The organism is Paenirhodobacter huangdaonensis (assembly GCF_004022465.1).
Classification (GTDB): domain Bacteria; phylum Pseudomonadota; class Alphaproteobacteria; order Rhodobacterales; family Rhodobacteraceae; genus Rhodobacter; species Rhodobacter huangdaonensis.
In genome coordinates, this window is the sequence record NZ_SAVA01000006.1 from 163,426 (window position 1) to 217,909 (window position 54,484).

55 protein-coding genes (2 of these 55 running past the window's edge) are annotated in these 54,484 nt (G+C 68.9%); 28 read left to right on the forward strand and 27 right to left on the reverse strand.

All coding sequences use genetic code 11. The annotated features are described in order from the left end of the window. The 3 genes from EOW66_RS11790 to EOW66_RS11800 form a co-directional block, all read left to right on the forward strand. On the forward strand, nucleotides 1–1,881 hold the 3' portion of the coding sequence (locus tag EOW66_RS11790) for a propionyl-CoA synthetase (protein WP_128156541.1). 12 nt of this gene lie to the left of the window's left edge; only the last 1,881 of its 1,893 coding nucleotides appear in the window; its start codon lies beyond the left edge, outside the window; its stop codon occupies nucleotides 1,879–1,881. 207 nt (nucleotides 1,882–2,088) lie between these two features. After that, nucleotides 2,089–3,570: a hybrid sensor histidine kinase/response regulator gene (locus EOW66_RS11795; RefSeq protein WP_164881104.1), complete on the forward strand. Its 1,482-nt coding sequence runs from the start codon at nucleotides 2,089–2,091 to the stop codon at nucleotides 3,568–3,570. Next, nucleotides 3,561–4,943 (forward strand): sigma-54-dependent transcriptional regulator, encoded by a 1,383-nt coding sequence (locus EOW66_RS11800; RefSeq protein WP_128156543.1) that lies wholly within the window; start codon nucleotides 3,561–3,563, stop codon nucleotides 4,941–4,943. The genes EOW66_RS11795 and EOW66_RS11800 overlap by 10 nt, the downstream gene beginning before the upstream one ends. Here the strand turns inward: EOW66_RS11800 and EOW66_RS11805 are convergent. Beyond that, nucleotides 4,940–5,701, reverse strand: coding sequence for an NAD kinase (locus EOW66_RS11805; protein WP_128156544.1), 762 nt, complete (start codon nucleotides 5,699–5,701; stop codon nucleotides 4,940–4,942). The two genes, EOW66_RS11800 and EOW66_RS11805, sit on opposite strands and share 4 nt — an antisense overlap. Before the next feature lie 168 nt (nucleotides 5,702–5,869). Between EOW66_RS11805 and glyA the strand changes: the two genes are divergently transcribed. Further along, on the forward strand, nucleotides 5,870–7,162 hold the full coding sequence (glyA, locus tag EOW66_RS11810; RefSeq protein WP_128156545.1) for a serine hydroxymethyltransferase: 1,293 nt from the start codon (nucleotides 5,870–5,872) through the stop codon (nucleotides 7,160–7,162). A gap of 63 nt (nucleotides 7,163–7,225) precedes the next feature. Here glyA and EOW66_RS11815 read toward each other — a convergent pair whose 3' ends face one another. After that, nucleotides 7,226–7,597 (reverse strand): hypothetical protein, encoded by a 372-nt coding sequence (locus EOW66_RS11815; protein WP_128156546.1) that lies wholly within the window; start codon nucleotides 7,595–7,597, stop codon nucleotides 7,226–7,228. A 106-nt stretch (nucleotides 7,598–7,703) separates the two neighbouring features. Here EOW66_RS11815 and EOW66_RS11820 point away from each other — a divergent pair, with 106 nt between their 5' ends. Further along, nucleotides 7,704–8,486: an alpha/beta fold hydrolase gene (locus tag EOW66_RS11820; RefSeq protein WP_128156547.1), complete on the forward strand. Its 783-nt coding sequence runs from the start codon at nucleotides 7,704–7,706 to the stop codon at nucleotides 8,484–8,486. 66 nt (nucleotides 8,487–8,552) lie between these two features. Here EOW66_RS11820 and EOW66_RS11825 read toward each other — a convergent pair whose 3' ends face one another. The 4 genes from EOW66_RS11825 to EOW66_RS11840 form a co-directional block, all read right to left on the reverse strand. Further along, nucleotides 8,553–9,044, reverse strand: coding sequence for a cytochrome b (locus tag EOW66_RS11825; RefSeq protein ID WP_164880035.1), 492 nt, complete (start codon nucleotides 9,042–9,044; stop codon nucleotides 8,553–8,555). 116 nt (nucleotides 9,045–9,160) lie between these two features. Continuing rightward, the gene (locus EOW66_RS11830) at nucleotides 9,161–9,346 is read right to left on the reverse strand and encodes a hypothetical protein (RefSeq protein ID WP_113899813.1); all 186 of its coding nucleotides are present in this window, start codon (nucleotides 9,344–9,346) and stop codon (nucleotides 9,161–9,163) included. 126 nt (nucleotides 9,347–9,472) lie between these two features. Continuing rightward, the gene (locus tag EOW66_RS11835) at nucleotides 9,473–9,796 is read right to left on the reverse strand and encodes a hypothetical protein (RefSeq protein WP_128156549.1); all 324 of its coding nucleotides are present in this window, start codon (nucleotides 9,794–9,796) and stop codon (nucleotides 9,473–9,475) included. 97 nt (nucleotides 9,797–9,893) lie between these two features. Then, nucleotides 9,894–10,214 carry an antibiotic ABC transporter gene (locus tag EOW66_RS11840; protein ID WP_113899815.1) on the reverse strand — a complete coding sequence of 107 codons (321 nt, stop codon included), beginning with the start codon at nucleotides 10,212–10,214 and terminating at the stop codon, nucleotides 9,894–9,896. A 320-nt stretch (nucleotides 10,215–10,534) separates the two neighbouring features. Here EOW66_RS11840 and EOW66_RS11845 point away from each other — a divergent pair, with 320 nt between their 5' ends. From EOW66_RS11845 to EOW66_RS11870, 6 genes are all read left to right on the forward strand, one after another. Then, the gene (locus EOW66_RS11845; protein WP_128156550.1) at nucleotides 10,535–11,650 is read left to right on the forward strand and encodes an efflux RND transporter periplasmic adaptor subunit; all 1,116 of its coding nucleotides are present in this window, start codon (nucleotides 10,535–10,537) and stop codon (nucleotides 11,648–11,650) included. Nucleotides 11,651–11,660: 10 nt separating this feature from the next. Beyond that, the gene (locus EOW66_RS11850; protein WP_128156551.1) at nucleotides 11,661–14,729 is read left to right on the forward strand and encodes an efflux RND transporter permease subunit; all 3,069 of its coding nucleotides are present in this window, start codon (nucleotides 11,661–11,663) and stop codon (nucleotides 14,727–14,729) included. Between the two features lie 157 nt (nucleotides 14,730–14,886). Next, nucleotides 14,887–16,128 (forward strand): 3-deoxy-D-manno-octulosonic acid transferase, encoded by a 1,242-nt coding sequence (locus EOW66_RS11855; RefSeq protein WP_164881105.1) that lies wholly within the window; start codon nucleotides 14,887–14,889, stop codon nucleotides 16,126–16,128. A gap of 138 nt (nucleotides 16,129–16,266) precedes the next feature. Beyond that, nucleotides 16,267–16,719, forward strand: a complete 453-nt coding sequence (locus EOW66_RS11860) for an NUDIX hydrolase (protein ID WP_128156553.1) — start codon at nucleotides 16,267–16,269, stop codon at nucleotides 16,717–16,719. 68 nt (nucleotides 16,720–16,787) lie between these two features. Continuing rightward, a complete protein-coding gene (locus EOW66_RS11865; RefSeq protein WP_128156554.1) occupies nucleotides 16,788–17,234 on the forward strand; it encodes a DUF1178 family protein in 447 nt (148 codons plus the stop codon). Nucleotides 17,235–17,295: 61 nt separating this feature from the next. After that, on the forward strand, nucleotides 17,296–17,940 hold the full coding sequence (locus EOW66_RS11870; protein WP_128156555.1) for an SDR family oxidoreductase: 645 nt from the start codon (nucleotides 17,296–17,298) through the stop codon (nucleotides 17,938–17,940). Nucleotides 17,941–18,115: 175 nt separating this feature from the next. On the opposite strand, the gene EOW66_RS11875 is transcribed toward EOW66_RS11870, so the two are convergent. Then, nucleotides 18,116–19,660: a pyruvate kinase gene (locus tag EOW66_RS11875; RefSeq protein WP_128156556.1), complete on the reverse strand. Its 1,545-nt coding sequence runs from the start codon at nucleotides 19,658–19,660 to the stop codon at nucleotides 18,116–18,118. A 180-nt stretch (nucleotides 19,661–19,840) separates the two neighbouring features. Between EOW66_RS11875 and EOW66_RS11880 the strand changes: the two genes are divergently transcribed. Together EOW66_RS11880 and ptsP are read left to right on the forward strand one after the other, a co-directional pair. Next, nucleotides 19,841–21,103, forward strand: a complete 1,263-nt coding sequence (locus EOW66_RS11880; protein WP_128156557.1) for an aspartate kinase — start codon at nucleotides 19,841–19,843, stop codon at nucleotides 21,101–21,103. 49 nt (nucleotides 21,104–21,152) lie between these two features. After that, the gene (gene ptsP, locus EOW66_RS11885) at nucleotides 21,153–23,399 is read left to right on the forward strand and encodes a phosphoenolpyruvate--protein phosphotransferase (RefSeq protein ID WP_128156558.1); all 2,247 of its coding nucleotides are present in this window, start codon (nucleotides 21,153–21,155) and stop codon (nucleotides 23,397–23,399) included. Nucleotides 23,400–23,521: 122 nt separating this feature from the next. On the opposite strand, the gene EOW66_RS11890 is transcribed toward ptsP, so the two are convergent. Continuing rightward, entirely contained in the window at nucleotides 23,522–24,283 is a 762-nt protein-coding gene (locus EOW66_RS11890) for an EcsC family protein (protein WP_128156559.1), read from the reverse strand. 48 nt (nucleotides 24,284–24,331) lie between these two features. Beyond that, entirely contained in the window at nucleotides 24,332–24,817 is a 486-nt protein-coding gene (locus tag EOW66_RS11895) for a GNAT family N-acetyltransferase (protein WP_128156560.1), read from the reverse strand. Between the two features lie 76 nt (nucleotides 24,818–24,893). Here EOW66_RS11895 and EOW66_RS11900 point away from each other — a divergent pair, with 76 nt between their 5' ends. The 3 genes from EOW66_RS11900 (at nucleotide 24,894) to EOW66_RS11910 (ending at nucleotide 27,067) form a co-directional block, all read left to right on the forward strand. Next, nucleotides 24,894–25,493, forward strand: coding sequence for a flavin reductase family protein (locus EOW66_RS11900; RefSeq protein WP_128156561.1), 600 nt, complete (start codon nucleotides 24,894–24,896; stop codon nucleotides 25,491–25,493). A gap of 167 nt (nucleotides 25,494–25,660) precedes the next feature. Next, nucleotides 25,661–26,533 carry an S-methyl-5'-thioadenosine phosphorylase gene (locus EOW66_RS11905; RefSeq protein WP_128156562.1) on the forward strand — a complete coding sequence of 291 codons (873 nt, stop codon included), beginning with the start codon at nucleotides 25,661–25,663 and terminating at the stop codon, nucleotides 26,531–26,533. A gap of 3 nt (nucleotides 26,534–26,536) precedes the next feature. Further along, on the forward strand, nucleotides 26,537–27,067 hold the full coding sequence (locus tag EOW66_RS11910) for an adenine phosphoribosyltransferase (RefSeq protein WP_128156563.1): 531 nt from the start codon (nucleotides 26,537–26,539) through the stop codon (nucleotides 27,065–27,067). A gap of 4 nt (nucleotides 27,068–27,071) precedes the next feature. Here the strand turns inward: EOW66_RS11910 and EOW66_RS11915 are convergent, their stop codons facing one another. The 10 genes from EOW66_RS11915 to coxB form a co-directional block, all read right to left on the reverse strand. Further along, nucleotides 27,072–28,469, reverse strand: a complete 1,398-nt coding sequence (locus tag EOW66_RS11915) for an FAD-binding oxidoreductase (RefSeq protein WP_128156564.1) — start codon at nucleotides 28,467–28,469, stop codon at nucleotides 27,072–27,074. A 40-nt stretch (nucleotides 28,470–28,509) separates the two neighbouring features. Then, nucleotides 28,510–29,094: a GNAT family N-acetyltransferase gene (locus EOW66_RS11920; protein WP_128156565.1), complete on the reverse strand. Its 585-nt coding sequence runs from the start codon at nucleotides 29,092–29,094 to the stop codon at nucleotides 28,510–28,512. Then, nucleotides 29,094–30,353, reverse strand: coding sequence for a M16 family metallopeptidase (locus EOW66_RS11925; RefSeq protein WP_128156566.1), 1,260 nt, complete (start codon nucleotides 30,351–30,353; stop codon nucleotides 29,094–29,096). Before EOW66_RS11925 ends, EOW66_RS11920 begins: the two co-directional genes overlap by 1 nt. Next, nucleotides 30,350–31,747, reverse strand: coding sequence for a threonine synthase (gene thrC, locus EOW66_RS11930; protein WP_128156567.1), 1,398 nt, complete (start codon nucleotides 31,745–31,747; stop codon nucleotides 30,350–30,352). The genes EOW66_RS11925 and thrC overlap by 4 nt, the downstream gene beginning before the upstream one ends. A 10-nt stretch (nucleotides 31,748–31,757) precedes the next feature. Further along, nucleotides 31,758–32,435, reverse strand: coding sequence for an SURF1 family protein (locus tag EOW66_RS11935; protein WP_128156568.1), 678 nt, complete (start codon nucleotides 32,433–32,435; stop codon nucleotides 31,758–31,760). A gap of 68 nt (nucleotides 32,436–32,503) precedes the next feature. Next, the gene (locus EOW66_RS11940; protein ID WP_128156569.1) at nucleotides 32,504–33,310 is read right to left on the reverse strand and encodes a cytochrome c oxidase subunit 3; all 807 of its coding nucleotides are present in this window, start codon (nucleotides 33,308–33,310) and stop codon (nucleotides 32,504–32,506) included. A gap of 13 nt (nucleotides 33,311–33,323) precedes the next feature. Further along, nucleotides 33,324–33,899 carry a cytochrome c oxidase assembly protein gene (locus EOW66_RS11945; RefSeq protein WP_128156570.1) on the reverse strand — a complete coding sequence of 192 codons (576 nt, stop codon included), beginning with the start codon at nucleotides 33,897–33,899 and terminating at the stop codon, nucleotides 33,324–33,326. Then, entirely contained in the window at nucleotides 33,896–34,084 is a 189-nt protein-coding gene (locus tag EOW66_RS11950; RefSeq protein ID WP_128156571.1) for a hypothetical protein, read from the reverse strand. The genes EOW66_RS11945 and EOW66_RS11950 overlap by 4 nt, the downstream gene beginning before the upstream one ends. Continuing rightward, nucleotides 34,081–35,019, reverse strand: coding sequence for a heme o synthase (gene cyoE / locus EOW66_RS11955; RefSeq protein WP_128156572.1), 939 nt, complete (start codon nucleotides 35,017–35,019; stop codon nucleotides 34,081–34,083). Before cyoE ends, EOW66_RS11950 begins: the two co-directional genes overlap by 4 nt. 10 nt (nucleotides 35,020–35,029) lie before the next feature. Beyond that, a complete protein-coding gene (gene coxB, locus EOW66_RS11960) occupies nucleotides 35,030–35,917 on the reverse strand; it encodes a cytochrome c oxidase subunit II (protein WP_128156573.1) in 888 nt (295 codons plus the stop codon). Between the two features lie 159 nt (nucleotides 35,918–36,076). Here coxB and tldD point away from each other — a divergent pair, with 159 nt between their 5' ends. The 7 genes from tldD to EOW66_RS20395 all read left to right on the forward strand — a co-directional run bounded on the left by tldD (nucleotide 36,077) and on the right by EOW66_RS20395 (nucleotide 43,942). Continuing rightward, entirely contained in the window at nucleotides 36,077–37,498 is a 1,422-nt protein-coding gene (gene tldD, locus EOW66_RS11965; protein ID WP_128156574.1) for a metalloprotease TldD, read from the forward strand. A 41-nt stretch (nucleotides 37,499–37,539) separates the two neighbouring features. Next, complete coding sequence (locus EOW66_RS11970) at nucleotides 37,540–38,484, forward strand: ABC transporter permease (protein ID WP_128156575.1); 945 nt, start codon at nucleotides 37,540–37,542, stop codon at nucleotides 38,482–38,484. After that, complete coding sequence (locus tag EOW66_RS11975; protein WP_128156576.1) at nucleotides 38,481–39,296, forward strand: ABC transporter permease; 816 nt, start codon at nucleotides 38,481–38,483, stop codon at nucleotides 39,294–39,296. The genes EOW66_RS11970 and EOW66_RS11975 overlap by 4 nt, the downstream gene beginning before the upstream one ends. Beyond that, nucleotides 39,293–40,948: an ABC transporter ATP-binding protein gene (locus tag EOW66_RS11980; protein WP_128156577.1), complete on the forward strand. Its 1,656-nt coding sequence runs from the start codon at nucleotides 39,293–39,295 to the stop codon at nucleotides 40,946–40,948. The genes EOW66_RS11975 and EOW66_RS11980 overlap by 4 nt, the downstream gene beginning before the upstream one ends. A 26-nt stretch (nucleotides 40,949–40,974) precedes the next feature. Next, a complete protein-coding gene (locus EOW66_RS11985; RefSeq protein WP_128156578.1) occupies nucleotides 40,975–41,964 on the forward strand; it encodes a P1 family peptidase in 990 nt (329 codons plus the stop codon). 151 nt (nucleotides 41,965–42,115) lie between these two features. Next, nucleotides 42,116–43,594, forward strand: coding sequence for an NAD-dependent succinate-semialdehyde dehydrogenase (locus EOW66_RS11990; protein WP_128156579.1), 1,479 nt, complete (start codon nucleotides 42,116–42,118; stop codon nucleotides 43,592–43,594). Between the two features lie 159 nt (nucleotides 43,595–43,753). Beyond that, nucleotides 43,754–43,942 (forward strand): hypothetical protein, encoded by a 189-nt coding sequence (locus tag EOW66_RS20395; RefSeq protein WP_164881106.1) that lies wholly within the window; start codon nucleotides 43,754–43,756, stop codon nucleotides 43,940–43,942. Between the two features lie 73 nt (nucleotides 43,943–44,015). Here the strand turns inward: EOW66_RS20395 and EOW66_RS11995 are convergent, their stop codons facing one another. Beyond that, nucleotides 44,016–44,786, reverse strand: coding sequence for a DUF1013 domain-containing protein (locus tag EOW66_RS11995; protein ID WP_113900554.1), 771 nt, complete (start codon nucleotides 44,784–44,786; stop codon nucleotides 44,016–44,018). A 133-nt stretch (nucleotides 44,787–44,919) separates the two neighbouring features. Between EOW66_RS11995 and EOW66_RS12000 the strand changes: the two genes are divergently transcribed. Beyond that, nucleotides 44,920–45,555: a ribonuclease T2 family protein gene (locus EOW66_RS12000; RefSeq protein ID WP_128156580.1), complete on the forward strand. Its 636-nt coding sequence runs from the start codon at nucleotides 44,920–44,922 to the stop codon at nucleotides 45,553–45,555. An 85-nt stretch (nucleotides 45,556–45,640) separates the two neighbouring features. Here EOW66_RS12000 and EOW66_RS12005 read toward each other — a convergent pair whose 3' ends face one another. Genes EOW66_RS12005 through EOW66_RS12015 form a run of 3 tightly spaced genes read right to left on the reverse strand, consistent with a single transcriptional unit; the run spans nucleotide 45,641 to nucleotide 47,774 of the window. Then, nucleotides 45,641–46,099, reverse strand: a complete 459-nt coding sequence (locus tag EOW66_RS12005; RefSeq protein WP_128156581.1) for a SpoIIAA family protein — start codon at nucleotides 46,097–46,099, stop codon at nucleotides 45,641–45,643. 20 nt (nucleotides 46,100–46,119) lie between these two features. Continuing rightward, nucleotides 46,120–47,106: an NAD(P)H-quinone oxidoreductase gene (locus EOW66_RS12010; protein ID WP_128156582.1), complete on the reverse strand. Its 987-nt coding sequence runs from the start codon at nucleotides 47,104–47,106 to the stop codon at nucleotides 46,120–46,122. Continuing rightward, complete coding sequence (locus EOW66_RS12015; protein WP_128156583.1) at nucleotides 47,103–47,774, reverse strand: COQ9 family protein; 672 nt, start codon at nucleotides 47,772–47,774, stop codon at nucleotides 47,103–47,105. The genes EOW66_RS12010 and EOW66_RS12015 overlap by 4 nt, the downstream gene beginning before the upstream one ends. Nucleotides 47,775–47,889: 115 nt before the next feature. Here EOW66_RS12015 and rpsU point away from each other — a divergent pair, with 115 nt between their 5' ends. Then, a complete protein-coding gene (rpsU, locus tag EOW66_RS12020) occupies nucleotides 47,890–48,096 on the forward strand; it encodes a 30S ribosomal protein S21 (protein WP_011748553.1) in 207 nt (68 codons plus the stop codon). Nucleotides 48,097–48,269: 173 nt separating this feature from the next. Continuing rightward, on the forward strand, nucleotides 48,270–49,718 hold the full coding sequence (locus EOW66_RS12025) for a TrkH family potassium uptake protein (RefSeq protein ID WP_128156584.1): 1,449 nt from the start codon (nucleotides 48,270–48,272) through the stop codon (nucleotides 49,716–49,718). Here EOW66_RS12025 and EOW66_RS12030 read toward each other — a convergent pair. Further along, nucleotides 49,715–50,173: an Lrp/AsnC family transcriptional regulator gene (locus EOW66_RS12030; protein WP_113900560.1), complete on the reverse strand. Its 459-nt coding sequence runs from the start codon at nucleotides 50,171–50,173 to the stop codon at nucleotides 49,715–49,717. The genes EOW66_RS12025 and EOW66_RS12030 overlap by 4 nt on opposite strands. A gap of 146 nt (nucleotides 50,174–50,319) precedes the next feature. Here EOW66_RS12030 and ald point away from each other — a divergent pair, with 146 nt between their 5' ends. Beyond that, nucleotides 50,320–51,438, forward strand: coding sequence for an alanine dehydrogenase (gene ald, locus EOW66_RS12035; protein WP_128156585.1), 1,119 nt, complete (start codon nucleotides 50,320–50,322; stop codon nucleotides 51,436–51,438). A gap of 53 nt (nucleotides 51,439–51,491) precedes the next feature. Here ald and mscL read toward each other — a convergent pair whose 3' ends face one another. Then, on the reverse strand, nucleotides 51,492–51,908 hold the full coding sequence (gene mscL, locus EOW66_RS12040; protein WP_128156586.1) for a large conductance mechanosensitive channel protein MscL: 417 nt from the start codon (nucleotides 51,906–51,908) through the stop codon (nucleotides 51,492–51,494). Between the two features lie 124 nt (nucleotides 51,909–52,032). Here mscL and EOW66_RS12045 point away from each other — a divergent pair, with 124 nt between their 5' ends. After that, nucleotides 52,033–52,728, forward strand: coding sequence for a glutathione binding-like protein (locus EOW66_RS12045; protein ID WP_128156587.1), 696 nt, complete (start codon nucleotides 52,033–52,035; stop codon nucleotides 52,726–52,728). A gap of 51 nt (nucleotides 52,729–52,779) precedes the next feature. Here EOW66_RS12045 and EOW66_RS12050 read toward each other — a convergent pair whose 3' ends face one another. Further along, nucleotides 52,780–53,568, reverse strand: coding sequence for an inositol monophosphatase family protein (locus tag EOW66_RS12050; RefSeq protein ID WP_113900563.1), 789 nt, complete (start codon nucleotides 53,566–53,568; stop codon nucleotides 52,780–52,782). A gap of 83 nt (nucleotides 53,569–53,651) precedes the next feature. Next, nucleotides 53,652–54,484, reverse strand: the 3' portion of a protein-coding gene (locus tag EOW66_RS12055) for an MFS transporter (RefSeq protein WP_128156588.1). The gene runs 370 nt beyond the window's last position; only the last 833 of its 1,203 coding nucleotides appear in the window; the start codon falls outside the window, past its right edge; the stop codon is at nucleotides 53,652–53,654.

Here is a 54,484-nt window from a genome sequence, read left to right on the forward strand (position 1 = left end):
GACGTCTACGCTGCCTGGCAGGCCGACCCGGAGGGGTTCTGGATGCAGGCGGCGGAGCAGATCGACTGGGTCGAGAAACCCACGAAGGCGCTCTTCGACGAGAAGGCCCCGATCTACGAATGGTTCTCGGATGGCATGGTCAACACCTGCTGGAACGCGGTCGACCGCCATGTGCTGGCCGGCCGCGGCGACCAGATCGCGATCATGCACGAAAGCCCGATCACCCATTCGACCAAGGGCATCACCTACAAGGAACTGCAAAAGCGCGTGGCCTCGCTCGCCGGCGCGCTGCGCATGCGCGGCGTCGAGAAGGGCGACCGCGTCATCATCTACATGCCGATGATCCCCGAGGCGCTCGAGGCGATGCTCGCCTGCGCCCGCATCGGCGCGATCCACTCGGTCGTCTTCGGCGGGTTCGCGGCGCATGAACTTGCGGTGCGGATCGACGACTGCACGCCGAAGGCGATCATCGCCTCCTCCTGCGGCCTCGAGCCGAACCGCGTCGTGCATTACAAGCCGCTGCTTGACGAGGCGATCGACATCGCCACCCACAAGCCCGAGTTCTGCGTGATCTTCCAGCGCGAGCAGGAAGTGGCGAAGCTGATCGAGGGCCGCGACTTCTCCTGGCACGGCTTTCAATATGGCGTGCGCCCGGCGGAATGCGTGGCGGTCGAGGGCAACCACCCCGCCTACATCCTCTACACCTCGGGCACGACCGGCGCACCGAAGGGCGTGATCCGGGCCACCGGCGGCCATCTCGTCGCGCTGAACTGGACGATGAAGAACATCTACAACATCGAGGCGGGCGACCGGTTCTGGGCCGCCTCGGACGTGGGTTGGGTCGTCGGCCACAGCTACATCTGCTATGGCCCGCTGATCGCCGGCGCGACCACCGTGGTGTTCGAGGGCAAGCCCGTCGGCACGCCGCATCCGGGCGTGTTCTGGCGGGTGATCCAGAACAACCGGATCAAGAGCTTCTTCACCGCGCCGACCGCGCTGCGCGCGATCCGGCGCGAGGACCCGAACGGCGACTGGATCAAGCGCTACAAGCTGCACGAGATGCAGGCGCTGTTCCTCGCCGGCGAACGCGCCGACCCCGACACGGTGAAATGGGCACAGGAGCACCTCGGCGTGCCGGTGATCGACCACTGGTGGCAGACCGAGACCGGCTGGGCGATTGCCGCGAACCCGCTCGGCATCGAATTGCTGCCCACGAAGCTCGGCTCGCCCTCGGTGGCGATGCCCGGCTATGACGTGCAGATCCTCGACGAGGGCGGCCATCCGCTGCCCGACGGCGAGCTTGGCGCGATTGCGATCAAGCTGCCGCTGCCTCCGGGCACGCTGCCGACGCTGTGGAATGCCGAGGAGCGCTACAAGAAGAGCTACCTGAGCCACTTCCCGGGCTATTACGAGACCGGCGACGCGGGCTACAAGGACGAGGACGGCTATCTCTACATCATGGCGCGCACCGATGACGTGATCAACGTCGCGGGCCACCGGCTGTCGACCGGCGCGATGGAGGAGGTGCTCGCCTCGCATCCCGACGTCGCCGAATGCGCGGTGATCGGGGCCGCCGACGAGCTGAAGGGCCAGACCCCGCTCGGCTTCCTGTGCCTGAACAAGGGCTGCACCCGCGACGAGAAGGCGATCGTGCGCGAATGCGTTGCCCTCGTGCGCGACCAGATCGGCCCGGTCGCGGCGTTCAAGACCGCGGTCGTCGTCGACCGCCTGCCGAAGACCCGCTCGGGCAAGATCCTGCGCGGCACGATGGTGAAGATCGCCGACGGGCAGGACTACAAGATGCCCGCCACGATCGACGACCCGGCGATCCTCGACGAGATCACCGCGGCGCTGAAGTCGATCGGCTACCCGGCGGCATGACCGGACTGGCGGGGCCCGTTCAGGGCTCCGCCGTTTTCCGCCGCGTCGCGTGACGGAAAGTGCCATTTTCCCCGTAAACATTTCTCCGGATTCTGCTTTTATGATGCAAACCCCGGGCTTTCGGGGAAAGGTTTCGATATGAAGACGCATGACACGCCTTCCGTTCCGCCCGGTCCTGCGCCTGATGCGCAGCTGAAACTTGCACAGATGGCCCTGCTCGGGCACGACCTGCGCGCCGCCGTCGCCGATATCCTCTCCGCCCTGCGCCTTGTCAGCCGCGAAAGGCTTGATGATGCCGCGCGGCGCCAGATCGAGCGGGTGCGGATTGCAAGCGACCTCACCGCGCGGCTGCTCGACGAGGGGCTCGTGCTCGTCGCCGCGGAGGCCGAGGCGGTCGGGGCGCAACAGGTGCAGACCGCCCGGCTGCTGCGCGAGCTCGAGATCCGCTGGTCGGGCCATGCCCGCGAACGGGGCATCACCTTGCAGCTCACCCTCGCCCCCGACATGCCGCCGGTTCTGGTGGTGGATCGGCTGGCGCTGGATCGCGCAGTCTCGAACCTGCTGTCGAATGCGTTCAAATATGCGCGCAGGGGCATGGTGCAGGTTTCCTTCCGGCTGACCCCCGGCGGCTTTCTGCAGATCCGCGTGCGCGACGACGGCCCGGGCTTTCCGCCCGAGCTGCTCGGCCGGCTGCTCGAGCCCGGCCAGCGCGGCTCCACCCCGAACAGGCCCGGCTACGGCCTCGGCCTCGCCATCGCCCGCGACATGGCCGAGCGGCTCGGCGGCCGGATCGAGCTGCACAACCGGCCCGGCGGCGGCGCCACCGTCACGCTGATCGTGCCGATGCTCTCGACCCTGCCGCTGCTCGTCGAGGAAGGACCGACCTTGCCGGATCTGAGCGGGCTGCGCGTCCTCGTCGCCGATGACAGCCGCACCCATCAGGCGGTGATCTGCCACATGCTCGACGACATGGGGGCGACCTGCATCACCGCCGACCACGGCCACGAGGCGCTCGCCCTGCTCGCCGCGCGCGACTATGACCTTGCGGTGATCGACATCGAGATGCCCGAGCTCGACGGCCGCGGCGTCATCGCCGCCCTGCGCGCCAGCGAGGCGCAGCGCCGGCTGCCGGTCCTCGCCTGCACCGCCGACGCCCGGCCCGAGACCCGCGAGGCGCTGCTTGCCATGGGCGCCGACGCGGTGGTGCTGAAACCGCTGATCAGCATTCCGCGTTTCGCCGCGGCGGTCGAGCGCACCTTGCAGCGCGACCCGCGGCCGCAGCCCGAGCCTGCCAGAACCGACCCGGGCTTCGTCGACGGGCTGCTGATCGTCGACGCGACGCGCTTCGCCCGGCTGCTGGCGATTGCCGGCGAGGATGGCGGGCGCGAGCTGCTGCACCGGCTGCTGGCCGATCTGCGCGGCATCGACGCGCGGCTGCGCGCGGCGCTTGCGGGCACCGACGCGGCGGCGATCCGGCGCGAGATGCATATCCTCACCGCGATCTCGGGCGAGCTCGGGGCGCAGTCGCTTTACGACTGTGCCGCCGCGCTCGGCTCCGGCCTGCGCAAGGGCCGGGGCGAGACCACGGCGCTCCTCGGCCATGCAGTCTGCGAGCGGATCGCGCAGCTCATCGCCTTCACCGCCAACGAACTGAGCGCCCGCGAGGACCGGGCGGGAGAATGCCCGTGAACGAAGCCTCCGGCCCGCCGCGCACCGCCGATATCCTGCTGATCGAGGACACGCCCTCGCTCCGGTCGATCTATGACGCGCATCTGCGCAACGCGGGCTTCGTCACCCTCTCGGCCGCCTCCGCTGCCGAGGGGCTGGCGCTGTTTCGCAAGACCGACCCGGCGGTCGTGCTGCTCGACCTGATGCTGCCCGACCGTGACGGCATCGACCTGATGCGCGAGATGCTGGCGCTGCAGCCGCACACCGCGGTGGTGGTGATCACCGCCGACAGCTCGACCGCGCGCGCGGTGAAAGCGATGCGCGCCGGGGCGCATGACTTCCTCGTCAAGCCGGTCTCCGAGGCGCAGCTGATGACCACGCTCGGCAATGCCCGCGCCGCGGCCCAGATGTCGCGACCGCAGGCGGTGCCCGGGCGCGAGGCGCCGCTTGCCGGCTTCATCGGCACCTCGGGCCCGATGCGCGCGGTCTATGCCCGGATCCGTTCGGCCGCGCGGTCGATGGCGCCGGTCTTCGTCACCGGCGAGAGCGGCACCGGCAAGGAGCTCTGCGCCCAGGCGATCCATGCGCTCTCGCCGCGCGCCGCGGCGCCCTTCATCCCCCTCGACTGTGGCGCGATCCCGGCCGAGCGCTTCGAATCCGAGCTCTTCGGCCATCTGCGCGGTGCCTTTCCCGGCGCGGTCACCGACCGGCCCGGTGCCGCGGCGCTGGCCGATGGCGGCACGCTGTTCCTCGACGAGATCTGCGATCTCGCCCCCGAGCTGCAGCCGAAGCTGCTGCGCTTCCTACAAAGCGCGACGATCCAGCCGCTCGGCGCGGCGCGGCCGCAGCGCGTCGACCTGCGGGTGATCGCCGCCTCGGCGCATGAGCCGCTGCAGGCGGTGCGCGACGGACGGCTGCGCGAAGACCTCTACTATCGGCTGCGCGTCGTGCCGATCGAGATGCCGCCGCTGCGCCAGCGCCCCGACGACATCGGCCCCCTTGCCACCGAGACCCTGCGCCGCTTCGCCATCCTCGAGGGCCGCGCCTTCACCCGGCTCTCGCCCGCGGCCGAGGCGGTGCTGCGCGCCCAGCCGTGGAACGGCAATGTGCGCGAGCTGATGAACGTGCTGCGCGCCGCGACCGTGACCCATGACGGCGACGAGCTGACCGAGGAGATGCTGCCCGAGGAAATCCGCTTCCCGGCCGAGCATGCCCCGCCCTGCCCCGGGCTGAACCTGACCACGCTCGCCGGGCGCAGCCTGGCCGAGATCGAGCGGCTGGTGATCGAGGATTGCCTGACCCGGCACGACGGATCGGTGCCGCGCGCCGCGCGCGAGCTCGATGTGGCGCCCTCGACGCTCTATCGCAAGCTCGACACCTGGCGGAAGGATTAGGCGAACTGCTCGCGCATCAGCCGTTCCTCGAGCCCGTGACCGGGGTCGAACAGGATGCAGTGCTGCACCTTCGGCTCGGAACGGATCTCGACCCAGAGCACCGGCTTGACCGAGCGCGAGTCGGCATCGGCCATCACCGGCCGCTTCGCCGGATCGAGCACGTCGAAGCGCACGATCGCCGAGGATGGCAGGATCGCACCTTGCCAGCGCCGCGGCCGGAAGCTTGCGATGCCGGTCAGCGCCAGCACATCCGAGCCGATCGGCAGAATCGGCCCGTGCGCCGAATAGTTGTAGGCGGTCGAGCCCGCGGGCGTCGACAGGATCGCACCGTCGCAGACAAGCTCTTCCATCCGCAGCTTGCCGTTGACCGAAATGCGCAGCTTCGCCGCCTGCGGCCCGGCGCGCAGCAGCGAGACCTCGTTGATCGCCAGCGCCTCGTGCAGCACCCCGTCGACCGTCATCGCCCGCATCGCAAGCGGGTTGATGACCTCTTCCTCGGCCTGCGCCAGCCGCGCCGGCAGGTCGTCCGGGGAATAGTCGTTCATCAGGAAGCCCACGGTGCCGCGGTTCATGCCATAGACCGGCAGCCCCGCCCCCGCATGCAGCGTCTGCAGCATGAAGCCGTCGCCGCCAAGCGCCACGATCACATCGGCCGCATAGCGCGGCACCTGCCCGTAGCGCTCCACCAGTTCCCCAAGCGCCGCCTGCGCCGCTTCGGCATTGGCTGCAGCGAAATGGATGTGGTTCGGCCTGTTCATCTGCGCCCCCCGGGTTTCCGTCCTGATGTGACAAGCGACGATCGGAAACACAAGACGCGAATGGGGGCACGGATGCCGCGCCAAAACGTCCTGACGTCGTTTTGAGCGCTTTCGGCCTCGGAATTTCTGCGATAAACGGGCCGCGACCATCCCGTTCAGGAGACGCCCATGACCGCCCAACGCGACGCCGGCTTCTTTACCGAAAGCCTTTCCTCCCGCGACCCCGACATCTGGAAATCGATCACCGACGAACTCGGCCGCCAGCGCGACGAGATCGAACTGATCGCCTCGGAAAACATCGTCTCGAAGGCGGTGATGGAGGCCCAGGGCTCGGTGATGACGAACAAGTATGCCGAGGGCTACCCGGGCAAGCGCTATTACGGCGGCTGCCAGTTCGTCGACGTCGCCGAAAACCTGGCGATCGACCGCGCCAAGCAGCTCTTCGGCTGCGAATTCGTCAACGTGCAGCCGAACTCGGGCAGCCAGGCGAACCAGGGCGTGTTCAACGCGCTGCTCGCGCCCGGCGACACCATCCTCGGCATGAGCCTCGACGCCGGCGGCCACCTGACCCATGGTGCGCGCCCGAACCAGTCGGGCAAGTGGTTCAACGCGATCCAGTATGGCGTGCGCAAGCAGGACAGCCGGCTCGACTATGACCAGGTTCGTGCCCTTGCCCACGAGCACAAGCCGAAGCTGATCGTCGCCGGTGGCTCGGCCATCCCGCGGCAGATCGACTTCGTCGAATTCCGCAAGATCGCGGACGAGGTCGGCGCCTGGCTGATGGTCGACATGGCGCATTTCGCGGGCCTCGTGGCCGGCGGCCAGCACCCCTCGCCCTTCCCGCATGCCGATGTGGTCACCACCACCACCCACAAGACGCTGCGCGGCCCGCGTGGCGGCATGATCCTGACGAACAACGAAGAGATCGCCAAGAAGGTGAACTCGGCGATCTTCCCGGGCATCCAGGGCGGTCCGCTGATGCATGTCATCGCCGGCAAGGCCGTGGCCTTCGGCGAGGCGCTGCGTCCGGAGTTCAAGGACTATGCCAAGCAGGTCGTGGTGAACGCGCAGGCGCTCGCCGACGAGCTGATGAAGGGCGGGCTTGATATCGTCACCGGCGGCACCGACACCCACGTGATGCTGGTCGACCTGCGTCCGAAGGGCGTGAAGGGCAATGCGACCGAGAAGGCGCTCGGCCGGGCCCATATCACCTGCAACAAGAACGGCATCCCGTTCGACCCGGAAAAGCCCACGGTGACCTCGGGCGTGCGTCTTGGCAGCCCGGCCGGCACCACCCGCGGCTTCGGCGAGGCCGAGTTCCGCGAGATCGGCCGGCTGATCGTCGAGGTCGTCGACGGGCTTGCCGCGAACGGGGAAGAGGGCAATGCCGAGGTCGAGGAAGCGGTCAAGGCCAAGGTCGCGACGCTGCTCGCCCGCTTCCCGATCTATCCGACGCTCTGACCCGCCCGGCAGATCGCAGAATCGAAAGGCCCCCCACGCGGGGGCCTTTTTCATGCGCCCCGCTCAGAACAGGCCGCGCAGCCGCCCCACGGCGAGCACCAGTGCCGTGACCACGACGAGGCCGAAGACCACCGAGGCCGCGACCGAACGCACCAGCCCCTGCACCCGCGCGCCGCCGCCAAGCGGGCGCAGGTAGTTGACGCAGATGTCATAGGCTTCGGCGATCTCGCCCATGTCGGCTTGCCGCATCATCCGCGGCGAGGCGGCCAGCGCCTCGGCCTCGGCCAGCAGTTCCGCCGCCCGGCGCACCTTGCGCGGCAGCGCGCGGGAGCGGCTTTTGAGCCGGTCGCGCAGCGTGCGTCCCCGCGCCCCCAGCCGTTCGGCCAGAAGCTGCGAGACGCGCCCGGTCATCTGACGCAGGGTGATCGGATCCATCGGCGCTCCTCCTGGCGCAAAGCCTAGCCGCGCCGGCGCCCCCGTGCAACGTCCCCACGCAACGCGGCCACTGGAACAGCGGCGCCGGGCGCGCTACCTATGCGCCATGCTGAACGTCATCGCCCATGGCAGCGACACCGAGCTGCCCCCGCTCCTCATCGTCCCCGGCCTCTTCGGCTCCGCCCGCAACTGGGGCGTGGTCGCCAAGCGGCTGTCGGAAAAACGGCTCGTGCTGGCGCTCGACATGCGCAACCACGGCGACAGCTTCTGGTCGGACGAGCATTCCTACCCCGCGATGGCCGAGGATCTGGCCGGGGTGATCGGCCGGCAGGGCCGGGCCTGCGACGTGATGGGCCATTCGATGGGCGGCAAGGCGACGATGATGCTGGCGCTGACCCACCCCGGGCTGGTGAACCGCATCGTGGTCGCCGACATGGCGCCGGTGAACTACGACCACGGCGTCGCGCATGGCTATCTGATCGACGCGATGCAGTCGATGCGGATCGACGACATCACCTCGCGCTCGGAGGCCGACCGGCGGCTGAGCGAGCGGGTGCAGGATCCCTCGACGCGCGCCTTCCTGCTGCAGTCGCTCGAGCTGCGCAACGGCCCGGTGCGCTGGAAGTTCAACCTCGAGGCGCTGAAGAACAGCCTCGACGGCATCCTGGCCTGGCCCGACCCGCTGCCCGCCACCGCCCACCCCTTCGCCGGGCCGGCGCTGTTCCTTTACGGCAAGAACTCGGCCTATGTCCGGCCCGAGTATCACGCGCCGATCCGGGCGCTGTTTCCGAAGGCCGAGTTCGAGGGCATCGAGGGGGCGGGGCACTGGCTGCATGCCGAGCGCCCGCGCGAGGTCGAGGCCGCGGTCGAGGCCTTCCTGTCGCGCTGAGGGACTGCGAACAGGAGAAGGGCCGCCCCGGTTGCCCGGAGCGGCCCCTTGCGTCGACGGAGAGGGTCACAGACGCGCGGTGCGCATCCGGTCGATGATATTGGTCTTGGCGACGAACTGCTGGTAGAGCGCGCCGACGACATGCAGGCCGATCAGCACGAGCAGCACGGTGGTCAGCGCCCCATGCAGATCGCCCGCATCCTCGACCCCGCCGAACCAAGCCACCGCGCCGGCGGCGACGGTGAGGATCAGCACCAGATAGAGCCCCAGATGGGTGGCGGAGGCGATCAGTTTCTGAATCGCCGGTTCGTTCGCCGGGGCCGCGGGAACGCCGTTCTTGAAGCGCAGGGCGATCCGCCACAGCACCAGAACGAGAATGGTGATCCCGGTCGCCACATGCAGCGGCGCAAGAATCGAGGCGGTGATCTGCTCACCTTCGAGGCCGGCGTCGAAGGCTTCGCCGACGGCGTCGTTGAGCAGGAATTGCGGGATGAGGAGCACGGCGACAAGCCAGTGCAGGACGATGTGCAGGCGGGAATAGCCTTGCGGGGCGGGCATGATGACCTCCGGTTTCGGATAGCGCAGTGCTGCCATGCAGCATTGCCCCCGACAAGCCTGCAATTCCAGTAAAAAGGCGCCCTGCAACCTCAGTTGCAGGGACCTTTGCCGCGATGTCAGGCGTTCGCGACGATTTGCCGGGCCACCAGCCAGGCGGCGGGAATCGCCACGACGAAGCCGATGGCCGCCGCGGCCAGCATCGACTTCATGTCGAACATGTTCATGGTCAGCGCGGCGATGATGAGGACACCGGCAAGGGTCGGGCCGGCAAGCGCGTAGATGATGCCCATCAGGCGGATCATGGGAAAGGTCTCCGTTCAGGCGCGTTTCATGCATCCACAGATCATCATTTGCGCCGGGCGAACCTTGATCTGGGTCAGATCGGCGCGCCGGGGCAGCCTGTCCCCCCGCGGCGTGCTGTCGCAGCCCTAGCAGGCAAGCTCGAAGGTCGCCTCGCCGCTGTCGCCGATCAGCGAGGGGGAAGACCACATCCCCCGCCCCGGGCCGACCACCATGCAGCCCGTCGCCTGCGCCGCCGCGCGCTCCATCAGCGCCGGCACCGCGTCGCGCCCGGCACGGGAGAGATAACCGAGCCGGATCACCTCGACATGATCCTCCTTGCGGAAGACGACCAGGTGAATGCCGTCGAGCGTCAGGTCATGCCGCTCGGCGCCGAAGAACATCGGCCCCGGCTGCGCGCCGCAGGCCATCAGCATCAGGACGACAGGCAGGATCAGGACAGGCAGGCGCATCGGACCTCGCAGAGGGCTGAACCCCGCCAGTGTCCCGATTCACGGTTAACGGATCGTTAATTCAACCGGAGATGGCCGGGGGCCACCGCCGCGGGGCTTACCAGAACACCGGGCCCCAGGCCGGCCCCATGCGGCTCAGCCGCTCGAGATTGCCCGAGGTGTGGCGACCGATCTCGACCATGCTCGCCTCGAGCATCGCATCGGGGCCCTGACCGCGCAGCGCAGCCACCACCGCGGCTTCCGCCGCCTCGAGGGCCGCTTGGGCCTTTTCCGCCACCATCAGGGCAAATTCCGACGGCGGCGTCGCCCACAGACCTGCCATCCCGGCCAGGCGCATCGCGATCACGGATTGTGCCTCGAAGCCGATGCGGGTGGCCTGCAGCGCCAGCGCCACCGGCGAAATCGGTTCATAGTCCATCGTTACCCTCTCTCGCGTCCGTTCCCCGGCCTCGGCCGTATCTTCCTGTGTCGCACCGGGCTGCGTCTGAGGAAAACCTTTCTGCTTATGACGGTTTTCCGACGCCGGCGAAAGGGCGACTTTCGGACAATGCCCTGCCGATTTCCGCAATCCCGCCGTGATCCCGGCGGCCGGCTCTTGTCTTTTCTGCAACGGCAGCCAGATCTCCTCCAAGAGCAATTGACTTCCACTCCAGTTCCTGAACCCTAGAGTTCAGGAAGGGGCCAGTGCGGCAGGACGTGCCACGCTGGCTCTCTGTTTGAAGCGAACCGGGACAGACAATGATCAAACGTTTCATCATCGCGATTCTCGCACTTGTTCTCATCGGCGGCGGCATCGTCGGCTTCAATCTGTTCCGTTCGAAGATGATTGCCCAGTTCTTCGCAACGATGAAGCCCGCGCCGGTCGCGGTCTCGGTCACCGATACCGTGCCGCAACGCTGGACGCCCGGGATCGAGGCGATCGGCACCGCCTCGGCCGCCCGCGGCGTCGATCTGGCGACCGAGGCCTCGGGCATCGTGCGCGAGATCCGCTTCGCGTCGAACGACCATGTCGAGCAGGGCCAGTTGCTGGTGCAGATCGACGACCGCCAGGAACGCGCCGATCTCGCCGCCGCGCAGGCCGCGCTCGATCTGGCCGAAACCACGCTCACCCGGGCGCGCGAGCTGCGCGACCGTGGCGTCTCGGCCAACACCACGCTCGACACCGCCGAGGCCGAGGCGGTCTCGGCACGCTCGACGGTGACGAAGCTGATGGCGGTGCTCGAAACCAAGCAGCTGAACGCGCCCTTCGCCGGCACCATCGGCATTCCGCAGATCGAGGTCGGCCAGTATGTCACCCCCGGCACCGTCTACGCGACGCTGCAGGACATCCGCCACATGCGCGTCGACTTCACGCTCTCCGAACAGCAGGCGGGCATCGTCAAGCCCGGCATGTCGGTCACCGTCACCCCGGAATCGGGCGAGGACGTGCTTGCCGGCACGGTCACCGGCATCGAGCCGAAGATCGACCCGAACTCGCGCCTCGTCACCATCCGCGCCGAGCTGCCCGACGCCGGCACCACCCTGACCCCGGGCCAGTTCCTGCGGGTGCGGGTGAACCTGCCCGCGGAAGAGGGCATCATCGCCCTGCCGCAGACGGTGGTCTCCTCCACGCTTTACGGCGACTCGGTCTTCGTGGTGCGCTCGGAAACGCCCGCGGGGGCGAGCGAGGCACAGCTGGTGGCACGGCAGGTCTTCGTCACCCTCGGCCGCCGCGCCGGCGACAAGATCGAGATCGTCAAGGGCGTCCAGGCCGGCGACAAGGTCGTCGATGCCGGACAGAACAAGCTGACCTCGGGCGCGGTCGTGAAGATCGCCGAGGAGAACGGCACCGCCGTTCCGGCCGCCGGCAACTGAGGGACGCGCGATGCATTTCACCGAAATCTTCATCCGACGCCCCGTCCTGTCGACGGTGGTCGGCGCCTTCATGCTGCTGCTCGGCATCCAGGCCTATTTCAACCTGCCGGTCCGGCAATATCCCAAGGTCGACGAGACGGTGGTGACGATCACCACCACCTACGCCGGCGCCTCGCCTGACCTGATCCAGGGCTTCATCACCGCACCGATCGCCGAGGCGGTGGCGACGACCGAGAACATCGACTACGTCACCTCCTCCTCGGTGAATTCCGCCTCGGTGGTGTCGGTCAACATGAAGCTCGGTTCGGACCCCGACGCGGCCCTGACCGAGGTGCTGGCGAAGGTGCAGCAGGTGCGCGGCAAGCTGCCCTCCGAAGCCGATGACCCGGTGATCGTGAAGGGCACCGGGCGCACCTTCGCGCTGATGTACCTCGCGGCGATCAACCCGAACATGACGCCCGAGCAGCTGACCGAATACCTCGAGCGCGTGATCAAGCCGCGGATGTCGACGATCTCGGGCATCGCCGAGGTCAGCATCATCGGCGCCGCGAACTACACGATGCGGGTCTGGATCGACCCCGACAAGCTGGCCGCGCGCGACGTCACCGCCTCCGAGGTGCTGGCGGCGATCAAGGCCTCGAACTTCCTGTCGGCGCCGGGCAAGACCGAGAACATCAACGTCACCCAGTCGATCACCCTGAAATCGACGCTGCAGTCGCCCGAGGCCTTCGGCGCGCTGCCGATCCGCGCCACCGGCGACAAGGTGGTGCGGCTGCGCGACGTGGCAAAGGTCGAGCTCGCCTCGGACGACTCGGGCGAGATCGTCACCTTCGCCGGCCGGCAGGGCACCTTCATCGGGCTCTCGCCCACCCCCGCGGCGAACCCGCTCGACACCGCGCAGGCGGTGCGCGACGAGCTGCCGGCGATCAACAACGCGCTGCCCGACGGGATGAAGATCGAGCTCGTCTATGACACGACCGAGCAGATCTCGGCCTCGATCGACGAGGTGTTCAAGACCATCGGCGAGGCCGTGGCGATCGTCATCGTGGTGATCCTGCTCTTCCTCGGCTCGCTGCGCTCGGTGCTGATGCCGATTGTCACCATCCCGCTCTCGCTCATCGGCGTGATGGCGGTGCTGCTGGCGCTTGGCTATTCGATCAACCTGCTCACGCTGCTGGCCATGGTGCTGGCGATCGGCCTCGTCGTCGACGACGCGATCGTGGTGGTGGAGAACATCCACCGCCATATCGAGGACGGGATGAAACCGATCCCGGCCGCGGTGCAGGGGATGAAGGAGATCACCGGCCCGGTGATCGCGATGACGATCACCCTTGCCGCCGTGCTCTCGCCGCTCGGCTTCACCGGCGGTCTGACCGGCGCGCTGTTCAAGGAATTCGCCTTCACCCTGGCGGGCTCGGTGATCCTGTCCGGCATCATCGCGCTCACCATCACCCCGATGATGTCGGGGCGGATCCTGAAATCGGGTCATGCCTCGGGCTTCCAGGCCTGGATCGACAAGACCTTCGAGCGCTTCGCGGGCTGGTACGAACGGCGGGTCAACGGCTCGCTCGACTACCGTCCGGTGACGGTGACGGTGGTTGTCGTGCTGATCGCGGTGATGGGCTTCATGTTCATCCACACCTCGACCGAGCTCGCGCCGGAAGAGGACCAGGGCGCGGTGATCGCGATGCTGACCGGGCCGCGCTATGCGACCTCGGATTACACCGCGAAATACATCGACCGGATCGGCACCGACACCAAGGACATCCCCGAGCTGCGCACCTACTTCTCGATCGCCGGGTTCGGCGGCCAGAAGAACCAGGGCATCTACATCTGGGCGCTGAAGGACTGGGGCGATCGCGCCCGCAGCCAGAAGGAAATCCAGACGCAGATCCAGGCCTCGATCGACGCCTCGACCGGGCTCAAGGGCTTTGCCTTCGCGCCTCCCACCCTGCCGGGCACCGGCGGCGGGCTGCCGATCTCGGTGGTGATCCAGTCGATCCACGCCCCCGACCGGGTCTCCGAAGTGGCCGAGGAGATCCGCATCAAGGCGCAGAAATCGGGCAAGTTCATCATGGTGCAGAACTCGCTCAACTTCGATGCGCCCGAGGTCCGGGTGACGATCGACCGCGACCGCGCCGCGACGCTGAACGTCTCGGTCGCCGAGATCGGCAACACGCTTGGCCTGCTCGTCGGCGGCCCGGCCGTGGCGCAGTTCGACCGCGACTCGAACTCCTACGACATCGTCACCCAGGTGCCGAAGTCGTTCCGCGCGAACCCCGAACAGCTCGGCCAGTATTTCGTCCGCGCCTCGACCGGCGAGATGGTGCCGCTGTCCTCGGTGGTGAAGATCGAGACCGGGGTGATGGCCTCGACGGTCGAACAGTTCAACCAGCTGAACTCGGCCACGATCTCGGCACTGCCGATGCCCGGCCAGTCGACCGGCGACGGCCTCGCCACGATCGTGCAGATCGCCCAGGAGGTGATGCCCGAGGGCTTCTTCATCGACTATTCGGGCCAGTCGCGGCTCGAGGTGAAGCAGGGCAATACCATCGCGCTCGCCTTCGGCGCCGCGGTGCTGGTGATCTATCTCGTGCTGGCGGCGCAGTTCGAAAGCTTCCGCGACCCGTTCATCATCCTGATGTCGGTGCCGCTGACGATCTTCGGCGCGATCCTGCCGCTCAACCTCGGGCTCGGCACACTGAACATCTACAGCCAGGTCGGGCTGATCACCCTCGTCGGGCTGATCACCAAGCACGGCATCCTGATGGTCGAATTCGCCAACCAGCAGCGCGAGGAGCACGGCCACACCCGGCGCGAGGCGATCGTGCTTGCCGCCAAGACCCGTCTGCGGCCGATCCTGATGACCACCGCGGCGATGGCGCTTGCCGTCGTGCCGCTGGTCATCGCCAAGGGCGCCGGCGCCGCCGCGCGCGAGGCCATGGGCATCGTGATGTTCTCGGGCCTGCTGATCGGCACGATGTTCACGCTCTTCGTGGTGCCGATGTTCTACACCTTCATCGCGCCCTCGGACGCGGCGATGCAAAAGGCGCGCGAGAAACGGCTGGCGGCGGGCTGAGCCCCCTGCCCTGCCGCACAAGACCCCGCTGCCCCCGGCCCGTCCGGGGGCAGTTGCGTTTCGGAGGCCGCGCCATCTGCCGCCCCCCCATCCGCCGGCCCCTTGCATCCACCGCCCCGCCCCGCTTTGATGCCGCGACCTCACCCCGGACCTGCCCGTGCTGTTTCTCTATCGCCTGCTCCTGTCGCTTGCCCTGCCCGTGCTGCTGATCCGGCTCGGGCTGCGGGTGCTGCGCGGGGCCGAGCCTGCCGCGGCACTCACCGAACGGCTTGGCGGCGGCGCGCCCTCGGCGCCGGGGGCGATCTGGCTCCATGCCGCCTCGAATGGCGAGCTCGTCTCGGCGCAACCGCTGATCGCCGCGCTCTTTGCCGCGCGACCGGGGCTGCGGCTTCTGGTCAGCACGAACACCGTCACCGCCCGGGCGATGGCACTGGGCTGGGGCGACGACCGGATCGCGGTGCGGGCGGCGCCGCTCGACAGCCGCTGGGCGCTGTCCCGGTTTCTCGCGCGGCACCGCCCCGCCGCGCTGATCGTGGTCGAAAACGAGCTCTGGCCGAACCGGCTGCTCGGCTGTGCCGCCCGCGGCCTGCCGGTCTTCGCCATCGGCGCGCGGATGTCGGCACGCTCGGCCCGGCGCTGGCGCAGGACCGGGCTCGGCCCCCGGCTGATGCGCGCGATCACCGCGCTTTCGGCGCAGGACCCGGCCTCCGAGGCCGAGTTCCGCGCCCTCGGCCTGCCCGCCCGCGCGACGCTGCCGGTCGTCAACCTGAAGACCGCCGTGCGCCTGCCCGAACCCGATGTCAGCCTGGGCTGGCCGCGCGAGACGACCCTGCTCGCCGCCTCAACGCACGCGGGCGAGGAGGAGATCGTCCTGGACGCCTTCGCCCGCGCCCGCGCGGCCTCGCCCGCGCTGCGGCTGATCCTCGCGCCGCGCCACCCGCGGCGCGGCCCCGAGGTTGCCCGGCTGATCGCCGCCCGCGGCCTTGCCTTCGCCACCCGCTCGACGGGCGAGCCCGCCGCGGCGCCGGTGCTGCTCGCCGACACCATGGGCGAGATGGCGAACTGGTATGCCGCGGCAGGGATCTGCTTCATCGGCGGCACCCTTGTGGAAAAGGGCGGCCACACCCCGTTCGAGCCCGCCGCCGCGGACTGCGCGCTGCTGCACGGCCCCTCGGTCTTCAACCATGCCGAGGCCTTCGCCGCCCTCGATGCCGCGCAGGGCGCGATCCGGGTGCACGATGCCGAAAGCCTGGCCGCCGGTTTCACGATCAGCCCCGCAACGCAGGCCGATCTTGCCCGCGCTGCGCGCCGCGCCCTCGCCGCTCTCGCCGCCGAAGGGGCGCCTGCCCGCCTCGCACAGGCGCTTCTGGCCCGGATCGACGCCCAGAAACGCCGCTGAAACGGGCACTTCCCGACAATTTCAGCAATTCTTCGCCGAACCGTTACATGGCTGTTATGGAAATCTGCGGCATTTCGCCCTATTTTTTTACCTACAAGAAGATCAAGCGGCACAGCAGCCGCAACCACGGGCGAGGCCATGAAATTCGAAAGAAAGCTGGCCCTCCTGCGCGACGCGCAGGGAGCGGTGCCGGTCCAGTTCGCAGCCCTCTGCACCCGCCGCAAGGCCGGGCGCATTGAAGTGCTGCTCATCACCTCGCGCGACACGGGGCGCTGGATCCTGCCCAAGGGCTGGCCGATGGCGGGCAAGTCCGGCGGCGAGACGGCGCTGACCGAGGCCTGGGAAGAGGCGGGCGTCGTCGGCCATCTCGCAGGCGCGGCGCTCGGCAGCTATGGCGCGCTGAAGGAGCTCGTTTCCGGCAAGCCGATGCCCTCGCGCGTCGAGGTGCATCCGGTGCGGGTCGAACGGCTGGCGGCGAAATTCCCCGAGAAGGGCCAGCGCCGGCGCAAATGGATGACCGCGAAGAAGGCGGCGAAATCGGTGGCCGAACCCGAGCTTGCCGCACTGCTGCGGGCGCTGCCGCGCGGCTGAGCCGGCCCGGGCTTGCATTCGGCCCCGCTTCGCTTATCTCAGGGAAATCCCTTTCCCGCAGGCCGCCGATGATCCGCTATACGCTCAAATGCGATCAGGACCACAGCTTCGACAGCTGGTTCGCCTCCGCCGAGGCGTTCGAGAAGCTGCGCGCGGCCGGGATGGTGGCCTGCTCGGTCTGCGGCTCGACGGTGGTCGAGAAGGCGCTGATGACCCCCGCCCTGCGCCCCGCCCGCGACACCGCCGCCGAGACTGCCCCCGCGACCGCCGCGCATCCGCTCAGCACACCGCAGGGCGCGCTCGAGGCGGCACTGGCCGAGATGCGCCGGGTGATCGAGGAAAATTCCGATGACGTCGGGCGCGATTTCGTCGACGAGGCCCGCGCGATGCACTCGGGCGAGAAACCGGAGCGGGCGATCCGCGGCGAGGCCCGGCCGGACGAGGCCCGCGCCCTGCTCGAGGAAGGGATCGCGGTGACGCCCCTGCCCTTCCTGCCGCCGCGCAAGACGAACTGACCCCCTTGCAGCCGCCGCCGCAAGGCGCATGCTGCGGAAAAATGGCAAGGGAGAGAAGCACATGACCATTCTCATCACCGGCGCGAACCGCGGCCTCGGCGCAGCGTTGCTCACCCACTACCGCGAGGCGGGCCGCGCCGCCTTCGGCACCGCCCGCCTGCCCGAAGGCGACCTGCTGCCACTCGACGTCACCGCAGCGAAAAGCGCAGTGGCGCTGGCACAGCGGCTGAACGGGCTGCCGCTTGACCTGCTCGTGTGCAACGCCGGGATCTACCCCGACAAGGGCCAGGAGCTCGAGACCGGCTATGCCGCGCCGCTCTGGGCGCAGGGCTTCGCCACCAATGTCACCGGCGTTTTCCTGACGATCCAGGCGCTTTTGCCGAACCTGCGCGCGGCGAAGGGCAAGATCGCGATCCTGTCCTCGGCGATGGCCTCGGATGCAAACGCCCCTGGCGGCAGCTACATCTACCGCGCCTCGAAGGCGGCGGTGCTGAACCTCGGGCGCAATCTCGCCGCCGATCTGAAGCCCGAGGGGATCTCGGTCGGCATCTATCACCCCGGCTGGGTGAAGACCGCCATGGGCGGCCCCGGGGCGCAGATCGCGGCCGGGACCTCGGCCGCAGGCCTTGCCGCACGCTTCGACGCGCTCGGGCCCGACACCACCGGCTGTTTCGAGGCCTGGGACGGCACGCCGCTGCCGTTCTAAGAAAAGGAGGGGGCGCTGCCCCCTCTGCGCCCAAGGCGCATTCACCCCCGGGATATTTGGCTGCGATTGGAAGAGGAGAGCATTCCTGCGCTTCCAATTGCTCCAAATATCCCGGGGGTGAGGCCGAAGGCCGAGGGGGCAGCGCCCCCTGCCCGCCCCCCGCCGCAGTCCGCCCTCAAAGATCGTGCCAGAGGCCGAGGGCGCCGAGCCGGGGCGACTTCTTGTTGGTGTGGCGGTCCATCCGCACCAGCACGTCGCGCAGGAAGAGGACCGCGTCGTCAAGATGCGGCCCCTTGTTCAGCATCACGCATTCGGCACGCTGGCTCATCGCCGCGTCGGTCATCTCGGCGCGGCTCGCCTGACCGTCCTTCACCATGCTTTCGAGCACCTGCGTCGCCCAGACGACCGGCACCTCGGCCGCCTCGCACAGCCACAGGATCTCCTCCTGGATCTCAGAGAGCCGTTCAAAGCCGATCTCGACGGCAAGGTCGCCGCGGGCGATCATCACACCGACCGGCATCCGCCCGCCCGCCTCGACGATCAGCGCCGGCAGGTTGCGCAGCGCAAGCGGGGTCTCGATCTTCAGCATCAGCGAGGGGCCGGTGTGTTCGCCCGCGGGCTCCGCCCGCGCCGCGAGCACAGCGAAGAGCGCGCGCAGGTCCGCGCCGGTCTGCACGAAGGAAAAGCCGATGATGTCGGCATGGGCCAGAACGAAGTCGAGATCGCCGAGGTCCTCCTCGGTCAGCGCCGGCACCCGCAGGTCGACGCCGGGCAGGTTCACCCCCTTCTCGGCCTTGATCTTCGCGCCCTTGCCCGGCGTGCCGGTGATCTCGGCCAGCACCCGGCCCGGGCTGACCTCGAGGATCTTCGCGCGGATCTTGCCGTCGTTGATCCAGAGCGCGCCCCCCACCTCCATCGCCGCCATCAGCGCCGGGTGGCTGAGGGTGATCTGCGCCAGATCCGGCTTCGCCGCCAGCGTCTCGACCACCTCGAAGCGGTCGCCCTCGAACAGCCGCCCGGTCTCGCCCGCCTCGAGCTTTTCCTTCTTCGCGCCCTTCTCGCCCCTGCCGGGCGCCACCGTCTCGACCCGCAGCTTCGGTCCGGGCAGGTCCATCTGCACCGGCACCCTCCGCCCGGCCGCGGCGGCGGCGCGGCGCACATGGCCGATCATCGCCGACCAGGCGTCGGGCCCGTCATGGGCGCAGTTGATCCGCATGCAATCGGCCCCGGAGGCGATCAGCGTGGCGACGAGCGCGGCGTCTTCGGCCGCCTCCGAGGGCAGGGTGACCATGATCCGGGTGTTCGGATTGCCGCGACGCGCGCCGAAGAGGGCGTCGCGCCGGGCCGCAAGCCGCGCCGGACCGGCGGCGAAGATCTCGACCGGCGGGTAATCCGCCGCGCCCTCGCCGCCAATGAGCGCGAGCGAGGCGAGCACGGCATCGAGCGAGGGGCGCACATGCGCCTCGGACCGGCCGAGCGAGGACAGCCCGAGCGAGGACAGCGGCGCCTGAAACGGCACCAGATCGCCCCGCCGCAACGCCAGGTAATCGGCGAGGTTACGCGCCGAGGGCATGAATTCGGGCCGCAGGATCTTGCCGTCCCAGGCCTCGAGCGTCGTCTCAGCCCGTCGCGCCATGTCCGCACGCAGCCCTTCGAGCGCCCGGTAGAGACCCCGCGCCTGCGCGCGCCGCTCGCGTCCTTCAACCTCTGCACGACTCATCGCGATCCTCCTCGCTTCCCGCGGTTCCGGCTACGCCCGCCGGGTGACAGCGGCGTGACAATCGCACGACGGCCAGATCACGCCTTGCGGCACAGGCGCGCTCTTGCAAGCGCCGCCCCCTTCCGCTAGCAGAAGCGCAAAGTCCGGGGCAGAGGGCCGCGGCGTTTCAGGGGGGGTATCATGCCGCTTCTCGTCATGAAATTCGGCGGCACCTCGGTGGCCGACCTCGACCGGATCGCGAATGCGGCGGCGAAGGTGCAGCGCGAGGTCGACCGTGGCTATAACGTCATCGTCATCGTCTCGGCCATGTCGGGCAAGACCAACGAACTCGTCGGCTGGGTCGAACAGACCTCGCCCCTCTATGATGCGCGCGAATATGATGCGGTCGTCGCCTCGGGCGAGAACGTCACCGCCGGGCTGATGGCGCTGCGCCTGCAGGAGATGGGCGTGCCGGCGCGCAGCTGGCAGGGCTGGCAGGTGCCGATCAACACCACCTCGGCGCATGGTTCGGCCCGCTTCGTCGACATCCCGCGCGCCAATATCGACGCGAAATTCGCCGAGGGCATGAAGGTCGCCGTGGTCGCGGGCTTTCAGGGCCTGTCGCCCGAGGGCCGGATCACCACCCTCGGCCGCGGCGGCTCGGACACCACCGCCGTTGCCTTCGCCGCCGCCTTCGGGGCGGAACGGTGCGATATCTACACCGATGTCGACGGCGTCTACACCACCGACCCGCGCGTCTCGTCGAAGGCGCGCAAGCTCGACAAGATCGCCTTCGAGGAGATGCTCGAGCTCGCCTCGCTCGGTGCGAAGGTGCTGCAGACCCGCTCGGTCGAGCTGGCGATGCGCTACAATGTGCGCCTGCGGGTGCTGTCCTCCTTCGAGGACACCGATGAAAATTCTGGAACCCTTGTCTGCGGTGAGGATGAAATCATGGAATCGAAAGCCGTCTCCGGTATCGCCTTTTCCCGTGACGAGGCGAAGATCACGCTGTTCACCATCGAGGACCGCCCCGGCGTCGCCTCGGCGATCTTCGGGCCGCTGGCCGAAGCCGGCGTGAACGTCGACATGATCGTGCAGAACATCTCGGAGAAGGACTATGACGAGCACCACAGCGGCGCCGTCACCGACATGACCTTCTCCTGCCCGATCAACCAGGTCGCCCGGGCGCAGAAGGCGCTCGAGGATGCCAAGGCCGCCGATCTGATCCGCTATGACGAGCTGATCATCGACACCGACGTGGCGAAGGTCTCGGTCGTCGGCATCGGCATGCGTTCGCACGCCGGCGTCGCGGCACGCATGTTCGATGCGCTCGCCGCGGAAAACATCAACATCAAGGTCATCACCACCTCCGAGATCAAGATTTCGGTGTTGATCGACCGAAAATATATGGAACTGGCCGTGCAGGCCCTCCATGATGCTTTCGGACTGGAAAAAGCGGCCTGATCTGACCGGGTCAGGCCCCTGAACGCAAGAAGCGGGGCGCGCGAGGTCGATGCCGGATCGCAGCGAGAGCGACAGCCGCAGCCGTAGCCTGCTGCGGCGTCTGCGGGACACGCTTGCCACCCCCGGCGGGGGGCAGGACAGGCTCGACCGGATCACCAGCCTGATCGCGGATTCGATGGGCACGCATGTGTGCTCGATCTACCTGTTCCGCGACCCCGAGACGCTCGAGCTGTGCGCGACCGAAGGGCTCAACCCCGACTCGGTGCACCACACCCGGATGCGGCTTGGCGAGGGTCTCGTCGGCCGCGTCGCGCGCACCGGGGTGCCGGTGAACACCGGCAACGCGCCCTCCGAGCCCGGCTTCCGCTACATGCCCGAGACCGGCGAAGAGATCTATTCGAGCTTCCTCGGCGTGCCGATCCAGCGCGTCGGCGAGCGGCTCGGCGTGCTGGTCGTGCAGTCGCGCGAGGCGCGCGAATTCTCCGAAGACGAGCTTTACGGGCTCGAGGTGGTGGCGATGGTGCTCGCGGAAATGACCGAGCTCGGCGCCTTCACCGGCGAGCATAACGGCATCGGCGCGACGCATCGCTTCCCCGTCATGTTCCGCGGCACCACCGGCCAGGAAGGCGCCGCCGAGGGCCGGGTCTGGCTGCACGAGCCGCGCGTCGTGGTCACGAACCCCGTGGGCGACGACCCCGAGGCCGAGCAGCACCGTCTCGAGGAGGCGGTGATCTCGCTGCAGGCGCAGATCGACGAGATGCTGACTGCCTCGGTGGCGATGGACAAGGACCAGCGCCAGGTGCTCGAGGCCTACAAGATGCTGGCGCATTCGCGCGGCTGGGTGCGGCGGATGGGCGAGGACATCGCGCTTGGCCTCTCGGCCGAAGCGGCGGTCGAGAAGGAACAGTCGAGTGCGCGCGCCCGGCTCGAGCAATCCCCCGACCCCTACCTGCGCGAACGTCTCCACGACCTCGACGACCTGTCGAACCGGCTGCTGCGCCTGCTCACCGGCCAGGGCCGCGACACCGGGGCGGAACTGCCTGAGAACCCGGTGCTGATCGCGCGCAACATCGGCCCGGCCGAACTTCTGGACTATGGCCGGCGGCTGAAGGGCGTGGTGCTCGAGGAGGGCTCGGTCGGCTCCCATGCCGCGATCGTCGCCCGCGCGCTGGCGATCCCGCTGGTGATCCATGCCAAGCGGATCACCAACGAGGCCCTGAACGGCGATCCGATCCTCGTCGACGGCGATCAGGGCATCGTCCATCTGCGCCCCGAGGAAACCGTCGCCGTCGCCTTCCGCGACAAGATCGCGATGGCCGCCGAGGCGCAGAAACGCTACGCCGACCTGCGCGACCTGCCGGCCACCGACCTGTCGGGCAAGACCGTGGCGCTGATGATGAACGCCGGGCTGATGGCCGACCTGCCCTCGCTGATGAGCTCGGGCGCCGATGGCGTCGGGCTGTTCCGCACCGAGCTGCAATTCCTGATCCGCTCGCGCGTGCCGCGGCGCGGAGAGCTCGCCGCGCTCTACAAGCGGGTGATGGACGCGGCCGATGGCAAGCATGTGCAGTTCCGCACGCTCGACATCGGCTCGGACAAGGTCCTGCCCTACATGAAGCCGCAAGACGAGCCGAACCCGGCGATGGGATGGCGCGCAATCCGTGTCGGGCTCGACAAGCCCGGCGTGCTGCGGATGCAGTTGCAGGCGCTGCTGCGCGCCGCCGAAGGCCGCCCGCTCTCGGTGATGTTCCCCTTCATCGCCACGCCCGACGAGTTCCACGAGGCCCGTGCCGCGCTGTTGCACGAGCGCGACCGCGAGGCCACACGCGGCCGGCCGGTGCCCGCCGTGCTGAAGATCGGCGCGATGCTGGAAACGCCCTCGCTCGCCTTCGCCCCCGACAGCTTCTTCGAGGCCTGCGATTTCATCTCGATCGGCGGCAACGACCTGAAGCAGTTCTTCTTCGCCGCCGACCGCGAGAACGAGCGCGTGCGGCGCCGCTATGACACGCTCGACACCGCCTTCCTGACCTTCATCGAGCGGATCATCGCACGCTGCGACGTCTCGCACACGGCACTCAGCTTCTGCGGCGAGGATGCCGGCCGCCCGGTCGAGGCGCTGACCTTCGCCGCGCTCGGCATCCACAGCCTCAGCATGCGCCCGGCCTCGATCGGCCCGGTCAAGCATCTGATCCGGCGCGCCGACCTCGACGCGCTGCGGCGGGTGATCCTTGCGGCGAGGAAGGCCGGCGCGCCAAGCGTGCGGCCCGCGGTGATGGCCTATCTCGCCACGCTCTGAGGCCCCATGCCGCGCGGGCGGCGGGGGAAGATGAGTATTTGGGCCAAGAAAAAGCTCCCTCGCGGTCTTCGGGGCCCCCGGGCTTTTCCTGGTGGAAATACTCCCGCCGGAGGCGCCTTCTGTCAGCGTCTGGCGGTGATCCGCGCCACCAGCTCCTCGCGCAACAGCCCCTCGTCCTCGCCGCTGTCGCGGGCCAGGCGCTTGAGGCCGAAATGCACCCGGGCGATTTCCTGATAATAGCTGGTGAAGGCATAATTGACCGCGGCGCCCGCCACCGCCCCCAGCACCGGCGCCGTCTGTGCCGCGAGCTTTTCGCCCAGCACCACCGACAGCCGCGGCGCAACGCGGGCGATCAGCCCCGACACCCCGGTGCCGGTGATCGTCACCTTGGCGGTGAAGAAGCCCATGTCGGTGCCGTCGTCACGCGCGAGCGGCCCGGCCGAGGCGAAGACGCGCAGGCATTCAAGCCGCACCTCGTCGGAGGCCGGGTCAAAGCCGTGCTCGGCCGCGATGCCCTGGATCGCCCGCAACAGCATGGTCACGGTGAAGGGCAGTTCAGCGAGCGCCCCGGGCAGGCCACCAAAGCCGCCCGCCGCGCCCATCGCGGTGGCAAGCGCCGTGTTCACCCAGTCGGGCCGGTCCGCCACCACCCCGCGCGAGCGGCGCGCCGCCGCCATCGCGGTGTCGAGCGCGCGCTCGGTCGCGCCTTCGAGCCCCGACCGCACGCCCGCCGGCAGCCGGTTCACCAGCCCCTCGGCCGAGCCGCCGAGAAAGCCCAGCACCTGCATCACCGGGCCCGAGGCACCGCGGTGGCGCCGGGCAAGGGCATCAAGCTCGGTCACGAGTTTCGGATCGGTGACGGGCAACAGGATTTCTGGCGGCATCGCATCCTCCGTTTCGCCCCATATGGGGGCGCGGCGGGCCGGCGCCAATCAGGCAGTGAACTTTTCCACCGGGCCGCGCACGCCCTCCCAGGCGCCGGGCTGCAGCTCGAGCGCGAGGACGCGTTCGGGGTTGGTCGGCGGCGGCATGATCACGCCCTCGATCCTCCAGAAGCCGAAGCGCTGGTAATAGGGCAGATCGCCGACCAGCAGCACCCGCTCCCAGCCGAGCCGGCGCGCCTCGGCGAGGCTTTCGTGCATCAGGATGCCGCCAAGCCCCTCGCCCTGGCGCGTCGGGTGCACGGCGACCGGGCCCAGCAGCAGCACGCGCTGCCCGCCCACCTTCACCGGCCAGTAGCGGATGACGGCGGCCAGCACCCCGTCCTCGCGCAGGGTCAGGCACAGCGGGTGGACCTTCTCGACACCGTCGCGCAGCCGGTAGGAGGACAGCGCCGTGCGTCCCGGCGCGAAGCACAGGTCATAAAGTGCCTCGACTTCCCACCAGTCGGCCTCGGTCTCTTCCTCGAGCTGATACATGGCGCCCCCGAATCCCTCGTCAGACGCGCCTAACACGCGCTAATGTCAGGTTCAAATCAAAGGGATCCCCGCCGCCATGTTCTACCGCCCCGCCGATGGCCACGGCCTGCCGCACAACCCGTTCAACGCGATCGTCGCGCCGCGCCCGATCGGCTGGATCTCGACGCGCGGCTCCCTTGGCGACAATCTCGCCCCCTATTCCTTCTTCAATGCCGTCGCCTATACCCCGCCGCAGGTGGTCTTCGCCTCGACCGCGGCGAAACCCGACCGCGGCGACACCAAGGACAGCCTCGCGCAGATCCGCGAAAGCGGGGTGTTCTGCGTCAACCTCGTCTCCTCGGAGCTGATCGGGCCGATGAACACCTCCTCGGCCCCGCTGCCCGCAGGCACCGACGAATTCGCCGTCTCGGGCCTCGAAAAGGCCGAGTGCGAGACCATCGACTGCCCGCGCGTCGCGCAGGCCCCGGCCTCTCTCGAGTGCCGGCTGGTGCAGGTGATCCCGCTGCTCGGCAAGTCGAACTTCCTGATCCATGGCGAGGTGACCGGCGTCCACATCCGCCCCGACTGCCTCACCGCGGGCCGCTATCTGCCGCCCGACCGGCTCAGCCGGCTCGGCTACAAGGATTACGCCGCGGTGCGCGACACCTTCGAACTCGACCGCCCGCCAGGGGGCTGAGGCGCAAGGCCCGGTCCCGCTTCCAATTGCCCCAAATATCCCGGGGGTGAGGCCCAGGGGGCCGAGGGGGCAGCGCCCCCTCCCTTGCCCGCCTCCTCCTGCAATCCGCCCTTTTCTTGCCCGCGCCACGCGCCTAATCTTCGCCGCGCAGCAGCAAGGAGAGGGCGATGGAACGGAAGATCGGGGTGATCGGCGGCTCGGGCGTCTATGACATCGCCGGGCTCGAGAACGCGGCCTGGGTCACGGTCGACACGCCCTTCGGCCCGCCCTCGGATGCGGTGCTGACCGGCACGCTAGGCGGGGTCGAGATGGTCTTCCTGCCGCGCCACGGCCGCGGCCATGTGCACACGCCGACCTCGGTGCCCTATCGCGCCAATATCGCCGCGCTGAAAAGCCTCGGCGTCACCGATCTGATCGCGGTCTCGGCCGTGGGCTCGCTGAAGGAGGCCTATGCGCCCGGCGATTTCCTGATCGTCGACCAGTATATCGACCGCACCTTCGCGCGCGAGAAAAGCTTCTTCGCGCCGGGGCTCGTCGGCCACGTCCCCTTCGCGCACCCGACCTGCGCGCGGCTTTCGGCGCTCTGCGCGGGCGCGGCGCGTGACCTTGGCCTGACCGTGCACGAGGGCGGCACCTATGTCGCGATGGAGGGGCCGCAATTCTCGACGCTCGCCGAAAGCCGGCTCTATCGCAGCTGGGGCGCCGACGTGATCGGCATGACCGGCATGCCCGAGGCCAAGCTCGCCCGCGAGGCCGAGCTCTGCTATGCCTGCATCGCGATGATCACCGATTACGACTGCTGGCACCCCGAGCATGACGCCGTCGACGTGGCGCAGGTGGTGGCCACGGCGATCGCCAATGCCGACAAGGCCCGCGCCCTCGTCGCGGCGCTTCCCGCCCGCATCGCCGGCCCCGCCGTGGACTGCGCCGCGGGCTGCACCCACGCGCTCGACAGCGCGATCATGACCCATCCGGCGCAGCGCGACCCCGCGCTCGTCGCGCAGTTGCTGCCCGTGATGGGCCGTGTCCTGAAAGGCTGAGAGATGAAGACCGTCAAGGAGTATATCCGCACCATCGCCGACTTCCCGCATGAGGGGATCCTGTTTCGCGATGTCACCACGCTCTTCGCCGATCCGAAGGGCTTCCGCATGGCGGTCGACCAGATGCTGACCCCCTGGGCGGGCGAGCAGATCGACAAGGTGGTGGGGCTCGAGGCGCGCGGCTTCATCCTTGGCGGCGCGATCGCGCACCAGCTCTCGAAGGGCTTCGTGCCGGTGCGCAAGAAGGGCAAGCTGCCCGGCGCCACGATCAGCCAGGCCTACAAGCTCGAATACGGCGAGGCGATCATGGAGATCCACGAGGACGCGATCGCGCCCGGCGAGAAGGTGCTGATCGTCGACGACCTGCTTGCCACCGGCGGCACCTGCCGCGCCGGCACGCAGCTGATCGAGCGGCTCGGCGGCGAGATCGTCGGCTGCTCCTTCGTCGTCGATCTGCCTGAACTCGGCGGCCGCAAGCTCCTCGAAAGCCTCGGCCTGCCGGTCAGCGTGCTGTGCGAGTTCGAGGGCGCCTGAGCCCTCAGCCGCGCAGCACCGCGCCGGGGTTCAGGATCCCCTGCGGATCGAGCGCGGTCTTGATCGCGCGCATCATCGTCAGCTTCGCCGGATCGGCATAGCGCTCGAGGTCGCCGACCTTGAGCCGGCCGATGCCGTGCTCGGCCGAGACCGAGCCGTTGTAGCCGCGCACCACAAGGTCATGCACCGCGGTCTTCACCGCATCCTTCTGCGCGTCGTATTCGCTGCGGTTCCGCCCCGGCGCCGGGAAGACGTTGTAATGCAGGTTGCCGTCGCCGACATGGCCGAAACAGTTGATGCGGAAATCGCCCATGGCGGCGAGCATCGCGCCCGCCTCGGCGACGAAATCGGGGATCGCGGCCACCGGCACCGAGATGTCATGGCTCGAGATCGCGCCGATGCGGCGGTTGGCAAGCGGCAGGCTCTCGCGCAGCTCCCACATCTGCGCCGCCTGCGCCCCCGATTGCGCGATCACCGCATCGAGAACCAGATCCTCGGCCGCCTCGAAGAGCGCGGCAAAGGCCGCCTCGGCGTCCATGCCGGCGGGCAGACCGAGCTCGATCAGCACCATCCAGTCCGGGTCTTCGGCAAACGGCATGTGAACCTCGGGCCCGACCTCGCGCAGGAAGGACAGCCCCTGCCGCGAGATCAGCTCGAAAGCCGAGACGCAGCCGGCGAACTGGCTTTGCGCAAGGCCCAGAAGCGCCACCGCCGCGGCGGGCGAGGGCAGCGCGAAGAAGGCAAGCCCCTCGACCGCCGGCGGCTCGAACAGCCGCAGCGCCGCCGCGGTGATGACGCCGAGCGTGCCCTCGGCGCCGATCAGCAGATCGCGCAGGTCATAGCCGGTGTTGTCCTTGCGCAGCCGGGTGAGCCCGTTCCAGACCGTGCCGTCGGCCAGAACCGCCTCGAGCCCAAGGCAGAGCGCGCGGGCATTGCCATAGCGCAGCACATGCACGCCGCCCGCATTGGTCGAGAGGCACCCGCCGATCTGCGCCGTGCCCTGCGCGGCGATGGTCAGCGGGAAAAGACGGCCCACCGTCCGCGCCGCCGCCTGCACCGATTGCAGCGTCGCCCCCGCCTCGACCACCAGGCTTTGCGGGTCGATCGCGCGCAGCGCCGTCATCCGCTCGAGGCTGAGCACCAGCGGCAGCGGGCCCTCGCCCTTCACCTGCCCGCCGACAAGCCCGGTGCCGCCGCCATAGGGCACCACCGCCACCTGCGCCGCCGCGGCCGTGCGCAGCACCCGCGCCACCTCGGCCGTCGAATGCGGCCGCGCCACACCCGCGGCGCGTCCGGGCCAGCGCCCGCGCGGCTCTTCCAGATAGCGCGGCTCGGCCTCGCCCACCTCGACGCCCTCGGCGCGCAGCCGGTCGAGAAATGCCTGATCTGCCGGGGTCAGCATCGCGGTCTCCTTCTTCTGCCCCGGACGCGCCGGGACCGTCTCAGCCGATGTCGGTGCGCCCGCGCCGGTCGGTGCGCAGGTTCGAATAAAGCACATGGTTGCGCCAGCGGCCGTTGATCTGCAGATAGCTTTGCGCCACGCCCTCGTATTTGAACCCCGATTTCTCCAGCGCCCCGCGCGAGGCGGCGTTCTCGGGCAGGCAGGCGGCCTCGATCCGGCTCAGGTCGAGAACGTGGAAGGCGTGATGCACGACGGCGCGGATCGCCTCGCGCATGTAGCCCTGCCGGGCGTAACGTTCGCCGATCCAGTAACCGATGGTGCCGGCCTGCGCCGGGCCGCGGCGGATGTTGTCGAGGGTGAGCGCGCCAAGCACGCGCCCGTCCTCGCGCCGGATCAGGAAGAAGGGCAGCGCCGTGCCCGCGCTTTCCGCCCGCGCCGCCCAGTAGACGCGGTTGGTGAAGGCCTTGCGTCCGAGGTGATCGGACGACCAGGCGGGCTCCCAGGGCGTCAGGAAGGCCCGGCTTTCCTCGCGCAGCAGCGCCCAGTCCCGGTAGTCCGAATGCATCGGCAGACGGAGCGTCATGCGTTCCGTCTCGACCTTCGGCTTCCGGCGACGGACGAGCATCAGGCCGCGAGCCTCCGCCGCAACCCCTCGAGATCGGGCGCGGCAGCGGCGGGCCCGTAAAGGGCAAGCGCGGTGCGGTCCCGGGTGATCATCTCCTCGCCGTAGCGGCGCACGTCGGCGGTGCTGACCGCGTCGATCAGGCCGGCGATCTCGTCAAGCGGCGGCACCCGGCCCCAGACGGCCAGATTGCGCGCCAGACGCTCGGCCCGGCTCGACGGGCTTTCAAGCCCCATCAGCATCCCCGCCTTCATCTGCGCCCGCGCCCGCGCCACCTCGGCCTCGGTCATGTCCTCGGCCGCGCGTTTCAGCTCGTCGATGGTCAGCGCGGCAAGGCTCGCCACCTCCGCCTCGGAGGTGCCGGCATAGAGGGTGATCATCCCGGTGTCGTCATAGGCGCCGGCCTGCGCGAAGATCGAGTAGCACAGCCCCCGCTCCTCGCGGATCTTCTGGAACAGCCGCGAGGACATGCCGCCGCCCATGGCGGTGGCGTAGACCTGCGCGGTGTAAAGATCGCGGTCGCGGTAGGTCGGCCCCTCGAAGGCAAGGGCGAAATGCACCTGCTCGAGGTCGCGCAGCTCGCGCCGTTCGCTGCCGATCCAGCGGGCGAGCTGCGGCGCCGGCTGACGCACCGGCGACAGCCCGCCGAAGATCGCCTCGGCCTGCTTCACGATCGCGGCGTGATCGACGTCGCCCGCGGCGGCAAGGATCATCTGGTCGGGACCGTAATGCTCGCCCACGAAGCGCGCCAGATCCTCGCGGCCGAAATGCGACACCTTCTCGGCCGGGCCGAGGATGGTGCGGCCCATCGCCTGATCCGGATAGGCGGCTTCCTGCAGCCAGTCGAAGATGATGTCGTCGGGGGTGTCGAGGGTCTGGCCGATCTCCTGCAAGATCACGTTGCGCTCGACCTCGATCTCGCGCTGGTCGAAGACCGGGTTCAGCACGATGTCCGAGATCACGTCGAGCGCAAGCGGCACATCCGCGCCGAGCACGCGGGCGTAGAACGCCGTCATCTCGCGCGAGGTATAGGCGTTGATATAGCCGCCCACATCCTCGATCGCCTCGGCGATCTGCAACGCGCTGCGCGTCTTCGTGCCCTTGAAGGCCATGTGCTCGAGGAAATGGGCGATGCCGTTCTGCTCGGACCGCTCGTGGCGGCCGCCGGCCAGCACCCAGATCCCGACCGAGACCGAGGCGAGCCCGGGCATCGGCTCGGTGATGATCCGCAGCCCGTTCGGCAGCGTCGTGGTCTCGATCATGCGCGCCGCTCCTTGCGGATCAGGGCTTCGAGCGCGGCAAGGTCGTTCGCCACCCGTGTCACCCGCTCGGGCCGCTCGAAGAGGTCGGCCATGCGCGGCGGCAGCGCCGGGCGGAGGCCGGTCGCTTCCTCGACCGCATCGGGGAATTTCGCCGGATGCGCGGTCGCAAGGGTCACCATCGGCGTGCCCGGGTCACGCTCGATCGCCCCGACCGCGACGCCCACGCCCACGGCGCTGTGCGGGCAGACGAGCTCGCCCGTCTCCTTCAGCGTCTCGCCGATCACCTCGAGCGTGCGCGCCTCGCCGACCGAGCCGCTGTCATAGGTGTCGCGCAGCTGCGCCATGGCATTGGCCGAGACGGTGAAGGTGCCCTTCGTCTTCAGCTCGTCCATCAGCGCGGCAATGGCCGCGCCGTCCTTGCCATAGGCCCAGAACAGCGCGCGCTCGAAATTCGAGCTGACCTCGATGTCCATCGACGGGCTGATCGAGGGGATGACGCCGTGCTTGCTGTAATCGCCCGCCTTCAGGCAGCGGTCGAGAATGTCGTTCTGGTTCGTCGCGATCACCAGCCGCTCGACCGGCAGGCCCATCTCCTTCGCGAGGAACCCCGCGAAGATGTCGCCGAAATTGCCGGTCGGCACGGTGAAGCTGACCTTGCGATGCGGCGCACCAAGCGCCACGGCCGAGGTGAAGAAATAGACGATCTGCGCCAGCACCCGGGCGAAGTTGATCGAGTTCACACCGGCAAGGCCCACCTCGTCGCGGAAGGCGAAGTCGTTGAACATGTCCTTCAGCTTGCCCTGGCAATCGTCGAAATCGCCGTCGACGGCCAGCGCGTGGACATTGCCCTCAATCGGCGTCGTCATCTGCCGGCGCTGCACCTCGCTCACCCGGCCATGCGGGAAGAGGATGAAGACATCGACATTGTCGAGACCGCGGAAGGCCTCGATCGCGGCCGAGCCGGTGTCGCCCGAGGTGGCGCCGACGATGGTGATGCGGCGGCCCTGTTTCGCCAGCTCGATCTGGAACAGCTGGCCGATCACCTGCATCGCGAAATCCTTGAACGCGAGGGTGGGACCGTGGAACAGCTCGAGCAGGAAATGGTTCGGCGCCAGCTGCTTGAGCGGCGCGCGCGCGGCATGGCCGAAGCCCGCATAGGCGCGCGCGATGGCGCCCTTCAGCTCGGCCTCGGTGAAGGTATCGCCGGTGAAGGGGCGCATCACCCGGAAGGCGACCTCCTCATAGCTCAGCCCGGCAAGCGCCGCGATCTCGTCCGCGGTCATCACCGGCACGGTTTCCGGCACATAGAGCCCGCCGTCCCGTGCAAGGCCCGTCAGCATCGCCTCGCCGAAGCTCAGAACCGGGGCCTGCCCCCGGGTGGAGATATAGCGCATCTTTCGCCCTTCAATTCCGTCCCCGCCTGATACGCCACAACAGGAACGCTGTCATCCCTGCCCAGACGATCGCCAGCAAAAACCAGGTGATCGCATATTCGAGGTGATCGTTCGGGATGCCCTCGGTGCCCAAGGGGCGCGGCATCACGCCCTGCGCATCGCCCTGCACCGTGCGCGCGACGACCAGAACCGGCTCGGTGCCAAGCGCAACGGCCATCGCCGGCACGTCGCGGGCGAACCAGATCCCGGTCTTCGCGTCCGGCGCGGGGGTATAGGCGTCGGTCTCCTCGGGCCAGTGCAGAGTGCCGGTGACGATCATCGCCGTGGCCGGACGCGGATCGCCCGCCCGCTCCTCGGCGATGAAGCCGCGGTCGAGCAGCACATGCCGGCCGTCGCCGGTCTCGAAGGCCGCGATCACCTCGAAGCCGGGCCCCGTGCCCTTCTCGCCGCTGAGCACCCGGATCTCGGCCCCGGTCGTCGCCCCCATCAGCCGCACGGGAGTATACTTCAGCGCCCGCGTGTCGGTGCCCTCGGGCGGCAGCTCCTGCGGATCGGCACCGATCCGCGCCTCGATCGCGGCCAGCATCGCCTGTTTCCAGTGCAGCCGCTCGATCTGCCAGACGCCCAGCGAGACGAGGATCGCGCAGCCGATCAGGCCAAGCAGCAGCGGGAAGACGTAACGACGCATGACACCTCTCGAACGCAAGACGCGGGAGGAAGGCCCCCCCGCGTCACCTGTCGCGCCGGCCCGTGGGCTCAGGCGCTGCCCCAGATATAGATCGAGGCGAAGAGGAAGAGCCACACCACATCGACGAAGTGCCAGTACCAGGCCGCCGCCTCGAACCCCACATGCTGCTCGGGCGTCATCTGCCCGCGGGTCAGCCGGATCAGGCAGACCAGCAGGAAGATGGTGCCGATGATGACATGGGCGCCATGGAAGCCCGTCGCCATGAAGAAGGTGTCCCAGTAGAGCGAGCCAGTGCCGATCGCCTGCTGCGCGTGCAGGTATTCAAAGCCCTGCAGCGCGGTGAAGCTGAGGCCGAGGATCACGGTGAGAACCAGCCCGTTGATCGCGTCGCGGCGGTTGTTCTCGTGCACCAGCGCATGGTGCGCCCAGGTCAGCGTGACGCCCGAGAGCAGCAGGATCACGGTGTTGATCAGCGGCAGGTGCCAGGGGTCGAAGACCTCGGTGCCGGCGGGCGGCCAGACGCCATCCTTCAGCGGATAGTCGGGGCCGAGCGGATAGAGCGCGTTCTTGAAGAAGTTCCAGAACCAGACGACGAAGAACATCACCTCGGACATGATGAACAGGATGAAGCCATAGCGCAGCCCGATCCGCACGACCGGCGTATGCTCGCCCGCCTCGCCCTCGCGCACCACGTCGGACCACCAGCCGACCATGCAGTAGAGCACCAGCAAAAGCCCCGCGACGAAGGCATAAGGGGTGACGTGCTGCATCCAGAGCACGGCGCCGAACAGCATGACGAAAGCGCCAAGCGCGCTCAGCAGCGGCCAGATCGACGGCGGCAGGATCTGATAATCGTGGTTGCGGCTGTGGGCCATGTCGGGGCTCCTGTCAGTTGACGGGCGTGGGCGCGGCGGGGGGGACGGCGGCCTGCCGCTCGGGCAGGTCGGTCTCGAAGAAGGTGTAGGACAGCGTGATCGAGCGGATGCGGGCGGTGTCGGGGTTCGTCACCATCGCCGGGTCGACATAGAAGGAGACCGGCATCTCGACCGTTTCGCCCGGCGCCAGCACCTGTTCGGTGAAGCAGAAGCACTGGATCTTGTCGAAGTAATAGCCCGCGGTGTCGGGGGCGACATTATAGGCGGCGGTGCCGGCGACGGTGCGGTCCGAGGTGTTCTCGGCCTCGAAGAAGGCAAGCCCGGTCTCGCCGATGCGCAGCGTCATGCTGGTCTGTGCGGGGCGGAACTTCCACGGCATGCCCTTCGCGACATTGGCGTCGAAGCGCACCTCGATGGTCTGGTCGAGCACCTCGTCGGGCGCTGCCTCGGCGACATTGGTGGTGCCGCCATAGCCGGTGGTGCGGCAAAACCAGCTGTAGAAGGGCACGGCGGCCCAGGCGGCAGCGCCCATGGCGAGGATCACCAGCACCAGCCGCGCGGCAAGCCGCGTGTTCGCCCGCCCGCTCATGGCCGGGCCCCGGCGACCGCCCGGGCCGCCCCCGGCGCGTCATTCGCGTGCATCCGGTCGCCCTGCCCGACCTTGACCAGCGTCAGCCCGAAAACCAGCGCGACAAAGAGCAGAAGCGCCGCGCCGAGGCCGAGGTTGCGCCCCAGCCGGCGCCGGTGCAGCTCGTGCACATGTGCGATTGTCATGCCCAGCCTCCCCAGCCCGTCAGATGCAGCGCGCGCTCGGCCAGAAGGGCGGCGAAATGGCCGAAAAGCCAAAGGAGCGAGAAGCGGAAGAGCCGCTTCTCGGCGGCAAAGCCGTCGGCCTCGGCCACGGCCTCGTCGCGCCGCCACAGCCGCAGCGCGCCGCGCAGGAACAGCGCGTCGAGCACCACGGCGACAGTCAGGCACAGCGGCCCGCCGACCGTGCTGAAGGCAAGCGCGAGCGAGGCCGGGATCAGTGCCAGCGTATAGGCAAGGATCCAGCCGCGCGCGGCCGGCCGGCCATGCGTCACCGTCAGCATCGGCACCCCGGCGCGGGAATAATCGTCGCGCATGAAAAGCGCGAGCGACCAGAAATGCGGCGGCGTCCACAGGAAGACCAGCGCGAACATCAAAAGGCTCTCGAGCGAGACGCCGCCCGTCGCCACCGCCCAGCCGATCATCGGCGGAAAGGCCCCGGCGGCACCGCCGATCACGATGTTCTGCGGCGTGCGCCGCTTCAGCCAGACGGTATAGACGACGACGTAGAAGAAGATGGTGAAGGCGAGGAACAGCCCCGCGAAGACATTCGCGGCCAGCGCCAGCATCACGCAGGAGATGCCCGCAAGCGCCAGCCCGAAGCCAAGCGCCTCGCCCTCGCTCACCCGCCCCGCAGGGACCGGGCGACGTTCGGTGCGGCGCATCAGCCGGTCGATATCGGCGTCATACCACATGTTCAGCGCCCCCGCGGCGCCGCCGCCAAGCGCGATGAACAGGATCGCCACCGCCGCCACGAAGGGATGCACCGGCACCGGCGCCACCACCAGCCCGACGAAGGCGGTAAAGACCACGAGCGACATCACCCGCGGCTTCAGCAGCGCGAGGAAATCGCGCAGCCCGGCCTCGCCCGGGGCGGTGACGGAAAAGGAGGTGTCGCTCATCCCCGCCCCCTCAGTTCGCCGCGACCTGCAGCCGCCCGGCGTGCCAGGCGGTGACGTCGATACGCTCGCCCGCCGGGAAATCGGCCTTCGCCCGGGCAAGCCAGCGGGCATAGATCTCGGCCGGCACGACCTTCACCACGATCGGCATATAGGCGTGGCCCTGCCCGCAGAGCTCGGAACACTGGCCGAAATAGACGCCCTCGCGCTCGGTATCGAACCACAGCTGCGCGATGCGGCCCGGCACCGCATCCTGCTTCACCGCGAAGGCCGGGATCGTCCAGCTGTGGATCACGTCGGCGCCGGTCAGCTGCATCACGATGCGCTTGCCCTGCGGCACCACCACCGCGTTGTCGACGGCGAGCAGATACTGGTCCGGGTCATAGCCGTTCGCGGCAAGGTCCGCCTTTTCCAGCGGCATGGCGTCGAAGCTGATCCCCTCGTCGGGGTATTCATAGCTCCAGAACCACTGGTTGCCGGTCACCTTGATGACGATGTCGCCCTTCGGAATTTCCTGCTGCTTCCACAGGATCGGCAGCGAGAACGAGCCGATCACCACGAGGATCAGGATCGGCACCAGTGTCCAGGCGATCTCGAGCGGCGTGTTGTGGGTGAAGCGCCTCGGCACCGGGTTCGTCCGGCTGTTGAAGCGGATCATCACATAGATCAGCAACGCGAAGACGAAGATGCAGATCGCGGTGATGATCGTCAGCAGCATGTGGTCAAGCCACTGCTGATCCTGTGCCAGCTCGGACGAGGCAGGCTGGAACCCCACCCCTCCAAGATGCGGCTGACCGATCACCGGCAGACCGGTAATCATGTCCTGAGCCATCACCTGCCCGCTGACACAGGCCAGCAGGAAACCGGCCGCCAAAGAGCGGCAGAGCCTCGCAAGTCGCATGTTTTCCTCCCTCGGACGGCTCTCCCCAGCCGCCCTGCCCAAACCGGTGCTTCCCTTCACCGATCCGGACGTTATGTAGGTATTGCATACACATTCAGTCCGGCCCGGCAAGCAAAAGCTGCGACACTGCGCCGCACCGGGCCGTCAGAGAGGATCGCCATGACCGAGGACCGTTTCGCCCCCTTCGAGACGCAGATCGACGAGGCCACCGCGCTTGCGGTGCTGCGCGGGGCCACCGCGGGGGCCGAGGACGGCGAGATTTTCCTCGAGCGCAAGCGCTCCGAGGCGCTGGTCTTCGATGACGGGCGGCTGCGCACGGCCTCCTATGACGCCTCCGAGGGCTTCGGGCTGCGCGCGGTGAAGGGCGAGGTTGCGGGCTATGCCCATTCGACCGAAATTTCCGAGCCGGCGCTGAAGCGCGCGGCGGAAACGGCGCGGCTCGCCGTGGGCGACGGTGGCGGCGTGATGGCGCCCCCGCCCGCCGGCACCAACCGCCACCTCTACACCGACGCCGACCCGATGGCCGACGCGGGCTTTGGCGTGAAGATCGACATCCTCGCCGAGATCGACGCCTTCACCCGCGGCCTCGACCGGCGCGTGGTGCAGGTGACGGCCTCGATGGCGGCCTCGCATCAGGAGGTGTTCATCCTGCGCCCCGAAGGCGGGCTCGTGCAGGACATCCGGCCGATGGCGCGGCTCAACATCTCGGTCATCGTCGAGGAGAACGGCCGGCGCGAATCGGGCGGGCATGGCGGCGGCGGCCGCTTCGGCCTGTCCGGGCTGATCGAGCCGGCAAGCTGGCAGCCCGTCGCGCGCGAGGCGCTGCGGATCGCGCTGGTGAACCTGTCGGCCGAGCCCGCCCCCGCCGGGCAGTTCGACGTGGTGCTCGGCCCGGGCTGGCCCGGCGTGCTGATCCACGAGGCCGTGGGCCACGGGCTCGAGGGCGATTTCAACCGCAAGAAGTCCTCGGCCTTCGCCGGGCTGATGGGGAGCCAGGTGGCGGCGAGGGGGGTGACGATCCTCGACGACGGCACCATCCCCGACCGGCGCGGCTCGATCACCGTCGATGACGAGGGCACGCCCTCGGGCAAGAACGTGCTGATCGAGGACGGGGTGCTGGTGGGCTACATGCAGGACCGGCAGAACGCCCGGCTGATGGGCGTGGCACCGACCGGCAACGGCCGGCGCGAAAGCTTTGCCCATGCGCCGATGCCGCGGATGACGAACACCTACATGCTTGGCGGCGATGCCGATCCGAAGGCGATCCTTGCCGACCTGAAGGACGGGATCTATGCCGTCGGCTTCGGCGGCGGCCAGGTCGACATCACCAACGGCAAGTTCGTCTTCAACTGCACCGAGGCCTATCGGGTGAAGAACGGCGTCGTCGGCGCCGCGGTCAAGGGCGCGACGCTGATCGGCGACGGGCCGACCGCGCTGCACCGGATCCGCGCGATCGGCAACGACATGGCGCTCGACCCCGGCATCGGCAATTGCGGCAAGGCCGGGCAATGGGTGCCGGTGGGCGTCGGCATGCCCTCGCTGCTGATCGGCGGGATCACCGTCGGCGGCTCGGCCGCCTGACGGGGCTTGACCGCTGCGGCACGGCGGGCAAGCTTGCGGCAATGGCGCGCTTCCTTCTCCTTCGCACCCTCTCGCTCGCGGCCTCGCTTCTGGCGGCGAGCCTCGTCATCTTTGCGGCGATCGAGGTGGTGCCGGGCGATCCGGCCTCCTACATGCTCGGCATGAACGCCGCCCCCGACACGGTGGCGGCGCTGCGCGACCAGCTTGGCCTGAACGAGCCGCTGGTCTGGCGCTATTTGCATTGGCTCGCCGGCCTCCTGCAGGGCGATTTCGGCATCAGCTATACCTACAAGACCCCGGTCGCCGGGCTGATCGCGGAACGTCTGGCGCTGTCGGCGCCGCTCGCCGGGCTTGCCCTGCTGCTCTCGACGGCGCTTGCCCTGCCCGCCGGGCTGATCGCCGCCGCGCGCCGCGGCAAGAGCGCGGATCTGGCCGTCACCGGGTTCACGCAGATCGGCATCGCGGTGCCGAACTTCTGGTTCGCGATGATGCTCGTCGCGCTCTTCGCGCTGCGCTGGCAACTGCTGCCGGCGGGCGGGTTTCCGGGCTGGGCCCATCCCGGCGCCGCGCTGCGCGCGCTCGTCCTGCCCGCCCTCGCCCTCGCCCTGCCGCAGGCCGCGATCCTCGCCCGCATCCTGCGCTCGGCGCTGATCGAGGCGATGGCGCAGGACTACATCCGCACCGCCCGCGCCAAGGGGCTGAGCCGGCGCGCGGCCCTCACCCGCCACGCCCTGCGCAACGCGCTGATCCCGGTGCTGACCGTGCTTGGCCTGCAATTCTCCTTCCTGCTCGCCGGCGCGATCATCATCGAGAACGTGTTCTACCTGCCCGGGCTCGGCCGGCTGATCTTCCAGGCGATCACCCAGCGCGACCTGATCGTCGTCGAAAGCGCGGTGATGGTGCTGGTCGTCGCGGTGATCGTCGTCAGCTTCGTCACCGACCTCGCCTATGCGCTGGTCGACCCGCGGTTGCGGAGGCCGGCATGAGGCCCGCACTGCTGATCGGCGCGGGGCTGAGCGGGCTGGCCGTCGCGACGGCCGCGCTGTCGCTGGTCTGGACCCCCTGGGACCCGGCAGCACTGGCGATCGGCGCGCGGCTGCAGCCGCCCTCGGCCACGCATTGGATGGGCACCGATCATTTCGGCCGCGACATCCTGTCGATGCTGATGGCGGGGGCGCGCACCTCCCTCGCCGTGGCGCTCGCCGCGGTGGCGATCGGCGCGGGCATCGGCACGCCGCTCGGGCTCGCCGCAGCGGCCAGCCGCGGCAGCCTGCTCGACGCCACGCTCGCCCGGCTGAACGACCTCATTTTCGCCTTCCCCGCCCTCGTCACCGCGATCCTGATCACCGCGACGCTCGGCCCCTCGGCGCTGAACGCGACGCTGGCGATCGGGCTGTTCAACATCCCGGTCTTCGCCCGCACCGCCCGCGGCGCAGCGCTCAGCCTGTGGACGCTCGACTACATCCGCGCGGCAAAGGTGGCGGGCAAGGGCCGCGCCCGGATCTCGGCCGAACATGTGCTGCCGAATATCGCCAGCCTGCTGATCGTGCAGGCGACGATCCAGGCCTCGCTCGGCATCTTGGCCGAAGCCGGGCTGAGCTATGTCGGCCTCGGCGCGCAGCCGCCCACCGCGAGCTGGGGCCGGATGCTCGCCGAAGCACAGACGATGGTGGCGCTTGCCCCGCATGTGGCGCTGTTTCCGGGGCTGGCGATCGTGCTCACCGTGCTCGGGCTGAACCTGCTCGGCGACGGGCTGCGCGATGCGCTCGATCCGCGGCTGCGGGGGCGGCTGACATGAGCCTGCTCGAGATCGACGGCCTCGGTGTCAGCATCGGCACGACCGAAGTGCTGCGCGACGTCTCGCTGCAGCTTCAGGCCGGCGAGATCCTCGGCCTGGTCGGCGAATCGGGCTCGGGCAAGTCGATGACGGCGCTTGCGGTGATCGGGCTCTTGCCCGAGGGCGCGCACAGCACCGGCTCGGTCCGGCTGGCCGGGCGCGAGATCACCACGCTTGCCGAACGCGATCTGTGCCGACTGCGCGGCGCCGGCGTGGGGATGATCTTTCAGGAGCCGATGACCGCGCTGAACCCGCTGATGACGATCGGCGATCAGGTGGCCGAGACGCTGATCGTCCACCGCGGCCTTGCCCGCGCCGAGGCCCGCCGCATCGCCCGCGACCGGCTCGACCGGGTGGGCCTGCCCGCACCGCGCTTCCCGCTGACGCTTTTCCCGCACGAGCTTTCGGGCGGCCAGCGCCAGCGCGTGGCGATCGCGCTGGCCATCGCGCTGCGCCCGCAGCTGCTGATCGCCGACGAGCCCACCACCGCGCTTGACGTCACCACCCAGGCCGAGGTGCTGGAACTGCTGCGTGACCTCGTGCGCGCGGAAGGCATGGCGCTTCTGCTCATCACCCACGACCTTGCCGTCACCGCGCAGATGGCCGCGCGCGTCGCGGTGATGCAGGGCGGCCGGATCGTCGAGGACGGGCCGACCGAGGCGCTCTTCCGCGCCCCCGCCCGGCCCTACACCCGCGCCCTTCTGGCCGCCGCGCGCCTCGCCCCACGTGCAAATGAGTATTTGGGCCAAGAAAAAGCGGCGGGGGCTTTTTCTTGGCAAAAATACTCGAAACCCGACGCCGACGCCCTGCTGCGGGTCGAAGACGCGCGCCGCAGCTACCGCCTGCCCCGGCCTGCGTTTTTCGCGCCAGCCGCCGAACTCCATGCGGTCGATGGCGTCTCCTTCACCCTGCGCGCCGGGGAATCGCTCGGGCTGGTGGGCGAATCGGGCTGCGGCAAGTCGACCCTGACCCGCGCCATCCTCGGCCTTGATCCGCTCTCGGGCGGGCGCATCACCCTCGCCGGCGCGCCGGTCTCGCCGCGCATGCCCCCCGCGCAGCGCGCCGCGGTGCAGGTGGTGTTCCAGGACCCCTACGGCTCCTTCGATCCGCGGCAGACGGTGGCGCGGCTGATCGCCGAGCCCTTCCACCTGACCGGCCGCCCGCCGGATGCCGAGGCGCGGATCGACGCCGCGCTGAGCGATGTCGGCCTCTCGCCCGCGGACCGCGGCCGCTACATCCACGAATTCTCGGGCGGTCAGCGCCAGCGCCTTGCGATTGCCCGCGCACTGATCATCCGGCCGCGGCTGATCGTGCTCGACGAGGCGGTCTCGGCGCTCGATGTGCGGGTGCGGGCGCAGGTTCTGGCCCTGCTCGCCCGGCTGCAGGCGGAACACGGGCTCTCCTATCTCTTCATCTCGCACGACCTGTCGGTGGTGCGCGCCGTCACCTCCCGCTGTCTGGTGATGCAGGCGGGCCGGATCGTCGAGGAAGGCCCGACCGCGGATCTGTTCACCGCGCCGCGCCATCCCTACACCCGCCGGCTGCTGGCCGCGACGCCGCGGCTGCCCGAGACGTGGCGCAGGCTTGATCCGGCGCCCCCGACCGGCGCATAATGCTGCAGCGCAGCGAGGAGAGCGTCATGCAGCCGGGACCGAAGAATCTGATCACCGACATCGAGGGGCTGCGCGTCGGCAATGCGCACAGCGGCCGGCTGCGCTCGGGCTGCACGGTGCTGCTGGCGGACCGCCCCTTCACCGCCGCCGTGCAGGTGATGGGCGGCGCGCCCGGCACCCGCGAGACGGACCTGCTCGCCCCCGACCGGCTGGTGCAGGAGGTGGACGCGATCGTGCTGTCGGGCGGCTCGGCCTTCGGGCTCGATTCGGCCTCGGGCGTGGCCGAGGGGCTGCGCGCGCGCGGCCGCGGCTTTGCCGTCGGCGAGATGCGGGTGCCGATCGTGCCGGCGGCGATCCTGTTCGACCTGCTCAACGGCGGCGACAAGGGCTGGGGCACAAACCCCTATGCCGCGCTCGGCCGCGCGGCACTCGAGGCCGCGAGCCCCGAGTTTGCGATCGGCAGCGAGGGGGCGGGCTTCGGCGCGCTCACCGGCACGCTCAAGGGCGGGCTCGGCTCGGCCTCGGCGGTGCTGGAAAACGGGATGACGGTCGGCGCGCTCGTCGCGGTGAATGCGCTCGGCTCGGCCACGGTCGAGGACAGCCCGCATTTCTGGGCCGCGCCCTGGGAGCTCGAGGGCGAGTTCGGCGGCCGCGGGCCGGCACTGCTCTACCCCGCCGCCGCCGAACCCGCGCCGAAGAAGCGGATGGGCGAGGCCACCACCATCGCCATCGTCGCCACCGATGCGGCGCTGAGCCAGGCACAGGCGCAGCGGATGGCGACGGCGGCGCATGACGGCATGGCGCGCGCGCTGGTGCCCTCGCACACGCCGATCGACGGCGATCTGGTCTTTGCCGCGGCGACCGGCGCGAAGCCGCTCGCCGATCCGGTCGCCGACACCTTCCTGCTCGGCCATGCCGCGGCAAGCTGTCTGGCCCGCGCCATCGCCCGCGCGGTCTTCTCGGCCACGGCGATGCCGGGCGACCTGCAGCCGAGCTGGGCCGCACGCTTCGGCTGAGCCCCCCTTTCCGCCGCCGCCCCATGCGCCATATTGGCAGGCAGACCGCGCAGAACGGTCACCTGCGCCGGTGCGGGTTGCCACTGCGACGGATGGACAGGGCCGGCCCCGCATGCTTCCTTGCCGCCACGCCCAAAACAGGGAGATACCCATGCTCGATACCGCCACCGATCTCAAATCCCTCCTCAAGGACCCCACCCTTCTCGCCACCAAGGCCTATGTCGCCGGCGAATGGATCGACGCCGATGACGGCGCCACCTTCGCGGTGACCAACCCCGCCCGCGGCGACGTGATCTGCACCGTGCCCGATCTCGGCCGCGCCGAGACCGCCCGCGCGATCGAGGCCGCCCGCATCGCGATGAAGGAATGGGCCGCGCGCACCGCCAAGGAACGCGCCAACGTGCTGCGCAAGTGGTTCGAGCTGATGATGGCGAACCAGGATGACCTCGGCGCGATCCTCACCGCCGAGATGGGCAAGCCGCTGCCCGAGGCGAAGGGCGAGATCGCCTATGGCGCCTCGTTCATCGAGTGGTTCGGCGAGGAAGCCAAGCGCATCTACGGCGAGACGATCCCGGGCCACATGCGCGACAAGCGCATCCAGGTGATCAAACAGCCGATCGGCGTTGTCGGCTCGATCACGCCGTGGAACTTCCCGAATGCGATGATCACCCGCAAATGCGGCCCGGCCCTTGCCGTCGGCTGCGGCTTCGTCGCGCGCCCTGCTGCCGAGACCCCGCTGTCGGCGCTGGCGCTCGCGGTTCTGGGCGAGCGCGCCGGCCTGCCGAAGGGGATCTTCTCGGTCGTCACCTCGACCAGGGCCTCGGACATCGGCAAGGAGTTCTGCGAGAACCACACGGTGCGCAAGCTGACCTTCACCGGCTCGACCGAGGTCGGCCGGATCCTGATGCGTCAGGCCGCCGATCAGGTGATGAAGTGCTCGATGGAACTGGGTGGCAACGCGCCCTTCATCGTCTTCGACGACGCCGATCTCGACGCCGCGGTCGAGGGCGCGATGATGTCGAAGTTCCGCAACAACGGCCAGACCTGCGTCTGCGCGAACCGCATCTACGTGCAGGCCGGCGTCTATGACGCCTTCGCCGAGAAACTTGCCGCGGCGGTCGCCAAGCTGAACGTCGGCGACGGGCTCGAGGCCGGCATCACCACCGGCCCGCTGATCTCCGACAAGGCCGTGGCCAAGGTCGAGGACCACATCGCCGACGTGATCAAGGGCGGTGGCCAGGTCGTCACCGGCGGCAAGCGCCACGCGCTTGGCGGCACCTTCTTCGAGCCGACCGTCGTCACCGGCGTGACGCAGGAGATGAAGGTCGCCACCGAGGAAACCTTCGGCCCGGTCGCGCCGCTCTTCAGGTTCGAGACCGAGGAAGAGGTGATCGAGAAGGCCAACGCCACGATCTTCGGCCTTGCCTCGTATTTCTACGCCCAGAACATCGGCCGCATCACCCGCGTGCAGGAAGGGCTCGAATACGGCATCGTCGGGGTGAACACCGGCATCATCTCGACCGAGGTCGCCCCCTTCGGTGGCGTCAAGCAGTCCGGCCTCGGCCGCGAGGGCTCGCACCATGGCGTCGAGGATTACCTCGAGCTGAAATACATCTGCCTCTCGATCTGAGGCGGCACGGCCGCGGGCGGAGCCAGCTGCTTCGCCCGCAGCAAAATCCTCGTGACGATTTGACGCGGATCAAGGCAGTTGCCTATTTTTTTGCATGTGTCTTGCAAAAACGGCGCCGTGGCGGCTATGCCCCTTGGACAGTCAGGCACGAATCGCACCTTGAGCAAAGAAACAACCGTCCTCGCCTTCCCCATGCCCGCCCCGCACAAAGCGCGGCGCAATCTGCGGCATGTGCAGGAAGCCTATCGCCTGGCCGAGCTGATCGCCGCGCCGCGCGACGCGGCCGAGGCGGAACGGGCGCGCGCCGACCTCGACGCAATCCTCGCCTCGCTCTCGGCCCGCGCCTGACACTCCCCGGGAGGCCGGCAGCGAAAAGGGCCGCCCCGGCGGGACGGCCCTGCGCAGGCGGATCGAGGCAGGATCAGCGGCGCGGATCGCGGTCGTCTTCCTCGTCCTCGTCGTCCTCGCCATGCGGCAGGTTGAAGAAGCTGTCCGCATCCGAGAAGTCCTTCGGATTCTCGCGTTCCTCCTCGGCGGTGCCGAGGGTGAAGTTCTCGAGCCCGGCGATCGAGGAGGGCAGACGCGGCTCTTCGGTCATGCCGAGCGACTGCTCGGTCGAGACCAGCTTGCGACGCTCGTCATCCGACATCACGCCTTCGGCGGCGCGCTTCTTCGCGGCCTTCTGCACTTCACCGTCAAGCTCCGACTGCCGGCACAGGCCAAGCGCCACCGGGTCGATCGCGGTCATGCTCTGGATGTTCCAGTGCGTCCGGTCGCGGATCGAGGCGATGGTGGGCTTCGTCGTGCCGACGAGGCGGGCGATCTGCGCATCGGCCAGCTCGGGGTGGAACTTGACCAGCCACAGGATCGCATTCGGGCGGTCCTGGCGCTTCGAGAGCGGCGTGTAGCGCGGTCCGCGGCGCTTGTCCTCGCCGACGGCAGCGGCGTTGAACTTGAGCTTCAGCTTGTAGAGCGGGTCGGCCTCGCCCTTGTCGATTTCCTTCTGGTCGAGCTGGTTGTGCGCGATCGGGTCGAAGCCCTTCACGCCCACCGCCACGTCCCCGTCGGCGATGCCCTGCACCTCGAGCTCGTGCATGCCGCAGAAATCGGCGATCTGCTTGAAGCTCAGCGTCGTGTTGTCCACCAGCCAAACGGCGGTTGCCTTGGCCATCAGGGGCTTGTTCGTCGTCATCTGATCGGTCCTTTGCACATATCTCTCCCGGGCCGAGAAACCGGCTGCGGCGCGGGGCTCCCCGGCCGCGGTCCATTTCTGGTGGGGAATTGGTCTGCTATATAGGGCGGAAACGGCAACAGGGGAAGTGAAAATGCGGATTTCGGCGGTTCTCGGCTGGCTGTTCTGGGCGAGCGCGGCACTCGCCGGGGGCGAGCGGGCGGGCACGTTCGACTATTATGTGCTGTCGCTGAGCTGGGCGCCCGGCTGGTGCGCGACCGAGGGCGCGGGACGCGGCGCGGCGCAATGCGATCCGGCGACGGATGCAAGCTTCGTGCTGCACGGGCTCTGGCCGCAGGACGAACGCGGCTATCCGAGCTATTGCCGCACCACGGCGCGCGATCCGGCGCGCAGCGCCTCGGCGGCGATGGCGGAGGTGATGGGCTCGGACGGCGCCGCCTGGTATCAGTGGAAGAAGCACGGGCGCTGTTCGGGGCTGACCGCGGGCGACTATTTCGCCCTCGCCCGCCGCGCCTATGCCAGCATCGCCATCCCCGAGGTGTTCCGCCACCTCGACCGCGACGTGACACTGCCCGCCGCGGTGGTCGAGGAGGCGTTTCTCGAGGCGAACCCGGGGCTTGCCCGCGATGAGATCACCGTGACCTGCCAGGCCGGCCGGATCCAGGAGGCGCGGATCTGTCTGACGAAGGATCTGCGCCCGCGCCGTTGCGGCGCCGACGTGATCCGCGACTGCACGCTGCGCGACGCGCTGATGGAGCGGGTGCGCTGAGCCTTCGGGCGTGGGGGGGCAGCGGCGCCCGCGGGGGCTGCCTGCCCCCGCACCCCCGGAGGTATTTTCCGCAAGGAGAAAGGGATCAGGACTCTTCCGGGATCCGGTCCTCGAGCGGCGGGATGGTGTAATCCGCGGCGATGCCCGGGCCGCCCGTCTCGTCATGGCCATCGGCCGAGATCCAGGCCTTTGCCGCCGCGAGATCGGCGAGGGCGAAGACCCGGACCGCACCCGGGATCATCGGCGCAAAGGCCTTCATGCCGAGCCGGATCCACTCGACGTCGCTGACGAGCGCGATGCGGGCGAAATCGCCCAGATGCATCATCCCGACCTTCGCATCCTCCCAGGCGGCGCCGGCGGTGTAGCTCTCGAATGCGGTGCCGATGACGTAGAGGAGTTTCAGCCGTCCCTCGGCCGCGATCTTCGCCTCGATCGCCGGGATCAGGTCGCGGCTATAGGCCTCGGCGTCGATCGTGCCCTTGGCCTCGATCGCCAGAACGTCGGCGGGCAGGCCCGGCAGCGTCTCGAAATATCCCTTGCTCATGGTGCCTCCGTGGGGTTGGGTCAGCGGACCTGCAGCACGATCTTGCCGATATGGGCCGAGCTTTCCATGCGGGCATGGGCGGCGGCGGCCTCGGTCAGCGGGAAAGTGCTGTCGTGGATCGGGCGCAGCCGGCCGGCGGCGACCATCGGCCAGACCTGCGCACGCAGCTCGGCCGCGATCGCGGCCTTGGCGGCATCCGATTGCGGGCGCAGGGTCGAGCCGGTGATCGTCAGCCGGCGCAGCATCACCTGGGCGAAATTGAGTTCGGCCTTCGGGCTTTCGAGGAAGGCGATGAAGACGAGCCGGCCGTCATCGGCAAGCGCCTTGACGTCGCGCGGGATATAGCTGCCGCCGACCATGTCGAGGATCAGGTTCGCGCCGCCCTCGGCGCGCAGGACCTCGACGAAATCGGCCTCGCGGTAGTTGATCGCGGTGGCGCCGAGCGCTGCGCAGGCGGCGCATTTCCCGGCCGAGCCGGCGGTGGCGAAGACCCGGGCGCCAAGGTTGCGCGCGATCTGGATCGCCGTCGTGCCGATGCCCGACGAGCCGCCGTGGACGAGGAAGCGCTCGCCCGCTTTCAGCCCGCCGCGCATCACCACATTCGACCAGACAGTGAAGCAGGTCTCGGGCAGGCAGGCGGCGTCGCGCAGGCTGACCCCCTCGGGCACGGGCAGCGCATGGGCCGCGAGGCAGACCGCATATTCGGCATAGCCGCCGCCCGGCAGCAGCGCGCAGACCGCATCGCCCACCTGCCAGCCGGAGACATCGGGGCCAAGCGCCGCGATCCGTCCCGCACATTCGAGCCCGGGCAGGTCCGAGGCGCCGGGCGGGGCGCGATAGGCGCCGGCGCGTTGCAGCGCATCGGGCCGGTTCACCCCGGCGAAGGCCACTTCGATCAGGATCTCGCCCGGACCGGGCAGCGGGACCGGGCGCGAGACCGGTTTCAGCACCTCGGGCCCGCCGGGGGCGGAGATCTCGATCGCCTGCATCTGCAGCGGAAGGGTCATTGCGCGCGCTCCTCATGGCCGGGCAGCGGGGTGGGCTGTGGCGCCCGGATCGCACCGAGCAGGCCCTTGAGCCCCGGCAGGCGGATGACCGCGCCCTTCACCTTCTCGAACTGCATCACGTCGGCGATGCGGCGGTCGAGAAAGGCGCGGGTCTCGGCCAGCCCCTCGCTCTCGTCGCCCAGCCAGAACAGCACCGTCGAGGAGATCACGCCCGACAGCGTCATCCGCTTGCTGTACCAGTTGTAATCCGCGCTCTCGTCGCCAAGCGCGCGCCAGATCGCATCGGCCGTCTCCCAGACCAGCCGGGCGCCGGTCGCGGCATATTGCGGCAGCGCGAAAAGCGACGCGGCGCGGCGCACGAGCTCCGGGTCGACAAGGCCGAGGCGCAGGGTCACCGCATGGGCCACCTTGTCGCGGAATTTCATGCCGGAAAGATCGGCGTCGGTGAGTGCCGCAACCATCGCCCGGTCGGCGGCCCGGTGATATGCCACCGCCAGATCCACCGCGCCGCGCGGGCAGACCAGACGGGCGAGTGCAGGGTCGGCGCCAAGGTCCGCCACCGCCTGCCGGAAGGCGGGCTCGGACCAGCCGTCGAAGGGCACGTGCGGCTCGATCGCGGCAAGCAGCTCGGCCCGCATCCGCACAACGTCGAGATGGTCGTTTTTCATGGCATATTCCTTCGCCACGCCCCGTTTCGGGGAGTGGACAAAACTCTGGTCCGCTGTTATATGGCCCGCTCCTGCAATCTGATGCAACTCTAACTTAGGAAGGTGGTGACACCACATGCAGGTCAGCGTTCGCGACAACAACGTCGAACAGGCGCTTCGTGCTCTGAAGAAAAAACTTCAGCGCGAGGGTGTGTTTCGTGAAATGAAGCTCAAGCAGCATTTCGAGAAACCCTCCGTCAAGAAAGCGCGCGAGAAAGCTGAAGCCGTTCGCCGTGCCCGGAAACTGGCGCGGAAAAAGGCGCAGCGTGAAGGCGCGCTCTGAGCGACTGGAACCGCTGGCGGGCTTGCCCGCACTGATGACCCCCGTGGCCCTGCCATCGGGGGTTTTTGGTTCTTTTCAACAGGTTGAATCCGCAGTGACGGGGGGCTGCCGGGACAATCTCACGATTTCGTGAATTGCCTGCCGCACCGCCCGCCTGCATCGCTGGCACCACGATGACCGATTTCGGACCCGTCTTTCACCATCTTGGCCTGATCCTGCTTGCGCTCGGGGTCGCGATGCTTGCGCCGGTGGCGGTGGATGTGCTGGCCGCCGACCCGAACGGCTTTGCGGTGTTCGAGGCGGCGCTCGAGACGATTCTCTTCGGCACGCTGCTGGCGCTTGCGGCGAGCCCGGAAAAACCGCAGCCGCTCACCCTGCGTCAGGCCTATCTGCTGACCGCGGCGATCTGGCTGGTGGTGCCGGCCTTCGGCGCCCTGCCCTTCATCCATGGCGAGCCCTCGATCAGCCTGACGGATGCCTATTTCGAGGCAGTCTCGGGCATCACCACCACCGGCTACACGGTGCTGACCGGGCTCGAGGATCTGCCGCGCTCGGTGCTCTTGTGGCGTGGCATGCTGAACTGGATGGGCGGGCTCGGCATCGCCTTCGTCGCGATGATCTTCCTGCCGGTCATGCGCATCGGCGGCATGCGCTATTTCCAGACCGAGGGCTTCGACACCTTCGGCAAGGTGCTGCCGCGCGCGCGCGACATCGCGATCTCGCTGCTCGAGGTCTATGCCGGGCTGACGGTGATCTGTACCGTGGTCTTCGTGCTGTGCGGGATCCCGCTTTTCGACGCCGCGATCCACGCGATGGCGGCGATCGCCACCGGCGGCTTCGGCACCTATGACGCGAATTTCGCGGTCTGGCCGGTGCCCGCGCAATATGCCGGCACGCTCTTCATGCTGCTCGGCGCGATGCCCTACATCCGCTTCTTCCAGCTGGTGCAGGGCCAGACCCGGCCGCTGTGGCACGACAGCCAGGTACGCGCCTTCCTGCGCTGGTTCGTCTATTTCAGCGCGATGATGATCGGCTACCGGCTGTGGCGCGAGAACCTGCCGGTCGAGCAGATCTTCCGCGAGACCACCTTCAACTTCGCCTCGATCCTGACCGGCACCGGCTTCGGCGTCAGCGGGGTCGAGCCCTGGGGCACCTTCGCGATGGTGGTGGCCTTTCTGCTCGGGCTGATCGGCGGCTGCACCGGGTCGAGCTCGGGCGCGCTGTCGGTGTTCCGGGTGCAGGTGGTGCTGTCGGTGATCCGCGCCGCGATCCGGCAGCTCCATTCGCCGCACCGGGTGGTGCAGCCGCGCTATGACGGCAAAACGCTCGACGAAGAGACGCTCGGCCCGCTGATGCTGCATGTCTCGGGCTATATCCTGACGCTGGGCGTGCTCTCGGTGCTGATGTCGATGGCCGGGGTCGACCTGACCTCGTCGCTGTTCGCGATCTGGGGCTGCCTTGGCAACATCGGCTTCGGCCTTGGCCCGATGGTGGCGCGCACCGGCACGATGGTCGATTTCAACGACACCGCAACCTGGATCATGATCCTCGCGATGCTGCTCGGCCGGCTCGGCATGCTGGCGATCTTCGTGCTGTTCCTGCCGCGGTTCTGGCGCGACTAGACCGGCAGCGCCGTCGTCTTGAACACCGTGCGCAGTGCAAAGCTCGACTGCATCCCCTGCACGCCCGGCAGCCGCGCCAGCTTGGCGCGGTGGATGCGGGCGAAATCCTCGGTGTCCTCGGCCACCACCTTCAGCAGGTAATCGGCCGAGCCCGCCATCAGGTGGCATTCGAGCACGTCGGGGATCTTCTTCACCTCGCGCTCGAAGGCCTCGAGCACCTCGTCGGCCTGCCCCGACAGCGTGATCTCGACGAAGACGGTCGTGGGCCGGCCGAGCTTGCGGGCATCGAGCAGCGCGACATAGTCACGGATATAGCCCTCTTCCTCGAGCCGCTGCACCCGCCGGTGACAGGCCGAGGCCGACAGGTTCACCCGCTCGGACAGCTCGGCATTGGAGATCCGCCCCTGCTTTTGCAGGACGGTGAGGATTCGACGATCCGTCGCGTCAAGGGTCATGGTCACGCAATCTTCTTCGCCCCAAAGGGCATACCGTCGAAGATATGCGCGCCCATGGCCGAAAAACGCAACCGCTTTTCGATGCAATTTTGCGCGCCCGGGCGCAGGCTGGGGCGGAGGAGCATTTCGGATCGGAGGAGGACCGGATGAAGATCGGATGTGTGAGGGAGATCAAGCCCCAGGAATATCGCGTCGGCCTGACGCCCTCGGCCGCGCAGGAGGCGGTGGCGCATGGCCATGCGGTGCTGATCGAGGCCGGCGCCGGGATCGGCTCGGGCTTCACCGATGCCGATTACACCGCCGCAGGCGCGCAGATCGCCGCCGATGCCGCCGCGGTCTGGGCGGCGGCGGAGATGGTGGTGAAGGTGAAGGAGCCGCAGCCGGGCGAGCGCGCGATGCTGCGCCCGGGGCAGGTGCTGTTCACCTATCTGCATCTCGCCCCGGACCCGGCGCAGACGCATGACCTGCTCGCCTCGGGGGCGACCTGCATCGCCTACGAGACGGTGACCGACCGCAAGGGCGGGCTGCCGCTGCTGGCGCCGATGTCGGAGGTGGCGGGGCGGCTTGCACCGCAGGTCGGGGCCTGGGCCCTGCAGAAGGCGAATGGCGGGCGCGGCGTGCTGCTCGGCGGTGTGCCGGGGGTGCGCCCGGCGCATGTCGTCATCATCGGCGGCGGTGTGGTCGGCACCGCGGCGGCGCGCGTCGCCGCCGGCATGGGCGCCCATGTCACCGTGCTCGACCGCTCGATCCCGCGGCTCAGCTATCTCGACGACGTGTTCATGGGGCGGCTGACGACGCAATATTCCGACCGCGCCGCCACGGCCGAACTCGTCGCGACGGCCGACATGGTGATCGGCGCCGTGCTGATCCCGGGCGCCGCAGCGCCGAAACTGGTGACGCGGGCGATGCTGAAGACGATGAAGCCGGGTGCCGTGCTCGTCGACGTGGCGATCGACCAGGGCGGCTGTTTCGAGACCTCGCACCCGACGACACACGAGAACCCGATCTACGAGGTCGACGGGGTGATCCACTATTGCGTGGCGAACATGCCCGGCGCCGTTGCCCGCACCGCGACGCAGGCGCTTGGCAATGCCACCCTGCCCTTCGTGCTGGCGCTCGCCGACAAGGGCTGGCGGCGGGCCTGCCTGGAGGACGCACATCTGCTCGACGGGCTGAACGTGCATGCCGGGCGGCTGACCTGCGCGCCGGTCGGCGCCGCGCTCGGCCTGCCGGTCATCTCCGGCGTCGAGGCGCTCGGTCTGTGACGAAAAGGGCCCGGTCACACGGACCGGGCCCCTTCCGTTCCGGCGGTGCCGGATCACTTCTTCAGCGCGTCGCGGATCTCCAGCAGCACGTCGAGCTCGCTCGGGCCGGCGGGCGCGGCGGCCGCTTCCTTCTTCGCGGCAGCGTCCTTGACCCGGTTCACCAGCTTCACCAGCAGGAACACGACAAAGGCGATGATCAGGAAGTTGATGACCGCGGTGATGAAGGCGCCATAGGCGAAGACCGGCGCACCGGCCTCTTTCGCCGCGGCCAGCGTGGGATAGTCACCCGCACCGAGGTTGATGAACAGGTTCGAGAAATCGAGCCCGCCGGTGACGACGCCGATGATCGGGTTGATCAGGTCCGCCACCAGAGAATTGACGATCGCGGTGAAGGCCGCGCCGATGATGATGCCCACCGCCATGTCGACGACATTGCCGCGCGCGATGAAATTCTTGAACTCTTGCAACATGTTATGCCCCTCTCAGCGCCCTTGCAGCAGGCGCAGACCGGCGCAGGGTAGCATGCTCCTGCTGCGGCTGCATCTTTTCCTTGCGGCGAAAATGTGCTCGGCTCGGCGCAAACAGGAGGTATCGATGACCGATCTCACGCAATTCCCGATCACCCGGCGCTGGCCCGCGGAAAACCCCGAGGTGATCCAGCTTTATTCGCTGCCCACACCGAACGGGGTGAAGGTGTCGGTCATGCTCGAGGAGACCGGCCTCGCCTACGAGCCGCATCTCGTGCGCTTCGACACGAACGACCAGATGACGCCCGAGTTCCTGTCGCTCGCACCGAACAACAAGATCCCAGCGATCCTTGATCCGAACGGGCCCGGGGGCGAACCGCTCGGCCTGTTCGAAAGCGGCGCGATCCTGATCTATCTGGCCGAGAAGAGCGGGATGCTGCTGCCGCAGGCGCGCCGCTACGAGGTGCTGCAATGGCTGATGTGGCAGATGGGCGGGCTTGGCCCGATGCTCGGCCAGCTCGGCTATTTCCACACCTTCGCCGGCAAGGAGATCGAGGATCCGCGCCCGAAGGAGCGCTTCCGCGCCGAGGCGGAACGACTGCTGAAGGTGCTCGACGGGCGGCTCGCGGGGCGGGACTGGGTGGCGGGCGAGTATTCCATCGCCGATATCGCCATCGCCCCCTGGCTGCGCACGCTGTGCGACTTCTACAAGGCCGCCGATCTGACCGGCTGGGCGGATCTGGCCCATGTGCCGGCCTATCTCGAGCGCTTCCTTGCCCGTCCGGCGGTGCAGCGCGGGCTGCTGATCCCGAAACGCGACTGAGGCACGGGCGCACCGGTGACCGCCGCGGTCATGCCGCGGCGGGGCCGGGTCTCATTCGGCGCGCAGCACCTTGCACAGCGGATCGAAGAGCGTTGCATTCGCGGCGATCACGCTGCCGCTCTCGAAGATGTCGCGGCCCTCGCGCACCGGGCCGACGAAGCCACCGGCTTCCTTCACCAGAAGCAGGCCGGCCGCGATGTCCCAGGCCTTGATGCCGCGCTCCCAATAGCCCTCGTACTTGCCCGCCGCCACATAGGCGAGGTCAAGCGAGGCGGCGCCGAAACGGCGCACGCCGGCGCAGACCGGCATCAGCCGGGCCAGATCCTGCAGCGTCGCGGGCAGGGTCGAGCGGCCGCCGAAGGGCACGCCGGTGGCGAAGATCGATTCGATCATCCGGTTGCGGCCGGAGACGCGCAGGCGCGTCTCGTTCATGAAGGCGCCCGAGCCTTTCTCGGCCCAGTAAAGCTCGTCCTTCGCGGCATCGAAGATCACCGCCGAGACGATCTCGCCCTTGTGCTCGAGCGCGATCGACACCGCCCAGTGCGGCAGACCGTGCAGGAAGTTGGTGGTGCCGTCGAGCGGATCGACGATCCAGCGCCGGGTCGGGTCCTCGCCCGCGTCCTCGCCGGTTTCCTCGCCGAGCCAGCCATAGGAGGGCCGCGCCCCGCGCAGCTCTTCCTTGATGATCCGCTCGGCCTCGCGGTCGGCACGGCTGACGAAGTCGCCCGGGCCCTTGGCGGAGACCTGCAGGTTCTCGACCTCGCGGAAATCCTTCACCAGCGAGCGGCCGGCCTTGCGCGCGGCCTTGATCATCAGATTGAGATTGGCGCTGCCTTGCATCGGTTCGCTCCTTCGGTTCAGGCCGCTGCCTTACACGGGCGGGGGCCGGAATCCAAGGGGGTTGCGGCCAGGCGGGGGAGGATTCAGCCGCGCAGGAACTCGCGCCGCCGCGGCAGCAGGATGGTGAGCACGCCAAGCGCCGGCAGAGCCGAGCAGATCAGATAGACGAAGCGGATGCCGTGCTGGTCGGCCAGAACGCCAAGCGCCGCCGCGGCGATGCCGCCCATGCCGAAGCTGAGGCCGAAGAAGATCCCCGCCACCATGCCGACCCGGCCGGGCAACAGCTCCTGCGCGAAGACCACGATCGCCGAGAAGGCCGAGGCGAGGATCAGCCCGATCAGCACCGTCAGCACGCCCGAGGCGACAAGCCCCACATGCGGCAGCGCCAGGGTGAAGGGCAGCACGCCGAGGATCGAGACCCAGATCACCGCCATCGGCCCCCAGCGGTCGGCGACCGGCCCGCCCAGCACCGTGCCCGCAGCAACGGCACCGAGGAACAGGAACAGCATCAGCTGCGCGGTGCGGGTGTCCACATGGAAGGTGTCGATGAGGTAGAAGGTGTAATACGAGCTCATCGAGGCCATGTAGATGTTCTTGGTGAAGGTCAGGAAGGCCAGCACCGTCAGCGCCAGCACCACGCGGTTGCGCGGCAGCGGCAGGGTCTTGTCCATCGGCTTGCGCGCCCGCGCCTTCAGATGGTCACCATACCAGCGGCTGACCCGGGTCAGGATGGTGCCGGCGATCACCGCAAGCACGCCGAAGAAGGCGACCGAGCCGCGCCCGAAGGGCAGCACGATGAAGGCCGCGAGCAGCGGGCCGATCGCGGTGCCGAAATTGCCGCCCACCTGGAACACCGATTGCGCGAGCCCGAAGCGCCCGCCCGAAGCGAGCCGCGCCACCCGGCTCGCTTCGGGAT

Coding starts and splice junctions, on each gene's coding strand:
- EOW66_RS11795 (WP_164881104.1), top strand. CDS start 2,089: ATGGCCCTGCTCGGGCACGACCTGCGCGCCGCCGTCGCCGATATCCTC.
- EOW66_RS11800 (WP_128156543.1), top strand. CDS start 3,561: ATGCCCGTGAACGAAGCCTCCGGCCCGCCGCGCACCGCCGATATCCTG.
- EOW66_RS11805 (WP_128156544.1), bottom strand. CDS start 5,701: ATGAACAGGCCGAACCACATCCATTTCGCTGCAGCCAATGCCGAAGCG.
- glyA (WP_128156545.1), top strand. CDS start 5,870: ATGACCGCCCAACGCGACGCCGGCTTCTTTACCGAAAGCCTTTCCTCC.
- EOW66_RS11815 (WP_128156546.1), bottom strand. CDS start 7,597: ATGGATCCGATCACCCTGCGTCAGATGACCGGGCGCGTCTCGCAGCTT.
- EOW66_RS11820 (WP_128156547.1), top strand. CDS start 7,704: ATGCTGAACGTCATCGCCCATGGCAGCGACACCGAGCTGCCCCCGCTC.
- EOW66_RS11825 (WP_164880035.1), bottom strand. CDS start 9,044: ATGCCCGCCCCGCAAGGCTATTCCCGCCTGCACATCGTCCTGCACTGG.
- EOW66_RS11830 (WP_113899813.1), bottom strand. CDS start 9,346: ATGATCCGCCTGATGGGCATCATCTACGCGCTTGCCGGCCCGACCCTT.
- EOW66_RS11835 (WP_128156549.1), bottom strand. CDS start 9,796: ATGCGCCTGCCTGTCCTGATCCTGCCTGTCGTCCTGATGCTGATGGCC.
- EOW66_RS11840 (WP_113899815.1), bottom strand. CDS start 10,214: ATGGACTATGAACCGATTTCGCCGGTGGCGCTGGCGCTGCAGGCCACC.
- EOW66_RS11845 (WP_128156550.1), top strand. CDS start 10,535: ATGATCAAACGTTTCATCATCGCGATTCTCGCACTTGTTCTCATCGGC.
- EOW66_RS11850 (WP_128156551.1), top strand. CDS start 11,661: ATGCATTTCACCGAAATCTTCATCCGACGCCCCGTCCTGTCGACGGTG.
- EOW66_RS11860 (WP_128156553.1), top strand. CDS start 16,267: ATGAAATTCGAAAGAAAGCTGGCCCTCCTGCGCGACGCGCAGGGAGCG.
- EOW66_RS11865 (WP_128156554.1), top strand. CDS start 16,788: ATGATCCGCTATACGCTCAAATGCGATCAGGACCACAGCTTCGACAGC.
- EOW66_RS11870 (WP_128156555.1), top strand. CDS start 17,296: ATGACCATTCTCATCACCGGCGCGAACCGCGGCCTCGGCGCAGCGTTG.
- EOW66_RS11875 (WP_128156556.1), bottom strand. CDS start 19,660: ATGAGTCGTGCAGAGGTTGAAGGACGCGAGCGGCGCGCGCAGGCGCGG.
- EOW66_RS11880 (WP_128156557.1), top strand. CDS start 19,841: ATGCCGCTTCTCGTCATGAAATTCGGCGGCACCTCGGTGGCCGACCTC.
- ptsP (WP_128156558.1), top strand. CDS start 21,153: ATGCCGGATCGCAGCGAGAGCGACAGCCGCAGCCGTAGCCTGCTGCGG.
- EOW66_RS11890 (WP_128156559.1), bottom strand. CDS start 24,283: ATGCCGCCAGAAATCCTGTTGCCCGTCACCGATCCGAAACTCGTGACC.
- EOW66_RS11895 (WP_128156560.1), bottom strand. CDS start 24,817: ATGTATCAGCTCGAGGAAGAGACCGAGGCCGACTGGTGGGAAGTCGAG.
- EOW66_RS11900 (WP_128156561.1), top strand. CDS start 24,894: ATGTTCTACCGCCCCGCCGATGGCCACGGCCTGCCGCACAACCCGTTC.
- EOW66_RS11905 (WP_128156562.1), top strand. CDS start 25,661: ATGGAACGGAAGATCGGGGTGATCGGCGGCTCGGGCGTCTATGACATC.
- EOW66_RS11910 (WP_128156563.1), top strand. CDS start 26,537: ATGAAGACCGTCAAGGAGTATATCCGCACCATCGCCGACTTCCCGCAT.
- EOW66_RS11915 (WP_128156564.1), bottom strand. CDS start 28,469: ATGCTGACCCCGGCAGATCAGGCATTTCTCGACCGGCTGCGCGCCGAG.
- EOW66_RS11920 (WP_128156565.1), bottom strand. CDS start 29,094: ATGCTCGTCCGTCGCCGGAAGCCGAAGGTCGAGACGGAACGCATGACG.
- EOW66_RS11925 (WP_128156566.1), bottom strand. CDS start 30,353: ATGATCGAGACCACGACGCTGCCGAACGGGCTGCGGATCATCACCGAG.
- thrC (WP_128156567.1), bottom strand. CDS start 31,747: ATGCGCTATATCTCCACCCGGGGGCAGGCCCCGGTTCTGAGCTTCGGC.
- EOW66_RS11935 (WP_128156568.1), bottom strand. CDS start 32,435: ATGCGTCGTTACGTCTTCCCGCTGCTGCTTGGCCTGATCGGCTGCGCG.
- EOW66_RS11940 (WP_128156569.1), bottom strand. CDS start 33,310: ATGGCCCACAGCCGCAACCACGATTATCAGATCCTGCCGCCGTCGATC.
- EOW66_RS11945 (WP_128156570.1), bottom strand. CDS start 33,899: ATGAGCGGGCGGGCGAACACGCGGCTTGCCGCGCGGCTGGTGCTGGTG.
- EOW66_RS11950 (WP_128156571.1), bottom strand. CDS start 34,084: ATGACAATCGCACATGTGCACGAGCTGCACCGGCGCCGGCTGGGGCGC.
- cyoE (WP_128156572.1), bottom strand. CDS start 35,019: ATGAGCGACACCTCCTTTTCCGTCACCGCCCCGGGCGAGGCCGGGCTG.
- coxB (WP_128156573.1), bottom strand. CDS start 35,917: ATGCGACTTGCGAGGCTCTGCCGCTCTTTGGCGGCCGGTTTCCTGCTG.
- tldD (WP_128156574.1), top strand. CDS start 36,077: ATGACCGAGGACCGTTTCGCCCCCTTCGAGACGCAGATCGACGAGGCC.
- EOW66_RS11970 (WP_128156575.1), top strand. CDS start 37,540: ATGGCGCGCTTCCTTCTCCTTCGCACCCTCTCGCTCGCGGCCTCGCTT.
- EOW66_RS11975 (WP_128156576.1), top strand. CDS start 38,481: ATGAGGCCCGCACTGCTGATCGGCGCGGGGCTGAGCGGGCTGGCCGTC.
- EOW66_RS11980 (WP_128156577.1), top strand. CDS start 39,293: ATGAGCCTGCTCGAGATCGACGGCCTCGGTGTCAGCATCGGCACGACC.
- EOW66_RS11985 (WP_128156578.1), top strand. CDS start 40,975: ATGCAGCCGGGACCGAAGAATCTGATCACCGACATCGAGGGGCTGCGC.
- EOW66_RS11990 (WP_128156579.1), top strand. CDS start 42,116: ATGCTCGATACCGCCACCGATCTCAAATCCCTCCTCAAGGACCCCACC.
- EOW66_RS11995 (WP_113900554.1), bottom strand. CDS start 44,786: ATGACGACGAACAAGCCCCTGATGGCCAAGGCAACCGCCGTTTGGCTG.
- EOW66_RS12000 (WP_128156580.1), top strand. CDS start 44,920: ATGCGGATTTCGGCGGTTCTCGGCTGGCTGTTCTGGGCGAGCGCGGCA.
- EOW66_RS12005 (WP_128156581.1), bottom strand. CDS start 46,099: ATGAGCAAGGGATATTTCGAGACGCTGCCGGGCCTGCCCGCCGACGTT.
- EOW66_RS12010 (WP_128156582.1), bottom strand. CDS start 47,106: ATGACCCTTCCGCTGCAGATGCAGGCGATCGAGATCTCCGCCCCCGGC.
- EOW66_RS12015 (WP_128156583.1), bottom strand. CDS start 47,774: ATGAAAAACGACCATCTCGACGTTGTGCGGATGCGGGCCGAGCTGCTT.
- rpsU (WP_011748553.1), top strand. CDS start 47,890: ATGCAGGTCAGCGTTCGCGACAACAACGTCGAACAGGCGCTTCGTGCT.
- EOW66_RS12025 (WP_128156584.1), top strand. CDS start 48,270: ATGACCGATTTCGGACCCGTCTTTCACCATCTTGGCCTGATCCTGCTT.
- EOW66_RS12030 (WP_113900560.1), bottom strand. CDS start 50,173: ATGACCCTTGACGCGACGGATCGTCGAATCCTCACCGTCCTGCAAAAG.
- ald (WP_128156585.1), top strand. CDS start 50,320: ATGAAGATCGGATGTGTGAGGGAGATCAAGCCCCAGGAATATCGCGTC.
- mscL (WP_128156586.1), bottom strand. CDS start 51,908: ATGTTGCAAGAGTTCAAGAATTTCATCGCGCGCGGCAATGTCGTCGAC.
- EOW66_RS12045 (WP_128156587.1), top strand. CDS start 52,033: ATGACCGATCTCACGCAATTCCCGATCACCCGGCGCTGGCCCGCGGAA.
- EOW66_RS12050 (WP_113900563.1), bottom strand. CDS start 53,568: ATGCAAGGCAGCGCCAATCTCAATCTGATGATCAAGGCCGCGCGCAAG.